This is a genomic window from Aquimarina aquimarini, from assembly GCF_900299535.1.
Taxonomy (GTDB): domain Bacteria; phylum Bacteroidota; class Bacteroidia; order Flavobacteriales; family Flavobacteriaceae; genus Aquimarina; species Aquimarina aquimarini.
In genome coordinates this window covers 1-57,671 of sequence record NZ_OMKE01000061.1, presented here as the reverse complement: position 1 = coordinate 57,671, position 57,671 = coordinate 1, and the positions used below count along the sequence as shown (strand labels likewise).

At 33.1% G+C, this 57,671-nt stretch carries 41 protein-coding genes (1 of these 41 running past the window's edge); 24 read left to right on the top strand and 17 right to left on the bottom strand.

From position 1 onward, the window contains the following. Positions 1 to 435, bottom strand: partial view of a fumarylacetoacetate hydrolase family protein gene (locus DG508_RS20730; RefSeq protein ID WP_108870329.1) — the 5' portion only. 432 nt of this gene lie to the left of the window's left edge; 435 of the gene's 867 nt are visible here — the first part of the coding sequence; the start codon lies at positions 433 to 435; its stop codon lies off the left edge, out of view. A gap of 208 nt (positions 436 to 643) precedes the next feature. On the opposite strand from DG508_RS20730, the gene hpaH reads away from it, so the two are divergent. From hpaH to DG508_RS20685, 9 genes are all read left to right on the top strand, one after another. After that, the gene (gene hpaH / locus DG508_RS20725) at positions 644 to 1,447 is read left to right on the top strand and encodes a 2-oxo-hept-4-ene-1,7-dioate hydratase (RefSeq protein WP_108870327.1); all 804 of its coding nucleotides are present in this window, start codon (positions 644 to 646) and stop codon (positions 1,445 to 1,447) included. 101 nt (positions 1,448 to 1,548) lie between these two features. Then, complete coding sequence (locus DG508_RS20720) at positions 1,549 to 2,316, top strand: aldolase/citrate lyase family protein (protein WP_108870325.1); 768 nt, start codon at positions 1,549 to 1,551, stop codon at positions 2,314 to 2,316. Positions 2,317 to 2,428: 112 nt separating this feature from the next. Further along, positions 2,429 to 3,943: a 5-carboxymethyl-2-hydroxymuconate semialdehyde dehydrogenase gene (hpaE, locus tag DG508_RS20715; RefSeq protein ID WP_108870324.1), complete on the top strand. Its 1,515-nt coding sequence runs from the start codon at positions 2,429 to 2,431 to the stop codon at positions 3,941 to 3,943. Between the two features lie 5 nt (positions 3,944 to 3,948). Next, complete coding sequence (locus DG508_RS20710; RefSeq protein WP_108870322.1) at positions 3,949 to 4,425, top strand: flavin reductase family protein; 477 nt, start codon at positions 3,949 to 3,951, stop codon at positions 4,423 to 4,425. Between the two features lie 7 nt (positions 4,426 to 4,432). After that, the gene (locus tag DG508_RS20705) at positions 4,433 to 5,974 is read left to right on the top strand and encodes a 4-hydroxyphenylacetate 3-hydroxylase family protein (protein WP_108870320.1); all 1,542 of its coding nucleotides are present in this window, start codon (positions 4,433 to 4,435) and stop codon (positions 5,972 to 5,974) included. 45 nt (positions 5,975 to 6,019) lie between these two features. Further along, positions 6,020 to 7,000, top strand: coding sequence for a 3,4-dihydroxyphenylacetate 2,3-dioxygenase (gene hpaD / locus DG508_RS20700; RefSeq protein WP_108870319.1), 981 nt, complete (start codon positions 6,020 to 6,022; stop codon positions 6,998 to 7,000). A gap of 5 nt (positions 7,001 to 7,005) precedes the next feature. Beyond that, positions 7,006 to 7,368, top strand: coding sequence for a 5-carboxymethyl-2-hydroxymuconate Delta-isomerase (locus DG508_RS20695; protein ID WP_108870317.1), 363 nt, complete (start codon positions 7,006 to 7,008; stop codon positions 7,366 to 7,368). Between the two features lie 3 nt (positions 7,369 to 7,371). Further along, positions 7,372 to 8,829, top strand: a complete 1,458-nt coding sequence (locus DG508_RS20690; protein ID WP_108870315.1) for an NAD-dependent succinate-semialdehyde dehydrogenase — start codon at positions 7,372 to 7,374, stop codon at positions 8,827 to 8,829. 139 nt (positions 8,830 to 8,968) lie between these two features. After that, positions 8,969 to 9,856 (top strand): AraC family transcriptional regulator, encoded by an 888-nt coding sequence (locus DG508_RS20685; RefSeq protein WP_108870313.1) that lies wholly within the window; start codon positions 8,969 to 8,971, stop codon positions 9,854 to 9,856. On the opposite strand, the gene DG508_RS20680 is transcribed toward DG508_RS20685, so the two are convergent. The 9 genes from DG508_RS20680 to DG508_RS20640 all read right to left on the bottom strand — a co-directional run bounded on the left by DG508_RS20680 (position 9,822) and on the right by DG508_RS20640 (position 23,118). Continuing rightward, positions 9,822 to 11,057, bottom strand: a complete 1,236-nt coding sequence (locus DG508_RS20680) for a pyridoxal phosphate-dependent aminotransferase (RefSeq protein ID WP_108870311.1) — start codon at positions 11,055 to 11,057, stop codon at positions 9,822 to 9,824. The genes DG508_RS20685 and DG508_RS20680 overlap by 35 nt on opposite strands. A 131-nt stretch (positions 11,058 to 11,188) precedes the next feature. Then, positions 11,189 to 12,541, bottom strand: coding sequence for an aminotransferase class III-fold pyridoxal phosphate-dependent enzyme (locus DG508_RS20675; protein ID WP_108870309.1), 1,353 nt, complete (start codon positions 12,539 to 12,541; stop codon positions 11,189 to 11,191). Positions 12,542 to 12,553: 12 nt separating this feature from the next. Further along, on the bottom strand, positions 12,554 to 13,234 hold the full coding sequence (locus DG508_RS20670; protein WP_108870307.1) for an HAD-IA family hydrolase: 681 nt from the start codon (positions 13,232 to 13,234) through the stop codon (positions 12,554 to 12,556). 10 nt (positions 13,235 to 13,244) lie between these two features. After that, complete coding sequence (locus tag DG508_RS20665; protein ID WP_108870305.1) at positions 13,245 to 14,477, bottom strand: Tm-1-like ATP-binding domain-containing protein; 1,233 nt, start codon at positions 14,475 to 14,477, stop codon at positions 13,245 to 13,247. 116 nt (positions 14,478 to 14,593) lie between these two features. Beyond that, positions 14,594 to 16,012 carry an APC family permease gene (locus DG508_RS20660; RefSeq protein ID WP_108870303.1) on the bottom strand — a complete coding sequence of 473 codons (1,419 nt, stop codon included), beginning with the start codon at positions 16,010 to 16,012 and terminating at the stop codon, positions 14,594 to 14,596. 72 nt (positions 16,013 to 16,084) lie between these two features. After that, positions 16,085 to 17,521: an aldehyde dehydrogenase family protein gene (locus DG508_RS20655; protein ID WP_108870301.1), complete on the bottom strand. Its 1,437-nt coding sequence runs from the start codon at positions 17,519 to 17,521 to the stop codon at positions 16,085 to 16,087. Between the two features lie 312 nt (positions 17,522 to 17,833). Then, a complete protein-coding gene (locus tag DG508_RS20650; RefSeq protein ID WP_108870299.1) occupies positions 17,834 to 19,540 on the bottom strand; it encodes an arylsulfatase in 1,707 nt (568 codons plus the stop codon). Positions 19,541 to 19,768: 228 nt separating this feature from the next. Then, positions 19,769 to 22,444, bottom strand: coding sequence for a TonB-dependent receptor (locus tag DG508_RS20645; protein ID WP_108870297.1), 2,676 nt, complete (start codon positions 22,442 to 22,444; stop codon positions 19,769 to 19,771). Positions 22,445 to 22,782: 338 nt separating this feature from the next. After that, complete coding sequence (locus DG508_RS20640; protein WP_108870295.1) at positions 22,783 to 23,118, bottom strand: winged helix-turn-helix transcriptional regulator; 336 nt, start codon at positions 23,116 to 23,118, stop codon at positions 22,783 to 22,785. Between the two features lie 108 nt (positions 23,119 to 23,226). Between DG508_RS20640 and DG508_RS20635 the strand changes: the two genes are divergently transcribed. The 5 genes from DG508_RS20635 (at position 23,227) to DG508_RS20615 (ending at position 27,482) form a co-directional block, all read left to right on the top strand. Next, entirely contained in the window at positions 23,227 to 23,901 is a 675-nt protein-coding gene (locus DG508_RS20635) for an NAD(P)H-dependent oxidoreductase (protein ID WP_108870348.1), read from the top strand. A gap of 523 nt (positions 23,902 to 24,424) precedes the next feature. Continuing rightward, positions 24,425 to 24,898, top strand: a complete 474-nt coding sequence (locus DG508_RS20630) for a TspO/MBR family protein (protein ID WP_108870293.1) — start codon at positions 24,425 to 24,427, stop codon at positions 24,896 to 24,898. A 9-nt stretch (positions 24,899 to 24,907) separates the two neighbouring features. Continuing rightward, positions 24,908 to 25,564: a TetR family transcriptional regulator C-terminal domain-containing protein gene (locus DG508_RS20625; RefSeq protein WP_108870291.1), complete on the top strand. Its 657-nt coding sequence runs from the start codon at positions 24,908 to 24,910 to the stop codon at positions 25,562 to 25,564. Beyond that, positions 25,561 to 26,871, top strand: a complete 1,311-nt coding sequence (locus tag DG508_RS20620) for an ABC1 kinase family protein (protein ID WP_108870289.1) — start codon at positions 25,561 to 25,563, stop codon at positions 26,869 to 26,871. Before DG508_RS20625 ends, DG508_RS20620 begins: the two co-directional genes overlap by 4 nt. After that, a complete protein-coding gene (locus tag DG508_RS20615) occupies positions 26,871 to 27,482 on the top strand; it encodes a flavin reductase family protein (protein ID WP_108870287.1) in 612 nt (203 codons plus the stop codon). Before DG508_RS20620 ends, DG508_RS20615 begins: the two co-directional genes overlap by 1 nt. Positions 27,483 to 27,558: 76 nt before the next feature. On the opposite strand, the gene DG508_RS20610 is transcribed toward DG508_RS20615, so the two are convergent. From DG508_RS20610 to DG508_RS20580, 7 genes are all read right to left on the bottom strand, one after another. Beyond that, positions 27,559 to 28,440, bottom strand: a complete 882-nt coding sequence (locus tag DG508_RS20610; RefSeq protein WP_108870284.1) for a sugar phosphate nucleotidyltransferase — start codon at positions 28,438 to 28,440, stop codon at positions 27,559 to 27,561. Positions 28,441 to 28,468: 28 nt separating this feature from the next. After that, positions 28,469 to 29,566: a mevalonate kinase family protein gene (locus DG508_RS20605; protein WP_108870282.1), complete on the bottom strand. Its 1,098-nt coding sequence runs from the start codon at positions 29,564 to 29,566 to the stop codon at positions 28,469 to 28,471. A gap of 227 nt (positions 29,567 to 29,793) precedes the next feature. Next, positions 29,794 to 31,146 (bottom strand): DUF3472 domain-containing protein, encoded by a 1,353-nt coding sequence (locus DG508_RS20600; RefSeq protein ID WP_108870280.1) that lies wholly within the window; start codon positions 31,144 to 31,146, stop codon positions 29,794 to 29,796. Between the two features lie 6 nt (positions 31,147 to 31,152). Further along, positions 31,153 to 34,476, bottom strand: a complete 3,324-nt coding sequence (locus DG508_RS20595) for a VCBS repeat-containing protein (RefSeq protein WP_108870279.1) — start codon at positions 34,474 to 34,476, stop codon at positions 31,153 to 31,155. 60 nt (positions 34,477 to 34,536) lie between these two features. Continuing rightward, positions 34,537 to 36,192 carry a RagB/SusD family nutrient uptake outer membrane protein gene (locus DG508_RS20590; protein ID WP_108870277.1) on the bottom strand — a complete coding sequence of 552 codons (1,656 nt, stop codon included), beginning with the start codon at positions 36,190 to 36,192 and terminating at the stop codon, positions 34,537 to 34,539. A 21-nt stretch (positions 36,193 to 36,213) separates the two neighbouring features. Then, the gene (locus DG508_RS20585; protein WP_108870275.1) at positions 36,214 to 39,156 is read right to left on the bottom strand and encodes a SusC/RagA family TonB-linked outer membrane protein; all 2,943 of its coding nucleotides are present in this window, start codon (positions 39,154 to 39,156) and stop codon (positions 36,214 to 36,216) included. A gap of 21 nt (positions 39,157 to 39,177) precedes the next feature. Next, positions 39,178 to 40,536: a Gfo/Idh/MocA family protein gene (locus DG508_RS20580; protein WP_108870273.1), complete on the bottom strand. Its 1,359-nt coding sequence runs from the start codon at positions 40,534 to 40,536 to the stop codon at positions 39,178 to 39,180. A gap of 377 nt (positions 40,537 to 40,913) precedes the next feature. On the opposite strand from DG508_RS20580, the gene DG508_RS20575 reads away from it, so the two are divergent. From DG508_RS20575 to DG508_RS20530, 10 genes are all read left to right on the top strand, one after another. Beyond that, a complete protein-coding gene (locus DG508_RS20575; protein WP_108870271.1) occupies positions 40,914 to 45,008 on the top strand; it encodes a hybrid sensor histidine kinase/response regulator transcription factor in 4,095 nt (1,364 codons plus the stop codon). Positions 45,009 to 45,882: 874 nt separating this feature from the next. Continuing rightward, positions 45,883 to 46,134: a DUF4212 domain-containing protein gene (locus DG508_RS20570; RefSeq protein ID WP_108870269.1), complete on the top strand. Its 252-nt coding sequence runs from the start codon at positions 45,883 to 45,885 to the stop codon at positions 46,132 to 46,134. A 33-nt stretch (positions 46,135 to 46,167) separates the two neighbouring features. After that, on the top strand, positions 46,168 to 47,850 hold the full coding sequence (locus tag DG508_RS20565) for a sodium:solute symporter family protein (protein ID WP_108870267.1): 1,683 nt from the start codon (positions 46,168 to 46,170) through the stop codon (positions 47,848 to 47,850). Between the two features lie 24 nt (positions 47,851 to 47,874). Continuing rightward, positions 47,875 to 51,108 (top strand): SusC/RagA family TonB-linked outer membrane protein, encoded by a 3,234-nt coding sequence (locus DG508_RS20560; RefSeq protein WP_108870265.1) that lies wholly within the window; start codon positions 47,875 to 47,877, stop codon positions 51,106 to 51,108. 10 nt (positions 51,109 to 51,118) lie between these two features. Next, positions 51,119 to 52,519, top strand: a complete 1,401-nt coding sequence (locus DG508_RS20555; RefSeq protein WP_108870263.1) for a SusD/RagB family nutrient-binding outer membrane lipoprotein — start codon at positions 51,119 to 51,121, stop codon at positions 52,517 to 52,519. A gap of 33 nt (positions 52,520 to 52,552) precedes the next feature. Then, on the top strand, positions 52,553 to 53,710 hold the full coding sequence (locus DG508_RS20550; RefSeq protein ID WP_108870261.1) for a homogentisate 1,2-dioxygenase: 1,158 nt from the start codon (positions 52,553 to 52,555) through the stop codon (positions 53,708 to 53,710). Positions 53,711 to 53,785: 75 nt separating this feature from the next. After that, positions 53,786 to 54,217: a MarR family winged helix-turn-helix transcriptional regulator gene (locus tag DG508_RS20545; RefSeq protein WP_159090955.1), complete on the top strand. Its 432-nt coding sequence runs from the start codon at positions 53,786 to 53,788 to the stop codon at positions 54,215 to 54,217. Positions 54,218 to 54,252: 35 nt separating this feature from the next. Continuing rightward, positions 54,253 to 55,491 (top strand): fumarylacetoacetase, encoded by a 1,239-nt coding sequence (gene fahA, locus DG508_RS20540; RefSeq protein WP_108870258.1) that lies wholly within the window; start codon positions 54,253 to 54,255, stop codon positions 55,489 to 55,491. A 13-nt stretch (positions 55,492 to 55,504) separates the two neighbouring features. Beyond that, positions 55,505 to 56,410, top strand: a complete 906-nt coding sequence (locus DG508_RS20535) for a flavin reductase family protein (protein WP_108870256.1) — start codon at positions 55,505 to 55,507, stop codon at positions 56,408 to 56,410. A gap of 251 nt (positions 56,411 to 56,661) precedes the next feature. Then, complete coding sequence (locus DG508_RS20530; RefSeq protein ID WP_108870254.1) at positions 56,662 to 56,961, top strand: hypothetical protein; 300 nt, start codon at positions 56,662 to 56,664, stop codon at positions 56,959 to 56,961. The last annotated feature ends 710 nt before the right edge of the window (positions 56,962 to 57,671 follow it).

Here is a 57,671-nt window from a genome sequence, read left to right as displayed (position 1 = left end):
AGGAATACGTCTTCCAGGTTTCCCTATAATGATGACAATTTCACCCTCATAGTCTAATTGATGTGATTCTGGTGGTCGTACTAAGTTTTGTTTGTGTCCTGTAAATGAATCCTGATACCTCAAGAACAGACTGGGATATTTTGGCACATCAGAATTATCTTTGTATTCTGCATTTCTATTCGCATAATTCACACCAATACATGCAATTTTTTCTCCAGAAAGTATAGGGGGTAAATAAACTACTTCTTTTTCTCTATAAGAGATTTCAGTATTTCTTGCAATAGCTGTTAATTCATATAAGGCTCCTGTTTTTATCCAGTGACATAGATCATAACCATGATCTTTTCCTATATCTGTTAAGAAAATAGCATTTTCTTTTTCTATTACAGAGCCATACGTTATTCTGTTATTGATATTGTAAGAAGCAAATCTCATAAATAAATATTCATTTTTGAGTATCAAAAATAGTATTCATCAATTTGCTTTTATTGTATTAAAGTGTAGTATTCTTTTAGTTTATATACAAAACAAATTTTAACTAAAAAATAAAATAGTTACACAAAACCAAAAGGAATACTACACTTTTTGTAAAAAAAATTCATGAATAAATAACGAACTATGTACTATACAAAAAAGACATAGTATGCTTAGCAAACAGCAGATAGAAGAAGAAGCAAACCGATTGCATAGTGCAGAAAAAAATAGGCTACAAATAGAAGCTACAACTGTAAGGCATCCAGAAATGGTAATAAAAGATTCTTACGCTATTCAAGAAGAATGGATGAGGCTTAAACAAAAAGAAGGGCAAAAAGTGATTGGCTATAAGATTGGATTGACCTCTAAAGTAATGCAAGTAGCAATGGCTATAGATGAACCTGATTATGGAACATTACTAGACAGTATGTATTTTGATCATGGATGTGAGATCAAAGTTTCTGAATTTTCAGACCCTAGAATCGAAGTAGAATTAGCTTTTGTATTAAAGAAGCCTTTGTTTGGTAAAAACTTAACGGTTACAGATGTTATAAACGCAACGGATTATGTAGTTCCTGCATTAGAATTGATAGCCGCTAGAACATATAGAGTGCATCCTGATACTGGATATACAAGAACAATTAGAGACACTATTGCTGATAATGCGGCAAATGCGGCAATTATATTAGGAAATAAAAAAATAAAACCAACCGCAATTGATTTACGCTGGATAGGTGCTCTTTTATACAAAAATAATGTTATTGAAGAATCTGGAGTTGCTGCCGCTGTATTAGATCATCCCGCAAGAGGAGTTGCATGGCTAGCTCAAAAATATGCAAACCACAATATAGCACTGGAACCTGGGCAAATTATTTTGGCTGGTTCCTTTACAAGACCTGTAAAAGTCAATGCGGGAGATACCATTGTAGCAGATTATAATGAGTTGGGTACAATTGAATGTAAGTTTATATAAGATTATGAAATGAGCCATAATAATTCGGCTAACACCAATTGAAATTGAAAATAATTATTGGCAAATTCTACCTGACTGATAACAATAAACAAAAGAAATAGATGAAACAATTAGGAGATAACATATTCAAAAAAAGCGTTGTAAATAGAGAATTGACCTATGGTATATGGAATGGTTTGGTTGATACAGTAGTCGCAGAGATTATTGCATGTGCCGATTTTGATTGGATTTTAATTGATGGAGAACATGCCCCATTTGATATAAGGAAAATACAGTTACAACTTCAAACGCTATCAGCATATTCATCTCAGGTTATTGTAAGGCCACCCGTTGGAGATTCAGTATTGATAAAAAATCTCATGGATATTGGAGTGCAAAATTTATTAGTTCCAATGGTAGAAACCGCAGAACAAGCATCACAACTTGTAAAAGACATGCGTTATCCACCAGAGGGAATTAGAGGGGTAGGTACTGCCCTAGCAAGAGCATCAAAATGGAACCGTTTGGAAAATTATTTTGCCAAAGCAAACAGCCAGATGTGTTTGATTTGTCAAGTAGAAACTATAAAGGGGCTTAACAATTTAGAAGAAATCTTAAACATAGATGGAGTTGATGGTGTCTTTATAGGCCCTGCTGATTTGGCTGCCTCTATGGGGTATTTAGGAAATCCAGCACACCCTGTGGTAAAAGAGGCTGTTGCCAGTGCATTAATAAAAATTAAAGAAAAGAACAAAACAGCAGGGGTACTCGCCTTATCAGAAGAGCTTATTGAGTTTTATAAAAACAAAGGAGCGAATTTATTAGGAGTTGGTGTAGACACACTAATATTAGCCAATGGAGCGCAACAACTTAGAGATAAGGTAAAATAAATATACACAAAAGTATAACAATTCTTACACAAAAATACAAAGATGTTCTTTATAACAAGAATACCTTTATCAAGTGAGCAATCCACACAATTTTAAAAATTTTAGACATAAAATGTTAGATACTAATTTAAAAATACTGAACCAGCTTTTACCTAAACTCAAAAAAGAAGGAATAAAAAATTTTATAAATGGAAAACAGTTAAAAGCTTCATCGGGAAATACTTTTGAAACACATTCACCTGTAGATAAAGAATTTATAGCTAAGGTAGCTTTATCTGATGAAAAAGATATTGATCAAGCAACTACAGCAGCGATGACAGCATTTAAATCGTGGAAAAAAATGCCTCATCAAGAACGTAGAGATATCTTGTATGCAATTGCTGATAAAATAGAAGAGCATGCCGATAAAATTGCTGTTTTAGAGAGTTATGATACAGGACAGCCTATTCGTTTTATGAAAAAGGCAGCAGTAAGAGGTGCTGCAAATTTTAGATATTTTGCCGATAAAGTTATAGATGCTCCTAATGGATTATCCACACCAGATACCCACCATATTAACTATACTATACGACAACCAATAGGCCCAATTGGAATAATTACTCCTTGGAATACGCCATTTATGCTTAGTACATGGAAAATTGCACCAGCGTTAGCATCAGGATGCACTGTAGTACATAAGCCTGCAGAATTTAGCCCAGTGACAGCAAGTTATTTGGTAAAATTGGCGCATGAAGCTGGTTTACCAAAAGGAGTTTGGAATGTCGTAAATGGTTTTGGTGAAGTGGCAGGAAAATCATTGACAGAACATAACGATATCAAAGCATTAGCTTTTATAGGAGAAACAACTACGGGAAGTCTGATTATGAAACAAGGGGCTCCTACTTTGAAACGAGTACATCTAGAATTAGGAGGGCAAAACCCAATTATAGTGTTTGATGATGCAGATCTAGATCGAGCTTTGGATACTGCTATTTTCATGAAATACAGTCTTAATGGAGAACGATGTACATCTAGTAGCAGACTCCTTCTTCAAAAAAATATTTACAAAGACTTTGTTGAGCAACTGATCAAACGAGTTCAAAATATTACCGTAGGAAACCCATTAGATCCTATTACCGAAGTTGGACCAATGATACACCCTACTCATCAGGAAAAAGTACTAAGCTATGGTGAAATAGGAAAAAAAGATGGGGCAACACTTGCTGTAGGAGGAGGAATACCAGATCATTTAACAAGTGGATGTTATGTAAATCCAACACTTTTTATAAATGCGACCAAAGATATGCGCATTGCTCAAGAAGAAGTTTTTGGCCCTTTTCTTACCGTAATTCCTTTTGATACAGAAGAAGAGGCCATAGAAATTGCCAATAGTGTAAAATATGGACTTACTGCCTATATATGGACCAAAGATGTAGGAAGAGCACATAGAATAGCGCACGATGTAGAAGCGGGTATGGTATGGATTAACTCTCAAAACATAAGGCATTTACCAGCACCCTTTGGAGGAGTAAAACACAGTGGTATCGGTCGTGATGGAGGCGAATATAGTTTTGACTTCTACATGGAAACTAAAAATATTTCAGTTGCATTGGGAGATCATACCATTCCGCAACTAGGTAAAAAATAATACATATGGATGCAAAAAAATTAAGACAAGTAGCAGGCGGATTCGCAACAGGTATCACCATTGTAAGTTCTGGAGATGCGAATTCTGAAGTTAGAGCAATGACCGCTAATTCTTTTTTATCAGTTTCATTAGACCCACCATTGGTTTTGTTCTCTGTAGATACAAGAACTAAACTGTTTGAAACGCTTGAAAAAGGTAAAAAAATTACCATCAGCATCTTGTCAGAAAAACAAGAAGAAATTAGTAATCACTTTGCAGGCAAAAATCATTTAGACCATCACACATTATTTGAGAGTATTAAAGATTATCCAGTAATCAAAGATGCCTTGGGGTATTACCTAACAGAGGTTGACCAAATTATCTCTGCGGGAGATCATTATCTGGTACTATGCAATGTAAAAGATTTACAAAGAAATGAAGATGTAAACCCTTTAATGTACTACTCGGGTAAGTATAGAACGTATACAAACACATTAATCTAAATTTATTATGATTACAGAACAAAACACTGCACAGAATAAACCATTTTCAAAAGAATACGAAAACAAAATTTTTACAGGACAGGAATATCTGGATTCATTGGATGATGGAAGAGAAATTTGGTTTAATGGTGAGAAGATTACCAATATAGCAGAACATAAAGCATTTAGAAACTCGGCAAGAAGTATTGCAAGGTTCTATGATGCAATGCACGATGAGAAATATCAGGATGATCTTTTATTGGTTGATAAAAACGGAATTGTAACTCATAAGTTTTTTGCACCTAGCTATACATCTAAAGAACTAGATGAAGCTCGAAAAGCTATAGAGGTTAGTCAGCGAATAAATTATGGTTGGATGGGTAGAACCCCAGAATACAAAGCTGCTTTTATGGCACACCTGCAAGATAATGCTGGGTTTTATCAAAAAGAGTTTCAGCAGAATGCTATTAATTGGTATAAAAAAGCTGCAGAAAAGTGTTTGTTTCTTAATCATGTACTGGTAGATCCCCCAGTAGACAGATCCAAAGATCGAATCAATGTTAGAGATGTTTTTGTAAGTGTAGATAAAGAAGATGATAAGGGTATTTATGTCTCTGGAGCAAAAATGGTAGCAACAGGTTCAGTATTGACTCATGGTACCTTTGTTGGGCTGACAGGTAATATCACTTCTATGATGGAAAAGGACAGAGATGAAGACATGGCTGTTATATTTTTTGCAGATATGAATACGCCAGGTCTTAAAATGATCTGTAGACCATCTTATGAGCATGATGCTAATAGCGCATATGATGCACCATTATCATCTAGATATGATGAAAACGATTCTGTAATTATTATGGACAACGCATTTATCCCATGGGAAAACGTATTGGTATATAGAGACATCGATAGATGTAAACAATTCTATAAAGAATCAGGCTTTTTTAACCGATATAACTTGCAAGCGGCAGTTCGCTTAGCCATCAAATTAGAATTTTGTATAGGATTATTCTCAGAAGGGACCAAAGCATCAGGGACCGCTCAGTTTAGAGGAGTACAAGCTGGAACCGGGGAATTGATCGGTATAAAAAACACTTTGTGGTCACTTACTACCAGTATGGTAAATGATGTAACTTCTTGTGGTACAGGAGTCGTTCCTAATGCCGAAGTTGCCGCCGCATTACGATTATATATGTCTAATTGCTGGGATAGAGTACGTGAGATTTTTGAAAGCGTATTAGGCGGTGCACCAGTATACACCATTTCTAGCAATAAAGACCTACAAAACAAAGAATTACGCCCATATATAGAACAGTATTATGTAGGAACAGGCTTAGATGCCAATGACAGAATCAAACTCTTCAAATTAATATGGGATTCTATGTATTCAGAATTTGCAGGAAGACACTCTCTATATGAACGAAATTATTCTGGGAGTCAGGATTTACAACGTTTGGATTTATTGAGGCAAGCAACTGTATCTAAATCTCTAGACCAATGCATAGAAATGGTAAAAAAATGCATGAGTGATTATGATATGAATGGTTGGACAAACACTTGGTTATCATAAAACAGAAAGTAAAAAAATAAAAAAGAATCTAAAAAATAAAAAACAATGAAAGTCCTGAAACACAATTTCAATCTTCCATTCAATATTATTCGTTGTAGTCATGTTGAGTATGGAGTCAAAGATTTAGATGCATCCAGAAAGTTTTATGTAGATACACTGGGACTAATAGAAACCGAAAGAACGAGCGATGCTTTGTATCTAAGATGCCTAGAAGAGCAACAACATCATTCGTATATCTTAAGAAAAACAAAAGAATCGTGTGTAGTAGCGGTAGGATTCAAAGTAGCTTTTGAAAAAGATTTAGATGCACTCAAAAAACATCTAGATCATAAAAATATAAAAACCGAATGGGTAGAAAAATACGCAGAAGACAGAACCTTAAAAGTAACCACTCCTCAAGGGTTTATATTAGAATTTTATGCCAGAATGAAAAAAGTAGCGCATAAGCTTCGTGAGTATAAATCATATCAAGGAATGCATCCACAGCGGTTTGATCATTTTAATATTTTTACACCTAATGCGCAGGAAACTTATGAGTTCTTTGTAAATGAGTTAGGTTTCCGTCTTACTGAATACACCACCACTGAAAAAGGAGAAATGTGGGCCGCCTGGATGCATCGAAAAGGCAATGTGCATGATATGGCTTTGACCAACGGAGATGGCCCTAGACTACATCATTCTGCAATATGGGTACCTACTGCACTAAACATTATCCATTTATTGGATGTAATGGCTACATCTGGTTTTGTAGATAATATAGAGAGAGGCCCAGGAAGACATGGAGTATCTAATGCTTTTTTCTTGTATATCCTAGACCCTGATGGACATAGAATAGAAATATACACCTGTGATTATCTTACAGTAGATCCAGACCTGGAGCCTTTGGGATGGGATTTAGAAAACCCACAACGTCAAACATTATGGGGCGCACCTGCTCCTAGAAGCTGGTTTGAGAATGGGTCTTCATTTATAAATACTCCTATCAAAGAAGCAAAAATGGAAGCAAGACCTATCATAGCAAACTAATACCTATGCCACATATAACCCTAGAATATTCTACTAATGTTTCTATAAATTTTAATCACTTTTTTGAAGAGTTGAAAAATGAACTTATCGCAACAGGTCATGTTTCGGCATTAGGAGTAAAATGTAGAGCCGTAGCAGCAACAGATCATTATATAATCGATGGGAATAGTTCGCATAAAATGGTAAACTTATTATTTCGATTAAGAGAAGGCAGATCACTTGAAGTAAGAAAACAAATATCACAAATAGGAATGAAATTATTAGAACAATATTTTCAGATAGAGATCGATAAAAAAGAGATTATTTTATCTACAGAGGTAAAAGAACTTATAAAAGGATTAGATATTACCAAAAATGCGATCAGATAAACTATGAAACTTAATAATAACGACATACTACAAACTAGAGCTTATATTGATGGACAATGGGTATCTGACTCTAATAATAAAACATTTGATGTCATAAACCCTGTTGATGATTCAATAATTGCAGAAGTAGCAGATTTAGGAAAAGTAGCAACCAGAAAAGCCATTGATGCAGCCAATAAAGCATTTATTGATTGGAAAGCAAAAACAGCTACAGAACGATCAGAACTTTTACGTAAATGGTTTGATTTGCAAATTGAGCATGTAAAAGATTTAGCAAAAATCTTAACCCTTGAGCAAGGAAAACCTCTAACAGAAGCAGAAGGAGAAATACGTTATGGCGCTTCGTTTGTAGAATGGTTTGCTGAAGAAGCAAAAAGAGTATATGGAGATGTTATTCCTGGTCATACCAGAGACAAACGAATAATCACCTTAAAACAACCAGTAGGTGTTGTAGCGGCAATTACTCCTTGGAATTTTCCTAATGCCATGATCACTAGAAAGGTAGCTCCTGCTCTGGCTGCTGGATGTACGATTGTAGTAAAACCAGCAAAAAACACTCCTTTATCCGCTTTGGCTCTAGCCCATTTGGCAGAAAAGGCGGGAATACCAAAAGGAGTTTTTAATGTGGTAACCTCTAGTGATTCTAGAGCAGTGGGAGGAGAATTGACAAGCAATCCTATCGTTAGAAAATTATCATTCACTGGTTCTACTCAAATAGGTAAAATCCTAATAAAACAATGTGCTGATACCGTCAAAAAAGTATCTATGGAGCTGGGAGGTAACGCCCCTTTTATAGTATTTGAAGATGCAGATATAGATAAAGCTGTTGAAGGAGTTATAATTTCTAAATACAGAAATGCTGGACAAACCTGTGTTTGTACCAATAGAATTTTTGTTCATGAAAGTGTACAAATAGAGTTTACAGCCAAATTAGCCAAAGCTATACAGAAATTGAAGGTAGGAAATGGATTGGAAGAAGGAGTTGAAATAGGACCAATGATAGATCATCAAGCATTAGAATTTGTAGAAGATTTGGTAAAAGATGCGGTACAGAAAGGTGCAGAATTAGTCTATGGTGGAGCAAGAAGTACTAAAGGTATTAATTTTTATAATCCAACATTACTTTGCAATCTTGATACTTCTATGAAAATATATAAAGAAGAAATTTTTGGACCTATAGCTCCTGTATTTTCTTTTAAAACAGAGAAAGAAGTAATACAAATGGCAAATGATACAGAGTTTGGATTAGCATCTTATTTTTATGGTAAAGATTATACAAAAATATGGAGGGTAGCCGAAGCCTTGGAGTACGGTATGGTAGGCATCAATACAGGGTTGATATCCACAACCCTGGCTCCCTTTGGAGGAATTAAAGAAAGTGGATATGGACGAGAAGGATCAAAATATGGCATAGATGATTATCTAGAACTAAAATACTTGTGTATTGGAGGGATAGAATAATAATGCATTTATCAATATATGTATATCATATTGGCCAGATAACTAGTATAACCCTAAGTTTTGATTTACATAACTTGGGGTTAATTATATCCCATAAAGAAGAGTTATGTATATTTAGTTGATTTAAGTTGCAAAAAGTATGTTAGAAAAAAGAGATAAAGAATTGATCAAGAGAAATAATCGAGAAAGTACATTTGCCATAGAGCCTCTACCAGAATCAATATTGCCTACAGAACATAAAAATGAAATCAATAAACACCTGTATAAAGAGATCATCTTTTTGTTTTCTGGAGAAGGCAAACATAAGATTGATGATGAACTGATTAATTTCACTCCCAATACGTTATATCTTATCAACATAGGACAAGTACATACTTTTATAGAAGGAAAAAATATAAAAGGCTATTCTATAAAATATAAAAATGAGTTTATTCCCTCTTCAGGGCTGAGCTATAAATCAAGTTTTTATTCAAAGCTTAATGGATATATCGCTGATCTTAATTATATTAAATTATCAAAAAATGATATAAAAAGTATTAAATCTCATTTTCAAAGCATCCTAGAAGAATATAAACAACCTGATGAAGCCTTTACAAGCAAAGCAATTGTACAATATTTATTTGTGAGCTTTATGCTCAAAATAGAAAGAATAGCTCGTGAGATTGTCATTATAACATCAAAAACAACAACCAGTAATCATAAAAAGACATTATATGTCAAGTTTTTGAGTTTACTCGAAGAAAATTTTATGACCAATCATAGTATGGATTTTTACACAGAAAAACTAAGTCTTTCAAGAAGGAAACTGTCTGATCTAGTTAAAGAATTTAGTGGGATCACTGCCAAAAGATATTTACTTAATCGAATTATCCTAGAGGCCAAGAGATTACTAGCGTATTCTAATCACAATCTAAAAGAGATTTGCTATGACCTCGGTTTTGAAAGCCCTGCTTATTTCTCGACATTATTTAAAGAAATGACAGGAAAAACCCCTAATGAATATCGTAAGATGCAACAGAAACAGTAATTTTATCATTTTTATAACGATATTCATGCAATGCATGTTTTAAGATAGTAATCGCTTTTTTTATATCTTCTTGATTTAATACATAAGCAATTCTTACTTGGTATTTTCCAAAAGATGAATTAGAATAAAATCCTGAAGCTGGTGCTATCATAATAGTTTCATGATTATAATGAAACTCTTCTAATAGCCATTTTGCAAAATCATCTGCATTACATATTGGCAGTTCTGCAATACAATAAAAAGCACCTTTTGGTTCTGCCACTTTTACATGCTTTATTTTCTTCAATTCAGTAATCAAAGTATCTCTACGCTCGCTATATTCTTGAGTGATTTTTTCAAAATATTCCTGAGGTGTATCCAGAGCAGCCTCACTGGCAATTTGTGCATAGGTTGGAGGTGATAATCTGGCCTGTGCAAATTTTAATACAGTAGCCATAAAATCTTTATTTTTAGAAACAATACACCCGATTCTTGCTCCACACATGCTATATTTTTTTGAAACAGAGTCAATCATAATAGCATGATCTTTTATTTCTTTCTCTCTTAGGATCGAGTAATGTTCTGTATTGTCATAAATAAAATCCCTATAAACCTCATCAGCAATTAAGAACAAATCATGTTTTTTTACCAATCGTGCTAATGTCTGTATTTCTTCTTTTGTATATAAATACCCTGTAGGGTTTCCTGGATTACAAATCAAAATAGCTTTTGTTTTATGAGTAATTAACTTTTCGAACTCTATAATTGGAGGGAGATCAAAATTAGTATCAATTTTTGAAGTAACAGGCACTATTTTTAACCCAGACGCTACAGAAAAACCATTGTAATTTGCATAAAATGGTTCTGGAATAATGATTTCATCACCTGTATCAGCAATACTAGATAGGGTAAAAGATAAAGCTTCACTACCACCAGTGGTTACCAAAATATCACCAGAAGATACATTGATATGATATTTTTTGTAGTGAGCAGCAATTTTTTCTCGATAGGTTTCAGACCCTTCGGATCTACTATAGGCTAATATCTCTATATTATTATTTTTGACTGCATCCAAAGCTACTTGTGGAGTTTTTATATCTGGTTGCCCAATATTAAGATGATATACTTTTACTCCTCTTTTTTTAGCCTTTTCTGCAAAAGGAACTAGTTTTCTAATAGGAGACTGAGGCATCAGGTGGCCTTTTAATGAAATAGTTGGCATGGTAATCGTGAATTAAAAAAGTCTAATAGCACTGGTAAGTGTAGTGGATGAACAAGAACATGTATATGTACCAGTGCTATTACATCTTGGATTAGTAATCAAATCTATTTGGGTAGTCTTTTGTATTGTTACTATGCTTTTACTTCAACCAAAGAAGATGTAAAAGCATCTATAAGAACATCCAATTCCTTTTTGTTTATAACCAAAGGAGGTGAAATAATAATAGTATTGCCAGAGGCTCTTACAAAAGCTCCTTTTTCAATCATTTTTTTATGAATTTTTGATACAATTTCTCTATTTGGTTTTTTACTGGCTTTATCTTCAACAAATTCTATAGCTAGCATCAAGCCTTTACCTCTAATATCTCCAATAGTTTTGTATTGGTTTTCTAAAGGTTTTAGGCTATCCATTAAATAAGCACCTAATGTTTTTGCATTGCCAGGTAAATCTTCTTTGATAACAATTTTTAGAGCTGCGATGGCTGCGGCACAAGCAACGGGATGTCCTGCATACGTATATCCATGTCCAATAGCTCCAAAAGAGTCATTATTTTCTTTAAAAACAGTATCGATTCTCTCATTGCATACGGTTGCTCCTAATGGAATATAACCTGAGGATATCCCCTTGGCAAGTGTCATAATATCAGGTTTTACTCCCCAGCTTCGGCTTCCAAACATACTCCCTGATCGCCCAAAACCTGTAACTACCTCATCTGCTATAAGTAACACTCCATATTTATCACAAATCTCTCTTACTAATGGCATAAAATTATCAGGAGGTACAATTACTCCTCCAGCTCCCAATATAGGTTCCATAATAAATGCTGCAACAGTATCTGGACTCTGAAATTGAATTTCACGCTCTAGCAATTCGGCGCATTTTTTTCCTAATGCTTCGGGATCTTCAGTATATGGATTTCTGTAGGTCCAAGGAGCATCTATATGTGAGCATCCAGGTAATAAGGGTTCATAGTTTCTTCTAAAACGTGTATTACCATTTACAGAAGCGGCTCCAAAATGAGTACCATGGTATCCTTGTTTTAACGAAATAAATTTAAACCGATCCTTCTGCCCCTCCATTTTCCAATATTGACGGGCAATACGCATTGCTGTTTCCATAGCATCAGAACCTCCTGAGCTAAACATAACACGTTTCATATTTTCTGGTTTCATCATTTCAATAAGCAAATGTGCCAGTTCGATAGAGCGAGGGTGTGAGGTACCTTTGAATGTAGAGTAATATACCAGTTCATCTAATTGATTGATAATTGCATCTTTTATTTCTTGTCGGTTATACCCGCAATTTATATTCCATAATCCAGCAACACCATCGATCATCTTATGTCCATTATTATCTTCTATGTATACGCCTTCTCCTTTTTTGATAATTAAAGGTGGTTTTTTAAGCATATCATTGGGATGCCCCATAGGATGCCATTGTTCTTTACCATTCCATTCTTCTATATTTAATACTGTTGTATCCATTTCTATTTTTTTTTAATTGTTGATTAAAACAGGTGTATCTATATTTAATACATTTAGAATATATTGATAGCAAGCATCTGGTTGTGTAATATCAAAATGCAGTGTTCTTAACCCACATTTCATAGCTCCTGCTATATTTCTTAATTGATCATCTACAAACAATACTTCATTGGGTTGTAATTGTAGATTATTTAAAGCTGTATTGTATGCTCTAGGGTCTGGTTTTAAAATATCTGAGTGAGTTGCGTCATAAAAGGTATCCAGATCATGTCTAAATGGGAGATTATCTACAAAGTCCTTACCAGTAAATAATTCAATTTCATTACTCAAAATCCCTACCTTAAGCCCTCTTTTTTTTACAATGTTAATTACTTGTAATGCTTGTGGTCTCAGTATTTCATCATAATTTACCTTATCTCCCATAGATTTAAGTAAATCGAGCATAGACCAGTTTTTTTCTCCAATCAATTCTCCAATTTCTTTGGCTCGAGTGCCCCAATACTTACGCTCTGTGATCTGATCTTTTTGCATTGACATCCAAAGAGGGTCACTTTGGGGATCAAAAGGTCCTTTCCATGTTAATACTCCTTTAGATAAATTAAGATTGTTTTCAATACTATTTTGACGTTCAAACAAGGATTTGCTGATCACACTACCAAAATCTAATAACAAAGCTTTTATATGAGTTTTCATAATTGTTATATTATTTTAGAATAATTCCTTTTTCGATCCAATCGTCAAAAACATCCAGTACTCTATCTGCAAATATCTGATCATTGATATGGCAATTGATTTCTTCTATCTCTATGTTGGGTGTATTTAATGATTTCATTTCTTTAAAAAACACATTTAATGTTTCGGGGTCATATAATTCTCGCCCTTTTCTATCCCATTCTAATACGCCTTTGAGAGGAAGTAATAGTTTGGTTTTCCCTTTTGTTTTGGCTATCTTTTGGGTAATTTTTTTTGCTAACTTTTTTAGTTCTTTTTTATCCAATACAACAGAAGAAATCAACCTATTATGAACGTGTGACGGTCTGTCTTTTAGCTTTTTGGGTGGTTTTTGCCAGGTAGGAATATCGACTATATTGATAGAGCCTGGAGCGATAATTTGTGGAATCCCATTCAAGCCTGTATTTTCTAAGCGATCTTTACCAGAGGTTACAATTGAGTTAAACACATCATTTACTACTTCTTGTAAACTGAAATCTAAAACGGCTGCAAATCGTTTTTTGCTTGCTAACCATTCTAATGCTCTTCCTCCTTGACCAGTAGTATGAAATACAACCAATTCAAAACCTCGTTTTTCTAATTCTGGTTTTAAATACACCATATATTTTAAGGCAGATTTACCCAAAGAACTCATGGCAATCAAAGGCTTATCAATTTTTAGTTTTTGTGAAGCTTTTGCAGCGCCTAGAACAGCACCACAAGCTTGTCTTAACACTGATTTACATATTTTGTTTATACCATATAGACCACCAGACCAGAGCATCATTGATAAATCTGGAGAGATTCTTTCTGGGGGAATTAAATGAGAAAAGGAGATTGTAGAAACAACGTATTTAGGAACCCCAAAGGGCAATGATGAAGCGACATCTAATGCCAAATCAGTACCCATAGTACCTCCCAAAGCAATCATTCCATCAATTTTTCCTTCACCGTATAAATGGCTTACTAACTTAGAAGCTCCTTCTGCTGTTTTGGTCATTGCTTTATTTTCGTCTCCTAATGCTATAATGGCTTTGTTGGTAGTATCAATGATTTTTGCAACATCATGCTTGCTATAATCTACTGTAAAACTAGGGTCTCCTAAGACACCTACATCCATCACTTTAGGGGTTCCGCCTTGAGCTTCGATACAATTCTTCATGAATAATAATTCGTCAGATTTTGTATCTGCGGTACCAACGATAAGTATTGTTTTTCTTTTCATTACTTGTTTATTATTCGAGATTAAAAATAAAAATGATACAGAACTCTTCTTTACATAAAAGTGTAAGTAAAGTTTATGTTTTGTGTTTATTGACTAATATTTGTTTCAAAAGTTTGTCAATGGGTATTCTTTTGTAGAACATCTTCTATCTTCAAAGGTGTCCAGAGTGGGACTCTTTGTTTATACTTGAGCCATACAAATGAATAGATAGCACATATAGAGAGTATGATAAAAAATGGTATATATATTTGTGATGGAGTCAAAAAGGGAGGAACCAAATAGAAAAAAGTGACAAACAATCCTGCAATTGCCAATAATTGAGGTATCGGATATAAAGGTGTTTTAAAAGGTCTTGGTATATCAGGATGCCTTTTTCTTAATAAAATAACCGATATATTGATTAAAATATAAAAAAATATCCATGAACATATGGCAGCAAGAATCAATGCAAAAACACCATTGATGTCTGACCCTATGAGATAAGATCCTAACATTGGTATTAGTGCAATAAAAATAATACCAACATAAGGGGTATTATATTTTTTATGAGTTTTTAAAAACAGTTTTGGCAAAACTCCGTCTAATGCCATTCCATAAAGGATTCTGGGAATACTTGCTATAATAGTATTTATCAAGGCTATTGTTGCTATAAAAATAACCAGTACAAATCCCCATTTACCAATATTTCCTAAAACCGCATTGCCGTATACAAGAGCGCTTTCTGGAGTTTCTAATAATCTAGTATTTGTAGCATTGTCTACAATCTCATTTGGTACTAACCTAACGATACTGGTACCAAAAATAAGCATAGCAACTAATGACATGGTTAATCCAATAAACAAAGAATGTTTGATATTCTTATTGGGGTTTTTCATGTCAGGAGCTAAAGGAGTTACATATTCTGCTCCTACAAAAAGGAATAGTGTAAAGCCAACTAGTGTAAAAATTGCAGAAATGTCATGACCGATTGAAGAATCACCCCACACAAAATCTAAATTGGTTTTAGGGATAATGAGTAACCCAATAATCCCCAGAACTACCATTAATATATACTTAGAATATGACAATATATTCTCTATGAGGGCAAACATATTGATTCCTCTAATGTTAATGATAGCACATAATATGACAATCCCCCAACCAATAACCCAAGAATTTTCTGGAGAGATAAAAGAAGAAACTACAGGAAAATTGCTTTGTGCAAATAATCCTGCTGCGGCTACTTCTGCAGAGGAAGCAAAAAAGGTTACAATCACATAAGACGCTAGTGTTGCAGTAACTCCCCAAAATCTCCCCATAGCAATGGTAATATAATCATAGACTGCACCAACAGTAGGTATAATACCTGCTAATTCTGCAAAACTAGTAGCTTGACACATCATTAATATATATGAAATTAGTAATGCAATAAAGAAAACATAGCCTCCCAAACTTATTCCTTGTGTAATGGTTAATAATGAAGATGCTAATAGCATCAATCCTAAAATAGATGCTATGCCTGTTGCTGTTCCTACCTTTTTATTGCTGTTACTCATATTATGATACTGGTATTTAAAATTAATAAATAATAATGCCTATGGTAATATACTGATTTGACAGTAAAGCATTTAGTAAGCTATTACAACTGATTTTGATCTGGTAAAAGCTTCTATAGAAGCTTTACCTAGCTCATTGCCTATACCAGATTGTTTAAAACCTCCTAATGGTAAATTTGGATCAGACCGAACGGGAGAATTGACATAAATTATCCCTGCATTTAGTTTAGACAGTACATGATGCATATTACTTACATTTTTTGTCCAAATACTTGCTGCTAACCCATATTGTGAATCATTTGCTTTTTGAATTAAATCATCTATCCCATCATAAGCAACGGCTACCAATACTGGTCCAAATATTTCTTGTTTTAGGATATCTATTTTATGATTATCAGGATTAGAAAATACAGTTGGTGCTACGTAATACCCTTTATCATATAGTTTTTCCCCTCCAGCAATAACTTCTGCGCCAGCAGTTACCCCTGCATCTATATAATTCATTACATTATCCATATGAGTCTTGGATACCAGAGGCCCCATTTGTGAATTCGCATCCATACCATTACCTACTTTCATTGCCTTTGCTACTTCACCAATATCACTTAACAAGGTGTCATATTTTTGTTTGGGCAGGTATATTCTTGATCCAGAAACACATACTTGCCCCTGATTATAAAAAATGCCTTTGGCGGCTCCTTTAGGAATGGATTTCATATCAGCATCATCAAGTACTAATACTGGGTTTTTACCTCCTAGTTCTAGTGTAAAGTCTTTTAAATTTTGCGCTGCTTGTGTACCAATGGTTTTTCCTACCTGTGTAGAACCCGTAAATGTTATTTTATGAACTTTTGGGTGGTTGATCAGGTAGTTTCCTACTGTTGTACCTCTACCATTAACAATATTAATCACTCCATTAGGAATGCCAGCTTCTTGAGATAATTCAGCGAGGCGTAATGCGGTTAGAGGAGTTTCTTCTGATGGTTTAAAGACTACGGCACATCCACAAGCGAGAGCTGGAGCTATTTTCCAAGCGTACATCATCATAGGCACATTCCACGGAGCAATAGCTGCTACAACTCCGATAGGTTCTTTTTGTGTATATGCAAAATGCTCTGCACCACTTAAAGATACTCCTAATGTTGATCCTTCTATTTTGGTAGCCCATCCAGCATAATATCTAAAACAATTTACAGTTGCCCCCACTTCTTTTTGGGCATCACTCAATAGTTTTCCATGTTCAGTTACTAGCAACTGACTTAATTCTGTTGCATGTTGCTCGATAATATCTGCATATTTTAATAAAACAGCTTCTTTTTTATTAGGGAGCATCTTATGCCAGTCACCTTGATAAATTTGGTGATGTGCAGCATCTATAGCCGTGTCTATCTCTGAGGTTCCTGCTTCAGAAATGGTTTGTATCTCTTCTTCGGTAGCTGGATTGTATATCGTAAAGGTAAAGTCTGATGAACCATCAACCCATTTACCATTTATAAAATTTGATTTCATTGTTTATTTAGAGGATTATTATAAATGTCTGTTTTTGTCATGAGTAAATAAATAGTAATCTATCTCATTGTAAATTTCTTTTTTTCCACTATGGCTACTTATTTATACTGAGGAGAAAGAAAATATCTTTACTCAGATATTATTGTAGTACTTTGATAGTGTAGATAAAAGCTCGAAATATCTACATCAAACTTATTCAACATTTACATAAAAAAGCTACATAAAAATAGATGTTTTGTTTAGGTTTTGTGCGTGTTCTAAATACACCATATTATTTTGCTTCTTTTTATTTAAATAGTAGGCCTATATATTTTATTTGTTATCATATGCAGTTGGTGTATTAGGAAGTATGACATTGTTTCTTTCTTCATATTCTTTCCAAATATTTTTCATTTCTTTTATAATTTCAGGAGCTTCTGCTGCGATATCGTTTTGTTCACTGATATCCGTTTTTAGATTATAGAGTTCCCATTTTCCTGATCCAAAAGGTTTTTCCATTTTATTAGCTTTCCAAAATCCTTTTCTAATTCCTATTCTACCGTATAGTTCCCATACGTGAGCTGTAGATTCATGATGCGCAACAGCATTAGAAGAGTTCATAATATTTAATAGAGAGACCCCTTCTATTGGGTGGATTTTTTTATGATTGTAGGTGTTATTAGCAGGAAAATCTACATTTGCTATTTCTAAAAATGTTGGAGCTAAATCTTTTATTGATACAAATTTATCATATACCATATTTTTTGTACTTGAATGTGACAAAGGCGGTTTTATAATCATGGGGCAACGTACCCCTCCTTCTGTACTAAACGCTTTGTAATATTTAAAAGGAATGCTACCTGCATACGCCCATTCTTTGCCTAGTAAAATATATGAATCTTTTTTACCGATATTCTCGTAGCTATTATCAAATGTTTGGTCAACCCATTGTCTGGTATTTTTATAATTAAGAATTGAATTTCCTTCGATACCATTATCAGAAATGAGTACAATCATGGTGTTATCATATTGATTTATCGCTTTTAAATAATCTATAACTCGTCCTACGTGATAATCTAATCTTTCTATCATCGCAGCATAGATTTCCATAGTTTTTGTTTTGGTCTTCTTTTCTTTTTCTGATAATTCGTTCCAAGGTGTTATATCTTTTGGTAATGAAGGAAGGGTTGCATTTTTTTGTATAACTCCTTTCTTTATAGCATTTGTAAGTCTTTGATATGCTAAATCTTCATACCCATTATTATATTTTCCTTTATAAAGATCTAGGTATTCGTCTTTTACCTGAAGAGGCCAATGTGGTGCGGTAAAGGATAAAAAGGTAAAAAAAGGTTGTTTCAGTTTAGTGCTCTCGTGTATATAAGAGATTGTTTTTTGAGTGTAATATTCTGTAGAATAAAAATCCTTTGGCAAGTGTTCTATTTTTGTATTATTCTCAAAATAAAAGGCTTCTTTCATAGATGGAAGCAGAGGTTGTTTATCAAAAAAGTGCCCAGCTCCCCCTTGAGCTAAACAAAAGGATTGGTCAAAACCTCTATTATAAGGCCATAATTCTTTTTTAGATACAGGTAATGCCTGGTGCCATTTTCCTACAATAGAGGTATGATAATCATGATCTTGTAGTAGCTTAGGAAACGGAACAATATCAAAGTTTAAATATCCTTCATAGCCTTTTGCTCCTTTTTGGTTTGATGCCCAATCACCTTCCATAGTTCCATATCCATTTAAATGATTATTTACACCGCTCAAAAGCATGGCTCTACTAGGAGAACATGTAGGGGCTGTATGAAAATCAGTGAATCTAATTCCCTCATTTGCTAATTGATCAATATTAGGCGTTTTTATTTCACTACCATAACAACCTAGATCTGTATATCCAAGATCATCTGCTACAATTAATAATATATTAGGGTCAGAGCTAGCTGTTTTTATTTTTGTTGTTTGCTGTGAGCAAGATATAGTGCATATAACAATGATGAGATTGAAAACTAACCTTGCTATAGTAATGTTATTACATGCCATGATTGCTGGTGTTATATAAACTCTTTAGAATAAAAAAGTTTCTTTTTGAAAAAACTCGTAATTTCTAATAAGAGTACCTTCTTATCATGAAGATAAAATATAGGTTGTTTAAAACAGAGAAATCCAGTAAATACCTCTTGGAACTTCATCTCCAAGAGGTATTTACTTTGATTATTGTTTGTTGTGCATAAACAAAAGGATTTCTTAGTACCAATAAAGGTGTTTGTATTAAAATTTATATCGCAAGTTCACACCATATGATGATGGTCTTCCTACTGCATAACGATATCTTCCAAAAGGAATAGCCGCTAATGAGGTAATATCACCAAAATTAGCTATTTCGTTTGTCAGATTTTTACCAAATATGGAGATATCAAATTTTGGAGAGGAATACCCTATTCTTGCATTTAAAATACTAAAAGCATCAAATACAAATTGTGGCTCGGTTTCTGGAGAAAATGTATTTACTCGCTCTCCTGTATGTTGAAAATCTAGTCTATAGAACATAGATTTATTAGTCTTTATCTCGTGTGAGTATTGAATGTTTGCACTGGCAGTGATATCTGGTACATTAAGCACTTTGTCTCCTTTTTCTGAAGCAGTAAGAATACTCCCTTCTTCTACTTCGGCTTTTACATACCCTACAGCTCCACCTATTTGTAAATTCCTAGTTACTTTTCCTTTTACTTCCAGATCAAAACCAGTAATAGTAGCTTTACCAATATTATCTACAAAAATAAACCCTGCGGGTAGAAATACTCGTTGTTGTAAGTCGTTCCATACGGTATGAAATATGGATGCATTTGCTATCAATCTATTTTGAAGAAATGTATTTTTACTTCCTATTTCATACGTCCATAAAAAATCTGACTCAAAAGTTCTGGGGGCTTCTTCTAATCCTAAAGCATTTAAGTCTGCTTCGGCAAAAATTACTGGTACAATACCATTTGCCCCCCCAAGACGATACCCTCTGGTAGCACTACCATAGAGTAAGCTTTTATCACTAATTGTATACGTTAAATTAAATTTAGGAGTAAACCCATCATCTGTGATCTCTTCATCAGTTGGGATCCCACCTCCTGCTGCGACAAAACCTCCTAATGTTTGTTTAAGATCTTGTTTATATGAGAAGTATCGTAATCCAAATGTTGCTTTTAATTTGGGGGTAATATCCCAGTAGGCCTCACCAAATAAAGCAAATTCATTGGTTTTAAAATCGGTGTCCTGAGAGAACCATATAAAGTTTTCTGCAGCAATAACATCTTGTAAATCGGGTAAACCGATATTACCAAAAAAATTTGATAAAGCCCCTAAATATGCATTTCTAGGTTGTACTCCATTAAATTTAGAGCTTTCTGAACTAAAGAATAATCCAGCTGTAAAATTGAACTTCTTGTTTTCATTATTCAAAGAATATCTTAACTCTTCGACAACTTTGGTTAATTCTCCTGTTCGTTCCATAAACTCAGGGTAGAAATACGCTTCAGACAGGTCGGCAAAATCTCCATTTTCATCAAAAGGTGTTAGTTCTGTACTTGAGCTACCAGAGTTTTCACGTTCTGTCACATCCTCCATATCAAATTGATTTACCTCACTAAAGGAGAAATTATTTGTTAGTTGACCATATTCTCCCAGAGAGAACTGTGTTAACAAGCTACTATGCAATAGCTCTAATTCATATTTCTCATCAATACCAGCAATTCTATATTGATCAAAGTTATCTGGCTTAAAATCTGCAAAATCAAATCCATCACCTTCAGTTTTTTGATAAATGAATTTAGGTATAATTTTTATGTTTTCATTTGGATAGATACCAAGAGCAGCATTGACCCCATAACTGGTTTCATCATCTACATTTTCTTTTACTGTTTCCCCGTCTTTCCACCCATGAGTATCACTTACATCACTATCTTGCAACACTATAGGTATGGGTGCGCCAGAAAAAGGAATACGATCACCACTACCATCTGGATTATCCCATACAGCACCTGGATTAGCACCTGTTCCGTCACCGGTATTTAAAGGAAAACCATTAAAATGAGTTTGTCTTTTTCTATCAAATACTCCTGTTTCAAAAGCATAAAAAGTACCGAGTCGTAATGCTAATTTTTCTTTCGCAATAGGAATATTAAGTACTCCTTGAAAGCTATAATCTGCATCACCTTCTTTGACCGTAGCTCCTGATACATCAATAACTCCTGAAGTTTTATATGCATTGGGTTGATTAGTGACCACTTTTACTGCTCCTCCCATGGTATTTGAACCATATAATGTTCCTTGTGGTCCTCTCAATACTTCTATTCGATCGGTATCAAATAATCTGGGGTCAGCAAATTCAGGAAGAGGTGTTTCATCCAAATAAAAAGCGGTAGTGTTGGTTCCCGAAATTCCTCGTATTGCTATATTTCTTCCTGATGATCTACCATCACCAAAACCTGCTCCTCCACCTCCAGAGGCACTCACACTAAGATTAGGAATACTAGGAAAATAATCTTCTGCTTTTACAGAACCTGTTCTTGCTAACTCTTTCGCCCCTACAGCTGTAATACTCAAAGGAACATCTTGTGATCGTTGGGTTGTTTTGTTTGCAGTAACGACAATGTCTTCTAATTGAAAAGCATCTTCTTCTAATGCTACATTAACTGTAGTCATGTCGTTAGTTACACTTATTTCTTTTGTTTTAAATCCCAAAAAGCTAATAATCAACCTTGGGTTATTACTAGTTGACTCAATAGTAAAATTACCATTAAAATCAGAAGTTGTTCCAGTAGTAGTTCCCGCTATGATTACAGATGCTCCTGGGATTAAATTCCCCGAAATATCAGATACCTGACCAGTAATCGTTTTTTGTGACAATACAGTACTTGCCCATAGTAAGACAAGCATAAGTAATACTTTTTTCATAATGACAAATTATTTTCTTTTTTCTTAACAAAATATCATTTATAAATAGCATAAATTATCTTACACATAAATAATAAGTTAAAAAAGTGAGTTAATCAAAACCAAACTTAGATAACTTTATCGCTGAGGTGTTACACAAAAATGAATGTTTAATTTAAGTTTTGTGTTAAGGTGTAAGAATTAAAAATAGTAATTGTAACTCATGATATAGACCCCTATACCATTAATTACCTTATAATTCTTATACTTCTATATCTATCTTTTTTATGTACACCTAACCTAATATTGATAGATGATCAGTTATTTTGGGTCAAAAACTGTGTGAAACAATAAAAAAACTACTTGGAATAATTTTCTACTGCAAAAACGCCCCAATTTGCTATTGACTGTATTACAGGGATCAGCGTTCTCCCTAACTCAGTTAGAGAATACTCAACTTTTAATGGTGGTTTAGATCTATATACCTTTCTTTTTATAATTTCGTCTTCTTCCAATTTTTTGAGCTGTAAACTCAAAGTACGCTCTGTAACATTAGGCATTTTTTTTCTTAGTTCGTTATATCGCAAGGTACCATCAATTAGATAGAATAAAATTACTGTCTTCCACTTTCCTCCTATCACTCCCATTGTTAAACTTGTACAACAGGGATATTCTTTTCCTTTAAATTTATTCATACATCCTATTTAAAAATTAAACTATCCTTTTTGACCGTTATTGCAGGGACAAATTACTATAATTATTTTTACAACTATAATAAGTATAGTATAAAAAATAAAATAAAAATGGATATACCAAATTTCTCTAAAAAAGACATTCTCAGCGCTTTTCAATTTAGACATGCTACAAAAGAGTTTAATCCTAATAAAAAATTATCTGATGATGATATCAATTTTATTCTACAGACTGCAAATTTATCTCCTAGTTCATTTGGGTTTGAGCCTTGGCATTTTATAGTTGTTCAAGATCCTGAATTGCGTGAATTATTAAAACCTGTAGCTTGGGGAGCTCCTTTAAAACTAGATACAGCAAGTCATTTTGTTTTAGGATTAAGTATGAAAACTCCAATGACCAAATGGGATTCTGATTACATTATGCAAATGATGAAAGAGGTAAAGCAATTTCCAGAAGATGTGGTTGAAATGTATTCTAAGTTTTATAGAGAGTTCCAAGAACGTGATTTTGATCTGGATACAGATAAAAAACTATTTGATTGGGCTTCAAAACAAACCTATATAGCACTAGGTAATATGATGACTGCAGCGGCCTTAACAGGAATTGATAGTTGCCCTATAGAAGGATTTCATCAAGCTAAAGCAGAAGCTTTATTACATGACAAATTTGGAGTAGATACAGAAAAGTATGGTTTATCTTATATGGTCGCATTTGGTTATAGAAAGGAAGCTCCACAGCATCCAAAATCAAGAAGAGATTTTAAAGATATCGTTTCTTGGAAGTAATTATTGTTGTTGAAATAAGAAGTCATTATTACATAAACTTTTTCAATTAAACATAGAAAAAGAGGTTTCCTATTCATCATAAATCACTATTTATTTATTCATAAACAACACCATACAATTAACAAAGTTTAATAGTTATTTTATTACAGTTATTAAATCCTTTTAAAGCATTGTTTTTAAAGGGTTTTAATAGCTTATTTTTCTTTCTTGAAGTAAAAAATGTACTCTTTTTTTGATTCTTAAAGCTGATATTGATTTCTATTCATCTTCTCTACACTTGTTAAATAAAATATAATCCTCACAGAACAACTCTTTTTGTTTAATTTTTGTTTATTTTTGTTAAACAAAATATTGTATTTTCTTTTTACAAGCATTTATTATGCTATTTCAAAATTATGAAAGAACCTAAACCATTTGTTCTTTATTAGTTTATAGATTATACAACACAGAGTTGCATATTCTTGATTCACATAGTATAGGTATTCTCTATTCATTTAATTTTTAACATCTTGAAAAAAGTTTTATGTTTAAAAACAAATTAGTTCGATTCTTTATTTTTTTGTTGTGCAACTTTGCTGCTCTGGGACTCGGTATTTTCTTGATGCAAGATGGTCCAAGAACAAATTGGTATCTAGAATTAAATAAAGCACCTTGGACACCTGCAAACTGGGTTTTTGGTACTGCTTGGTCTGCTATTATGGTTTTCTTTTCATTTTATATGACTAAACTTAGTTTTCAATATCAATTTCTAGACAAGAAACTAATCATATTATATACTATTCAATGGATATTAAATGTCGAATGGAACTTTTTGTTCTTTAATAAACATCTTGTAATAACAGCTTTGTTTGCTATTATTTTTCTTTGGTTATTAATTGGTTACTTTACTTTTGAGTACAAAAAAAAGCTTCGTTTATATACTTTATTTATACTTCCTTATTTAGTTTGGATGACTATTGCTACTAGTCTAAATGCATATATTGTTTTTAATAATTAAATCAAATTTATGGCTCGAAAAAAAAATATAACATCAGAAAAGATCATAGAATTATACATGGATGAGGTGTTGACAGATGAAACCTCTTCAACTGTTTATGCTTTTTCTAAAAAACACAATTTTGATGAAAGTGATTTTTACAGCTACTTTAGTAGTTTTGAAACTTTAGATAAAAATATTTTTGCAATCTTTTGTTCAAAAACAATTGAAATGTTATTACAAAATGAAGATTACAAAAATTATGATTCAAAAAGTAAATTATTAAGTTTTTATTATACTTTTTTTGAACTCTTGACCGCTAATAGATCTTTTGCTCATATTAAACTCAAGACTAATAAAAACAAATTAGAATCATTAAAGTTATTATCCAAATTAAGAGGAGAATATACCAATTTTATTCATAAAGAGATTCATACAGACAACATAGATTTTAAGAATAAAACAATTAATAAGATACAAGAACATGGTATCATAGAAAGTTCTTGGTTACATCTATTATTTACTCTACAATTTTGGTTAGAAGATGATTCACCAAATTTTGAAAAAACAGATATTTTTATAGAAAAATCTGTAAAAGCAAGCTTTGATTTAAAGGATATCACTCCTATACAAAGTGTGTTTGATTTTGCTAAATTTTTGTGGAAAGAGAAAATGCCAGCAGTATGAAAAATATAGATAATATTCCCACCTCAAAAATTCAACGTGCATCAAAACTATTAACTACAGGATTAAAAGTCGGGGTTAATTACGCTAAATATTACGGAGAAAAAATTGTAAAAACAGAAGAAGAAGCTAAAGAAAATCTAAACGAAGCAAACGCTACAGATATTTATGATGGATTAAAAACCTTAAAAGGTTCTGCTCTAAAAGTAGCTCAAATGCTAAGTATGGAAAAAAATATTTTACCTAATGCATATGTAGAAAAGTTTTCTTTATCTCAATTTTCTGTTCCTCCATTATCTCCTCCTTTGGTCGTCAAGACATTTAAAAAGTATTTTAAAAAAACTCCTTATGAAGTATTTGAGACTTTTACAGAAAAATCTGTAAATGCTGCAAGTATTGGTCAAGTACATAAAGCTACAAAAAACAAAAAAGAGCTGGCTGTAAAAATTCAATATCCTGGGGTAGCAGAAAGTATTTCTACAGATTTAGCAATGGTAAAACCCATTGCTATGAAAATGTTTAATATCAAAGGAGAGGGCTCTGACGAATATTTCAAAGAGGTAGAAAATAAATTAATTGAGGAAACTAACTACGTTTTAGAACTTGCACAAAGTAAAGAAATGGCAGATAAATGTAGGAGAATACCTAATTTAAAATTCCCAAATTATTACCCTGAGTTGTCTTCAGAAAAGATTTTGACCATGGATTGGATGGATGGTCTTCATCTTTCTGAATTTGTACAGAATAAAAATTCTGTCGATGTTTTAAATAAAATCGGACAAGCATTATGGGATTTTTATATGTATCAAATGCATGTGCTAAAAAAAGTGCATGCTGATCCTCATTCAGGTAATTTCTTAGTATCAAAAAACAACGAGTTGATTGTGATTGACTTTGGGTGTATAAAAAAAGTACCAGACAGTTTCTATATTCCTTATTTTGAATTGGCAAAAAAAGAAAACATTGAAAACCCAGCTTTTTTTGAAAAGAAATTATATGAATTAGAGATTCTAAGAAATGATGACTCCCCAAAAGAAAAAGATTTTTTTAAATCCCTTTTTCATGAAATGTTATCACTTTTCACACAACCTTTTCATCAAGAAGAATTTGATTTTTCGAATGAAGATTTCTTCAATAAAATAGCGACATTAGGTCAAAAATATTCTAAAAGCACAGAGCTTAAAAAAATGAATGGTAATCGTGGTTCCAAACATTTTATTTATATCAACAGAACCTTTTTTGGACTGTATAATCTAATGCATGATTTACAAGCAAAAAATATAAAAATAGATAACTACAAAAACTTATAATGCATTTTACAAGAGCGCATATTGATTCCTTAGAACATTTATACAAAATAAACTTTGTGAATAGTTTGTCTGGTTATAAATCAGCAAACCTAATAGCAACCAAATCCAAAGAAGCAATCAGTAATGTTGCTGTATTTAGTTCTGTCGTGCATTATGGTTCTAATCCGCCAATTTTGGGTTTTGTACTTAGACCTACAACAGTAAAAAGAAATACATATGATAATATAAAACAAACATTATTCTATACAATTAATCATATCACTTCTTCTATTACAGAAGATGCACATCATACATCTGCAAAATACGCCTCAGAAATTTCTGAATTCGACAAAACAGAACTCTCAGAAGAGTATAAAAATGGATTTTATGCGCCTTTTGTAAAGCAAAGTTCAGTACAAATAGCCATGAAGTTTTTAGAAGAATATCATATAAAATCTAATGGAACTATATTGGTATTAGGAGAAATTCTAGATGTGTACATAGATGATCATTTGGTTAAAGAAGACGGTTTCGTTAATCTTACTGATGCAAAAACGATGGCCATTAATGGGTTAGACACTTATGTGCTTCCAACAGAAAAAAAACGATTACCATATCAAAGGCCTAAATAATTTAAGTATATAAGGTTATATCCTTTTAATTATAAAATTATAAAAGCAAGACAATAACTGTCTTGCTTTTTATTGATTATAAACTTCTATTCCAATCTAATTTTGGATAATGCTCACTTAGGTATTTTTTTACAATCACAATATCGTCTTTGGCTGTTAGGTCAGGTACATGCTCAGAAAGAGGTATTCCTATCATATTTTTAGGATGATCTTGTAGCATATTCAATAGAACTGTGGGTAGCTCCTTCTCATCTCTTTGCGGATGGATAGGGCAATTTTTTAAATAAGGATATACGGTAGTGCCATGTAGTTTAAATGCATTCATACTCACTCGCAATTTACCATCTTTATCTTTATACTTATCAGATTCATTGGTTGATGGTTTTTCTATAATATCCAATAAATGGTCTGCTACATCTAATTTTGCAAGTGCAAATCGAGAAATTCTTTCTGTAGGAAACTCCATAGCATCTCTATCATAACTAATCAGAGCATTTGTACTTACTGTGGTTCTTAATGAGTTTAATGCTTCATATGAGTATAAGTTATCACTATTACAAACTGTATAACAATCAGTATTCAATTCTGGATATTGCTCTACTGCTTGAAACAATGCATCTGCTGTTCCCAAAGGTTTAACTCTTCCTTTTGGTATGTATTGAATAGCATAGGATATATTCAATCCATGAAAATCATTATTCTTATTCTTATTACCATAGAACTCTTTAAACAATTCTCCTTGTTCACTTATAACTATGTATATATTTTTATATCCTGCAAGTTTTATGTTGTATAAGAGATAATCCATCAGAGGACGGCCATTTGGTCCTACACCAATGAGCCCTTTGCTTCTTTTGTTTGCTTGTGCTATCTCTTTATCAGTCAATTCTGTTAGCGAGGTTTGTTTTTTCATTCTGGATGAAGCACCACCAGCTAGTATAACAAGGTTTGTATGCATTTTACTTTTTACTTTTTAGGGGTTATTCTTAATATATTTTTGCGCCAGAGTCTACCTCAACCTGATACGCATCTCTAGCACCAGCTTTTATAATTTCATCAATAATCTGTTGTTCTTTGCCTTCTGGAGCAATGGCAACGATACAACCACCTCTACCAGAACCTACAATTTTGGCTCCATAGGCTCCAGCTTTTAAGGCTCCATAAATCATTGCATCTATTTTGGGTAATGAAACGTTCAAAAAATCTCTTAAAACAGTATGATGCTCATTCATTAACATCCCAATTTTTTCTATATCCAAATCATTTTTTTTAAATTCTGACAGGGCATTTTTGGTAATATGATGATTCGCTACTGCTGCATACAATAAAGGTTTCAATTTATCTGGCAAACTTGGCAACAACACCTTTACATCTTCTTTTGCAGCTTTTTTTATATCAAAATTCTTTGCTTTTGTTACTATATTAATAGCTTCTCGAGTATTTTCTTTTAATTCACTCAAGACACCTATGGTTTCTTTTGGAATACCTGACTCTCCTATTATCAATCGTGATAATGGATGATCAAATAATTGGTAAGCACTATTTTTTCCAGTTTCTAGGTACATAATCATACCCAAGCCAATACTGTATTGATCCATCTTGCCTCCAGGGTTTTTATGTTCTAAAACCTCTACTTCATATGCTATCTGTGAGATAAGTTCTGGCGTAACTTTGTGTGATGATCCAAAAGCTTTTAATAAAAATTGAACCCATGACACCAGTACCGCAGAAGAACTAGAAACTCCTGCATTTATAGGTAGATTACCAGAAATAGTAATATCATATCCCGTATCTGGTATACAACCATACCTCTTCAATACTTTGAGGGCTACTAGAATATGATCTCCTTGTTTTATATGACCTACTTGTTGATCAATAGAGATAGTTCTTGTTGAATGAATATCTGGCATTGTAATAATGAACATTTTTGTTTCATTTTCTATTGCCGTTAATTTAATATGCCTATTTATTGCACAAGCAATTACTGGTAGTTCTAAATAATCCTGATGATCTCCAAAAAGACAGATTCTTCCTGGAGCCAATGAAGTTAATTTTCTTTTTTTGTCAACGTTTGTCAAAATCATGTTGTTTTATACTATATAGAGTTTAGTGCAACTAACCGAATAAAAAGCCTCTGAATGTTTATATAACTATCAAAGACTTTAAATTCAGCTAATTCAAAAAAAACAGTATTAAATTTTTATACTCATTAAATTTTATACTTCGTTAAATTTGATTACTACGTCAGAACATTATTTAACTCAAATTACAGTACTCTGACTTAGTGTTTTTATATCTTCTTATTTGGTTTTTATTTTGATTTCACTTTTGGTAATACTGATAAATCTATAGTAGGTATTATACCATTGGGGTTTCGTGAGAATTCTGAGTTTATGGTTGTATTCTCATTAAAGAACCCACAGTTTTTCATAAAAAATGCATTGCCCTCTACACCTCCTTTATAATCCAATCTGGCATTATCTCTAGCAGTGTTATCTGCCGTAAATTTGGCATTGGTAATCTCATGCCATTTACCCGTAGTATCATACACCCATTGATTTGCATAGGTTCCTTTTCTTGAAATATTTCCTGTATGAGGGTTGAAATTTTCTAAAAATGAATGAAACCTTTTTAAGTATGTGGTTGTATGAGGTCTTTTGAAACTGGCTATTAGTTTCCATTCATTTTCTTCTGGAGCATAAAAAAATGCTGTATAATCTGTTGAATCATTGGTTGAGGGTTCTCCTTTCAGTAGAAACTTATAAGTGTTTCCTGCTTTCCAATCAAATACTTTATAACTCTGTCCACCAGAGCCTTCTCCTCCAAAATTACCAGCTGTTACTCCTTCTCCTTTTCCCAAAAGAATTATTTTCTGATCATCAGGAATTGTACTAGGATCATCAGTAACAAAAGGGCTCCATACAGAAAATAATATCCTTCTTTCTGTATCTGAGTTTACCTGCATTCCAAAATACCCTTCACCAAAACCATTAGCCATAAAAAACGATCCTATCACATCCTCCTCTTGTGGTACAGTAATTTCGTTGTAAAAATAGATTATATCTTTACCCTCAGGTAATGTATAGTTGAGATGAACAGAGGGACCTCTTCTACCAAAATAAAAACTAAAATCATTAGGAACAAAGGAAACTCCTTTGGTAGTAGCTGTCCCCCCAATAAGAACTTCATTGATATCACCTATATATCTTCCCGTTTTTTTAAGCCCTTGGATTTCTATAAAATTATATCCCGCGGTAGTGATATTAAATATCCCTATATCTATATTTTGATACTCTGTATTAGTGATAGTCACATCTTTGGTTATATCTCCTACAGTTACACGAATCGTTGCGGGACCTTCTTCTGATTTAATGGTTAGTCCAAGATGTAATTCACCTGTTGATTTTGTATGAAAATAGGTACGAATTACATCATCAAAAGATGTCCAGTCATGAATCCCTGAGTCCTGAACAAGAACCGCATCTTGTTGTGTGTTATTAATAACCCAACTATTACCCCCAGAAGGAATGGCTATCGATAGCTCTAACTTGTTATCATTATCAAAATCTGTATTTTTTTTACCTGAATTACAAGCAGATACACAAATACTCGCTATTAAAAATATATAAACTGATCTTTTGTAATATTTTATTTTTTTAATCATGATGAGTTAATTGTTTACTGTATATAATTGAGGAGTATCATTATTATTGACTACAATGACTACTTTCTTTTTGGGAGCATCTAGTACTACCATATTTCTAACATCTTTATCTGCATAAAATCCTATTTCATTATTCTTTTGAGGTTGGAACATTTTATTTCCTTTTCCTTTTAGATAGATTCCGATACCAGCATCTGATCGGGTTGTTTCGACCTCAGCATGGTAATTATTTCCTGCCATGAGTAAATCTTTAATCTTATCATTATCAAAATCTTCATAAAGAATACTATTAATAGGGCTCATTTGCGCTTCTATAGGAAATGGTTTAAAATCAAAACCATTACTAGTATTTATAAAAATACCTGATCTAAACTCGGTAGCTTGATAATGAATTGCAGCGGTAAATTTTTCTCCTATAATTTGCTGAATATCACTGGTAGCAAAATCACTATATGTTTTTATTCTTTCTTTTAGATATGGTAATTGCTGTGCCGTACAATGTTTGCCTCGTACAGGAACTTGTTTGTCTTTATAATATTTTGCCAATATGATATCTTCTGTTCCGTTATTATCAAAATCATTTGTATAAACATGAAAAGGTTTTTCAACAGACGCTTTATGCTTGTAGTTTACCCCCAGATTTCCTGCTATTATATCCTTATCACCATCCTTATCAATATCAGCTATTACAATCTTATTCCACCAGCCTTTTGCAGAGGCTAACTTATTATATGTTTCTTTTTTTGCAAGCAATCCATTGTTATTAATAAAAACCTCGATCCCCATCCATTCTCCTGTAACGATAAGATCAAGATCATTATCATTATCGATATCACTCCATTCAGCACTAGTAACCATGCCAATCTTTTTTATTTCGGGTGCTAAATCTTCTGTTTTGTCTATAAATCGGTTATTTTCATTAAGTAATATATGGCTTGATGGAGAATACGGATATTTTCCTGGTATGATACGTCCTCCTACAAATAGATCTATATCGCCATCATTATCAAAATCTGAAGCCTTTACTACCGACCCTGAGGTATGCATAATTGGTAGCATTGATTGCGAGCGGCTAAAGGTAAAGTTCCCTTTATTTATATATAGTCTGTCTTGTAACAGTGGAGAATCAGCACCAAACTCATAGCTCCCACTTACTACATATAAATCTTTATCACCGTCATTATCTGCATCAAAAAAACAAGCTCCTACATCTTCATAGATACTGTCTTTGATAAAATCCCGAACAGGCACCGTACTATAACTACCATCTTTTGAAACAATAAATAATTGCGCTGCTTGATTATGCGCCCCTCCTATAAAAAGTTCTTCATAACCATCATTGTTAAGATCAGCTTTTGCTATTGCAGGACCTGTCTGGGATAGTTTCTGGGGTAATAATAATTGTTTGTCAAAATCATTAAAAAAAGTTTCTCTATGTTTAAAATCAAACATCTTTTGAGTAAACATCTTACTCGCTTCTTCCTCTGTATTTTGATCTGATTTTTCTATGCTTTTTGTATAATCAATATGTAGTAATTGATTTGTTTTTACATTGGTCAAAGATTGGGTATGACCATTGGGCCAAATGATTTCTATTTTGGGAATTATAGTTTCTTTTCCTACCCCAAAATGTAATGTGTTTGACATAGAAGAGAGGTACCCTCTGGCATTTATAAGTTGTCTGGTTAGTATTGTACCATTATTCTGATGGATTATTACCCTTGTGCCTACGCCAAATTTATTTCCTTTTGATCCTTTAAAATCTATTTGTAAAAAATTATGCTTCCCAATTTCTCTTGCATTATTTCTTAATATAGTCGCATCTTCATCTAGATTATTGGTTACGATATCTAAATCCCCATCATTATCTAAATCTACATATACGGCTCCGTTTGAAAAGGTTGGCTGTTGATCTGACCAATCTGTTGTTATATTCTCAAATTCAAGGTTCCCTTTATTCTTAAACAAGTAATTCGTTAATTTCTGTTGGGGTAATTTCTGAGTAAATTCATAGAAATCTTTTTCTTTCAGATTATTTTTTTTCTGATCTATTGTCTTGTTAATCTCGATATTCATATCTCGATCAACAACATCTCTATAGATACCATTGGTAACATAAATATCATTTAGACCGTCTAGATCAAAATCGGCAAAAAGTACAGACCAGCTCCAATCTGTTTGAGCAAGCCCAGCCAAATGCGCTATTTCACTAAAAGTGTTATTTCCATTATTAAGTTGCATTACATTATGCATGTATTGATGGTGATGATCTTTTTGAGTCATTTGATTAAATCGATCAATAGACATCATAGACATGGTTGTTTTTGATCGAATATGGTCTTCTGGGCTCATATCCAATACCATCAAATCATTAAACCCATCATTATTGATATCACCAATATCGCTTCCCATGCTGTAATAGGAAATATGCTTAAAAAGTGTATTTCTTTGTTCTGAAAAAGTCCCGTTTTTATTATTGATATACGCAAAATCAGGGCTAATAAAATCATTAGACACATAAATATCTGGCCAACCATCATGATTAAGATCCCCTACCTGAGCATTCAGTCCAAACCCCAGATCAGGTAATATGCCTGCTTGTATAGAAACATCTGTAAAGTTTCCTTTGCCATCGTTATTATACAATCGATCACTGCTTCTGAATGTTTGTGTGTGCTTACTTTTCTGAATCTCTTTTATATCCAGTATTTTACCAGATAAATCAAAATCGGCAGGGGCATTTGCTATATAAACATCTAAATCTCCATCTTTATCATAATCAAAAAATGTTGACGCTATTGATCTATTGGTGTCTGCCAAACCATAGTCTTCTGCTTGTTCTGTAAATGTAAGATCCCCATTATTGATGTATAACATATTTGCTAACTTCTGATCTCCTTGATACCAACCAGCTCTATTGATATATATGTCTAAAAACCCATCATTATTGATATCAACAACAGATACTCCTGTATCAAAACCTGCTCTTTTTTCTATTCCTGTTTTTGGGGTAATATCTTCAAACTTAAAGTTTCCTTTATTTAAAAAAAGTTTATTATGATAGATATTAGAGGTAAAAAAAAGGTCTTTTAACCCATCATTATTAAAATCTGCTGCGGCTACTCCTCCTCCTATATAGATATATAGATATTTATAATAATGTAATTGTTCTGATTCTAATATTTTATTTTGAAAAGTTACTCCTGTTATTTCTGAAGGAACTTTGGTAAATAACTTTTCTGATGAGAGCTTATCTACTGCATTCTCACAAGAACACAAAAAGAATACTAATAAAAGTGTTGTCCAGATTTTGTAGGGGTTAATTAGCATGGTCTTGGTATAGATAAAGATAACATAGGCTCCTAAAAAAGGAACCTATGTTATTAAATATTAATCATTTTGAATCAGCGAGGGTTGTAAAATAATCTGTTGTTCTGGGATATATTCTACTACTCTAGGATGCGTAGCAGGGATTTCTAGAAAGGCATTCGTACCATTTAAATGTGTTCCTGGATATTTTCTATCCATAGTACGACCATTTCTATATACATCATATTTCCTGTGTCCTTCATAAGCAAACTCTAATCTTCGTTCTTCTAGAACGATATCTAGTATTGTTTTTCCTGCGGGAATATCAGCCAATGCATAGGTAGGAATACCTGCTCTTTCTCTAATAATGTTTACATTATCTAGTGCTAATTGATCCATTCCTCTCTTTGCCTGTGATTCTGCAATATTCAGATACATTTCAGATAGGCGAGAAACCATAGGAGACCACATATGTATATCATCTTCTTGTAATGAAGCTTTGAGGATATAGAATTTTGGATGTCCATTACGCTTTTTGAGATCAAACCCTTTGGTAACATCTTGCCTTCCGTCTGGGCCATTAAAATAATATACAGTTCTGCCGTCTACCATTTCAGAAGCTACTGTATATGTGGTTCCTTCTTCTTCAAAAGTAACGACTCCTCCACTCTCAGTTGTATTTCTAAACTCATAGGTATATTCATCATTTATCCAATAAACCGCAGGTATTTTCTCTTCGTTATCATCTTCTTCATATTGAGGTTCTATAAATTCTTTCCTTGCATCTTCAGGGTTTTTATCGATAAGGTCTAAATAGCTTCTCGAAGCATACATTTCTCCCCATCCATTACCATCTACAGTGGCATAAAAAGATCCTATCGTATACCAGTCATCAAAATTACCTAAAAGATCAGATGCAGAGGTTAAGGTTACTGCAAAAATAGCTTCGTTATTCTCATCAGGCCTCAAAGTATTCATTTTAGAAAACTGACTTGTTGGAAGCAATGAATAGCTCCCTGATTGAATCACCTTATTTGCATATTCTTCTGCTCTTATATTATCCTCTTTATACAAATATACTCTAGACAACAGTGCTTCTGCTGCCTCTTTTGAAGCAAAAGAAGCTCCTTTATTTACTGTCATTAAAGATGCTGCTTTTTCTAAATCCTTGATGACTTGTGTGTATACTTCTTCTATAGTGTTTCTATCTGGTCTGTCTTCTATATCAGATGTAAGCTTTAGAGGAACCGATAATCCAGAAGCTCCTTGATTATATGGCCTACCAAATACATTACCCATTTGGAAATAGGTAAGGGCTCTTAAATAATAATTTTCGCCCAATAATTGGTCTGTTTCAACAGATTCTCCTTCTGTAATTTTTTCTATAATTATATTACATCCTACTACTATTTTATAAGAATTACGCCAAAATCGCTCTACTCGAGAATTCGTTTTTATAGATTGGTAATTATATAAAAAGAACAAATGATCGGTTGTCCCCCCGCTAAGGCTGATGTTATCTCCTCCATACTCTGATATTCTATGCAGATCATCTACCCAACCATCAAAACCTTTATCTCCTTTTAGCAATGCATAATTACCAATTGTAGCTGTTTCTATTGATTCTGGATCAGAAAACAGTTCTTCTACAGAAATCTCCTCATATGGATTTGTTTCCAAATCACAAGAATGAAGTATCAATGTAAAAACTGGCAGTAGTATTATTAATTTTTTCATACTATTAGTTTTATAATATTTTTAAAATGATAAATTGACACCCAACACATATCGTTTTGGTATTGGATATGTTATCCCTGGGTTTCCTGATAAACCAATATTTGTACGGTCATTTGGGTTACCTGTAACTGCTGGATCTACGCCACTATAGTTTGTGAATGTCAATAAATTATCTCCTGAGACATATATATTAAGGTTGCTTATACCTATTTTTTTGAGTACATCTTGTGGTAAGTTGTATGATAAGGTAACATTTGCCATTCTCAGGTAACTTGCGTCTTCCAAATAACGAGAGGAACGTTTGTTTGAATTGTTATTACCTCCTTCTATAGCCAATGGATGCGTAGCTATGTCTCCTGGTTTTTCCCATCGGTTCGAATCATCAGCTAGCACTTGCTGGTTAAATGCTAAATAGAATCCATCTGAGTCAAATAGCTCTCTGGCACTATTATATAGTTTTCCTCCTTTGGTAAAATTAAAATTAGCAGAAAGTGATACATTTTTGTAACTCAGTCTAGAATCAAAGCCTCCTGTAAAATCTGGTGATGATGTATCCACTACTTGTAGGGTTGCATCGTTCCAATTATTGGTTTCTGTACGCGCTCCTGTATCTGGGTCTACTACTTCCCAAAGCGGGTCTCCATTATCGGGATCAACGCCAAGCCATTTTCTTATATACCATGCATTAGAATCTTCTCCTATCTTAAAAATTTTAGAGTCTCTAGGGATTTCTGTTTGCCCATCAAATAACTCTGTAATCTCATTTCTGTTTACTCCAATATTAAATCCGAGATCCCAGTCAAAATTCCTACTTTTTATGACATCTATAGAGACTGAGGCCTCAAAACCTTTATTGGTAAGTCCTCCTACATTTTCCCAAAATCCACTATACCCTGTTACATCTGGTAAATTTACAAAGTACAATAGATCAGAAGTATCCTTATTATAATACTCAAATGTTGCACTTACTCTATTGAATAATCTAGTATCTAGTGCAATATTCGCTTCATAGGTTTTTTCCCAGCTTAGATCAGGATTTCCTAATTGATTTAAGATAGCTCCAGGGGTCCCTGTATAGTGGGTATCCAATCGATAGGTTCCTTGATAAGGATATAAAGATGATGGTCTATTTCCTACAGACCCATAACTTACTCGTAATTTAAGTTCGTTGAAGGCAGAACTGTTAAAGAAAGCTTCATTATGAATATTCCACCCCGCACCAAGGGCAAAGAAATTACCATATTGATTATCCAATCCAAAATTGGATGCACCATCTCTACGTACAGATGCTTTTAGAAAATATCGGTCACTATATCCATAATCGGCTGCAAGAAAGAATGATTGCAAAGCATAGTCACTCTTACTACCAACAATATCACCAGCTTCACTGGCAACATTTAATACTTCTGTACCTGCGATAATACCATTACCTGTTACATTTACATTTTCAAACACATAATCGTTATATTCATATCCTCCCAAAGCTAGTAGAGAATGCTCCCCGAATGTTTTAGAATACTGTAGTGTTTGTGTAGTTAATTTAGTAAACCGCTCTGATAAATCATCGGTAATCCTCCCCTTTGTAGCTTCTCCTGCGATTGACCTTGGGTCCACATATATTTTTGATTTTGAACGGTAATAAGTAAAATTATTTACAGATCTAAATAATAGGTTAGGTACGATCTCATATTCAAAATCAAAGTTAGAACTCAGATTAAATATATCGTTTGATGAATAATTCCACTGTTGATCATATAAGTAATTAACTTCATCTCTACCCAACCAATCAGAATCTTCTTCTGCATTGATTAGTTGTCCCTCTGCATTATATGGGTTATCCCAAGGGAGATTAAGATATAATTGGTACAAAGGAGCTTGGGCAATTCTATCTCTATTATCAAAACTAAACGATAATTTAGGGCTTAGCTTTAAACGTTTTGTAATATCATAATCCAAATTCATACGGTATGTATATCTATCTAGCTCATTACCTTTTAAGGTTCCTGTTTCATTATAATAGCCCCCATTGATATAGAGGTTTAGTTTTTCTGTTCCTGAGGTAAATGATACGTTTACATCTTTTACAAAACCGTCTTGAGTTCCATTACCTAACCAGTCATAATCTCTGTTTAACAATTCTGGGGTAAACCAATCTTGAGAATTTCCAAATTGAGTATGATATTCATATAGTTGTTGAGAGTTCATCACCTCAAATTTCCCAGTATTAAAGGTATTTATAGCGGCTTTAGAACTTACAGTTATTTCTGATTTACCAGAAGTTCCTCGTTTTGTAGTTACTATAACAACCCCATTTGCTCCCCGAGATCCATATAGTGATGTTGCAGAGGCATCTTTGAGTATCGATATAGATTGTACATCATTGGGGTTTACTATGGGTACATTAGGCTGTATAACACCATCTACCACCCACAAAGGAGTTATATTTCCTCCCAAAGAGGAGGTTCCTCGTATTAATATATTAGGTATTGCCCCTGGACTACCACTGGATGCTCCCAAACGTACTCCCGCAACTTTTCCTTGTAGCATCGTCGTTACATCTGGGGTGGTTATGTCTTTTAGTTCTTCTGATTTAATGTTTACTATTGACGAGGTAATGGTTTCTTTCTTTTGTGTCCCATAGGCTACTACAATAATTTCGTCCAACATACTTATATCCTCTTGTAATACAGCATTTATTTTTGTTTGACTGCCAACATTTATTTCTTGGGTAAGATATCCCATGTATGATATTTCAAGAATATCTGTTTCACTAGCTTCTATGGTATAGTTTCCATCAAAATCTGAAGAAACTCCTTCAGTTGTACCTTTAATTATGATGGAAGCGCCAACGATAGGCATATCGGATTTGTCATAGACAGTTCCTGTTATTGTTTTCTTTTGAGCTATTATGGTGCTTGTAATTGCACACATAAAGATCAATAAAAGGGTCCTTAGTTTTTCCATATAGTAATGTGATTTAGTTATTTAGTACTTATTATTCATCCAGTCATGAGGGGTACGTTTTACCCACATACCTCTGGTGAAATCTGGGAAATCTTGTGGTTCTCCATTATTTTCTATTGATAGCTCAGAAAGAGGGGTTATTGCACTCCATGCGGCAGCATCATACACATCAAGGGGCGGAGCTATATTTTCTTTTGCTGCTTCTACAAATGCATTAAGAACAAAGAAATCCATTCCTCCATGCCCTGCACCCATAGCAAAATCTCCATATTTTTTCCATAAAGGATGGTCATATTTTTTTAGCCATTCATCTGCTGCATCCCATTGATGTGGTTTTGATTGCCCCTCTATATATATACGGTTTCCGTCTACTTCCCATAATCCATTGGCTCCTTGTACTCTAAACCCTAATGAGTAGGGTCTGGGCAAATTACAATCATGTGTTACAATAATGGTCTCGCCTTTGGCGGTTTCTATAGTAGTGGTAATAACATCTCCTTGTTTGAATTTTACTTTTGCGTTTGGATGTTCTTTACCGCCATGTTTTACTATATAATTATGCAACCCTATGGCTTTGGAGGCATTTGAGCTTAACGAAACAAAACGATTTCCTCTGTTTATATCACACATTGTAGCAACAGGACCAACACCGTGAGTAGGATATACATCTCCATTCCTTAAAACAGAATGTTGAGTTCTCCATTTGGATTCTGAGATTCCTTTTTCTCCAAACTCTACTCCTTTACCATAGGCTGTTTTGCCATCGTTTAATTTTACAAAACGAAGATCATGCTGATAACCACACCTAAAATGTACTAGTTCGCCAAATACATTTTGCTTTACCATATTTAAAACAGCAAGTATATCTCTGCGGTAGTTTACATTTTCTAGGATCATCAAATGAGACCCAGTGGCTTCATGCGTATTTACCAAATCCCAGCATTCTTCTATTGTATTGGCAGCAGATACTTCTAGTCCTGTATATTTACCAGCTTTCATTGTATCTACAGCCATTTTGGTATGCCATAACCATGGGGTGGATATGATGACCGCATCGACATCGCTTAATGCAAGTAAGTTTTTATAATCATGCTCATTTTTTCCAAATACCTTTGGTTTAGAAAAACCAGCTTCTTCTATTTTTTTTAATGCTACTTTGATTCGCTCAGGGTCGATATCACAAACAGCTGTTATATCAACATCTTTTCTATTGATAGCATTGTTAAAATGATTCATCCCTCTTAATCCAACTCCTATAAAAGCAAGTTTAAGCTTCTTATCGGAAGAGTTCATTATCCTACCAAAAGATAAATTAGAAAGTAGAGATACTCCTGCGCTGGCAAGAGCTGTTTTTTTAACAAAATTTCGTCTGGAATTCATGTATGTTCTTTTAATATTAAACTACTGGAATTCAAATATGACGGTTACATTTTGTAAAAAAGATGATATTTTGAGCAATTAGGAGGGTTATTTGATATTTGAATCTACCTACGCTTATTTTGTCCACCTTTTTGACGAATTAGACTACTACATTGCATTGCTTTCCAATCTATAGTCCCTTTTTTTTGTAAAATTTATTAATATCTTTAACATTATTTCACACAATAATTTATCTTCTCTGTTAAAATATTTATCAAAGAATATATATTCTTATTTTGTTTATATCGTTCATCATTGATATTATGGCAAATAAGTGAGATACAAATGAATCGATGTAGTTGAAAAAGAAGGCTTACGAATTAAAAAAAGTCATTTTTATGTTCAAATCAAAGAAGTTTTATTTATTGACCATCTTTATAGGGTGTTTTTCTTTTTTGTATAGTCAAAATCATACAAATTTCAAGCATTTATCGCCTGTCAACGATAATAGGTTTGTGCTTCCTACCAAAACAATTCAGGATGCATTGGGTACTATATGGATGTTGTGTGATAATGGAATATTAGTCTATAATGGTTATGACTATAAGTTGATTAATGACAGAGTCATTTTTCCTGATATTGAGCATGATGATTTTATAAACAATCTACTGGTTGATTACGATAAGAATATTTGGATCATATCACGGTCTGGTTTGCTATCAAAGTATACGGCAAATTCTGAGCAGTTTGAAGATATTACTCCTTCGTTGCCAGAAAATGAAATTATAAATTCTATTGTTGTAAAAGAGAATAATGTTTGGTTAAGCTCGAAACAGGGAAGCATATACAGATACACCAACTCCAAACTATATCATATTATCAATATCTCTGATATAGCACCCGATATCAAAAACATTACGGATATAGAGGTTATAAACGCATCAGATATTTATATGAGCACTAGTAAGGGTGCTATCTATAAGTACTCACTAATATCGGAACAGATAACCGAACTAGTAGGTGCATTCTCTAATTACCCTAGTAGTATTATTCTTACTACAGACAACAATAATAAACTATGGATAGGTACAGAAACATATGGATTGTTTGTTTATGACCCCATACAAGAACGATTTATTCAGGATTCTTTTTTTGAACGGGAACGGTTTAATATTAATAAAGAAATGTTTCTTACCCTATTTTGCAGTAAGGATGGATATATATGGGGAGGAACTGATGGTGGTGGATTGTACAAAATAAATAGTACTACTGGTGAGATCGATTTGTTTACACGACAGTATTCAAATGAGTTTTCTTTAAGCAGTAATACTATTCTGGATGTAAATGAGGATAATCATGGTAATATATGGATAACTACTAATTATGGGGGACTTAATATTCTTCCTAATAGTAATAATGATATCAAATATCATGAAGGCTCAGAAAATAATACCCCACTTAGAGTATTGAGTATTTTCAAAAGCTCTAAAGGTGTTTTATGGGTAGGAACAGATGGTTCTGGGTTAACTAGGATAACTTATAATGAGGATGGTACTATGCATGAAACACAATATTTTAATGATTTACCATTAAATAAAGGGTTTTATATTCAATCTATTACAGAAGATAAGCAATCAAATATTTGGTTCGGCACCTATAAAAATGGTTTGTGGTGTTATAGTACTGTCAATAATACTTTTCAAAAAGTAAATGTATACAACTCTAATCAACAAGAAGCCAAAGATGTACGTACTGTTTTTTGTGACTCTAAGGGTCGTATTTGGGCAGGATCAAATCTATCGATCAATCTATACGCTCCAAATTTAAAACCTATTGCTATTTTTGATCATAATACTAATGGATTAAAAGGGAGCAACACAGAAAGTATTCTTGAGGATAACACTGGTACAATTTGGCTAGGACAATATAACGCAGGCTTGCTTCAGTTTGATGAAGATGTTACTACTCTCGGTCTTTCTACATTTATTGATTATTCACCAAAAAACAAAAATTCAAAAGGCCAGATTCATGCAGTTAAATCAATGGTGCTAGGTGACGTAGATGATATATGGTTGATTAATGAGCTTGGTAAATTATTGAGATTTAATATCAGTAATACGACCTATACTACATTTGAAGATATAGCGTCTATCAAAGGAAAAATATTTCATGCTATTCTCAAGGATAATGAAGGTGGTTTATGGCTCAGTTCTAAAAATAATGGTATCAACCATCTGGATATTAAAAACAAGTCTATAAAAACCTATTATGATACAGATGGTTTTCAAGATAATATGTTTCTAGCCAGAAGTAAATTTAAAGATCCTCAAGGGCATTTATATTTTGGAGGAGTCAAGGGGATCAATAGTTTTGATCCCAAAAAAATAAAAGAAAAGGTTGCCAATCCACGATTGTATATCAATAGTGTAGAGATACTAAATCAACCAGTATATTCCTTATTACCATCTATGGTAAAGACTGAGATATCTGATGTTAACTCTCTAGAATTAGAGCATGATCAATCCTATTTCTCCTTTAGGTTTTATGCTATCGATAATATACTAAACCCTAGTTATTATTATGCATATCGACTTAAGGGGTTTGATGAAGATTGGATTACCAGTCAATCCGAACGCTTGGCTACGTATACAAATATCCCTCCTGGAGAGTATACATTTGAGGTAAAAACAGGTACAAAAAAAGGAGTCTGGAACCTTCCACAAAAAAGTATCGCTATTCAAATACACCAACCACTATGGAACACTCCTCTGGCATATATTTTTTATTTAGCCATACTCGCACTTATGGCATACGGGGTAAGAAGGTGGTATGTACTAAAAAAGAAATTGTTTCTAGAAAAAATCAATCATAAAAAAGAAAATGAACTACATGATTTAAAGATGAATTTCTTTGCAAAAATGTCACATGAGATTCAAACTCCTCTCACCTTAATCTTAGGCCCCATAGATGACATGCTAAAAAAGGCAGAGAAAAACGGCAACCTATTATTAAAACAACGCTTGAATATTATATCATACAATACTAAACGCCTTTCTAGAATTGCACGAGAATTAACATTGGTAAGAAATAAAGAATTAGAAACCCTAAGACTTACAGTCACCAAAAATGATTTGCATAGAGATATACATACCATCTCGTTATCATTTAAGGAACTGGCAAGAAAAAGAAAAATTGATTTTGTCATCAATTGTCCCAAAAATTTACCAGTGGCATGGTATGATAAAGAGAAATTAGAGCATGTGATCTATAATTTACTTTCTAATGCTTTTAAGTTTACTCCCAAAGAGGGGAATATCTTTTTAAACATTGTGCCAGTCAATAGTAAGAAAAAAATAAAACTATCTGTTATAGATTCTGGGCCTGGAATTCCCGATAAAGAATTGAAACATATTTTTAAGCTATTTTATCAATCTAATATTGGTAAAAAAAATAAAGGTACTGGTATTGGATTAGCACTCACCAAAGAATTGATGAACCTGCATAAAGGTAAAATTAAGGTTGATTCTAATCCTACAGAGGGTACGACATTTACGATCAAATTTCCTATTACAGAAGATGCGTATAGTGATTCAGAAAGAATTACAATACACGAGACAGAAGAGGTTGCTACTCATACCTGTATTGAAGAGCAAACGTCTAATAGTAAAGAAAAAGTAGATCCCTCAAAGCAAACTATTCTTGTTGTAGAAGATAATTATGATTTGCAATCTTTATTAAAAGAACTTTTGTGTAATGACTATAATATTATTCTGGCAGAAAATGGCGAAGAAGGCTATTGCTATGCCAAAACCAATATTCCTGACCTTATTCTCAGCGATATTATGATGCCAAAGCTAGATGGAATCCAAATGTGCAAAAAAATCCAAAAAGATCCTATGGTCATGCATATTCCTGTTGTTCTACTCACAGCAAAAAACTCTACCAATGCCAAAATTTCTGGATTAAAATCGGGAGCAATAGAATACATCAATAAACCTTTTAATACTAATGAACTATTACTAAAAGTAAAAAACATCCTGTTATCAAGAGAACATATCATTTCAAAATATAGAAAAGAGATCATAAGTCGTCCCAAGGTAATTGTAGAAAAATCTTTGGATGAGATTTTTCTAGAAAACCTTATGACACATATAAATGCTAGATTGGGTGATGCTGATTTTAAGATGGAAGAGCTGGCAGAATCCTTACATATGGGATACTCTAGTTTATATCGCAAATGCCAAGCTCTTACAGGACATAGCCTAGTAGATTTTGTACGTTTGCTCCGATTAAAAAAGGCCGCTATTTTAATTACCCAATATGGATATAATATATCCGAAGCTTCTTTTATGACAGGATTTAATGATCCTAAATATTTCTCAAAATGTTTTAAAAAACATTTTGAGAAAACTCCTGGAATATTTAAAAAAGAAGCCAAAGAAATGGGAGTTACCTTATATTTAAAACAACACCAAGTAGATAATACGTTTTAATTTTTACGATAATTTCCCATAGTAGTTCTTATAAAAAATAACAGTGTTTTATTCTAAAAAAAGGAAGAATATTAAATTCCAGAACGGAAAATTTCTTCATTACGATATTAAATCGATATTTTGAAAAGCCTTATATTAAAGCTAAAGAACAAACATAAAACATTATTACTTCCTTATCCCTCTGGATAGAAATGGAAATTTTCTTAGCTTTGAAAAACAAATCAACATAATACTTCGTAAATTCCTTTGATCAAATATTTTGTCTTTGCTATAGCTACGCTTTAGATGGAAATATAAAAATAAAACCTATCTATAGAAATGCTAAAAGATTTATAAATGGTGTTGCTAAAGCTGATGATCAAAGTTCAGAGTACTTAATTGATAAAGAAAATAATCGGGTAGTTTTAAAACAAAGTGATGTTCAAATAATAGAAACTAAAGGCAATTAGAAAAGTCTGTCACAAACAGTGCTCTCACTCTTTGTGCAAAGCAATCCATAAATTATTACACAACAATTCACTTTAAGTCTCTCTCCAGAGGTTTTCTTTATGTACACCCCTAAAAAAAATAATCGCTTGACAGTAAATTTTCTCACTACTCACTACTCACTACTCACTACCAATTTATAAACATTAAGTTTTATTCCCAGGTTTTAACTTTTAAGGTATTTTTCTTTCCTCTATTACACTATTCTTTTTCTTTTCTTCCTTACCCCCTATAAACCTTAGCCTTTAATTTTATATCAACATATATTTCAAGGCATTACACTTTTAAATTATTTTTACAAAAAATATTTTCAAATAAAATATTTTCAAATAAAATAGTTGCATTTGAAAATAATTATATTTATCATTGCTTCATAATTTAAACCAATATGTTATCAAATAATCAAAAATACTGGAAAGAAAACATAAAATACCTAACCATATTGTTAATTGCATGGGCAATAGTTTCTTTTGTCATTCCTGTTTTTTTTGTAGAATCATTAAATACAATTAAGATAAAAGGTTTTAAACTTGGTTTTTGGTTTGCTCAACAAGGATCAATCATATCTTTTCTACTTATCATCATAATCTACATATACCTTATAAACAAACTAGATAAAAAATACGATGTTAATGACTAATCTATTTTAAGGTTAATAAGAAATCAATATTTTATGAATGTAATTACATATACCTATTTATTTGTTGCCCTTACTTTTGCTATCTATATTTTTATCGCAATACGTACTAGGGCAAAATCAACAAAAGATTATTATGTAGCCAATAGCGGAGTACATCCTATATTAAACGGAATGGCTACTGCGGCAGACTGGATGTCGGCTTCTGCTTTTATTTCTCTACCTGGATTAATTGGTTTTTTTGGATACGGAGGAAGTGTATATCTTTTAGGAGCTACTGGAGGCTTTGTTGTTTTATCACTTCTTATTGCTCCATATCTGAGAAAATTTGGTAAATATACAGTTCCAGATTTTGTAGGAGATCGTTATTATTCAAACAAAGCTCGTTTTATAGCTGTCATCTGTGCACTATTTATTTCTTTTACATACTTGGCAGGACAGATGAGAGGAGTTGGGATTGTTTTTTCTAGATTCCTTGAAGTAAATATAAATACAGGCGTATTTATTGGGGCTGCTATTGTTTTCTTTTATGCTGTATTGGGGGGTATGAAAGGAATTACATATACTCAAATAGCACAGTACATAGTACTTCTAACTGCATTCATTACTCCTTGTATATTCATTTCTATCATGCTTACAAATCAAATGATACCTTCGTTTGGATTAGGTAGCACACTCAATGATGGTTCTGGTGTATATCTATTAGATAAACTAGATGGGTTACATCAAGAATTAGGGTTTAGTGAATATACAACTGGAGGAAAAAGCAAAATAGAAATGTTTGCCATTATTGCAACAATGATGATAGGAACAGCTGGTTTACCTCATGTAATTGTTCGTTTTTTCACAGTACCCAAGGTTAGTGATGCTCGAAAATCAGGAGGATATGCTCTTTTTTTTATAGCCTTAATGTTTTTAGCAATCCCTGCTATTGGAGCTTTTTCAAAATACATTCTTATTGAAACAGTGAGTAATCAACACTATATAGATATGCCATCATGGTTCAAAACTTGGGAAGAAATAGGTCTTATTACATTTACAGATCTAAACCAAGATGGAATAATTCAATACACAAACTCTAACAATAATGAACTTTTTGTAGACAGTGATATTATATTTCTTGCTACTTCTGAAATGGCAAAACTTCCTAATTGGGTAATTGCCCTTGTTGCCTCAGGAGGTTTAGCAGCCGCACTTTCTACTGCTGCAGGATTACTTTTAGTAATTTCAACATCAATTGCTCATGATTTATTCAAAAAGCAGATCAATCATAAGTTGAGTGAACAACAAGAGCTTATGATTGCAAGAATAGCATCTGCTTTTTCTATCGGAGTTGGAATTTATTTTGGTATATATCCTCCAAGCTTTGTTGCAGAAACTACTACACTCGCTTTTAGTATTGCTGCTTCTGCTTTTTTCCCCATTATCTTTCTAGGCATATTTTATAAAAAAATGAATAGCCAAGGGGCTATTGCTGGAATGCTTACTGGTATGATTTTTTCAGTTTCTTATATAATTTATTTTAAATTCCTAGATGCCGATCCAGAGACTTATTTATTTGGCATTTCACCTCAAGGAATTGGGATTGTTGGGATGACTCTCAACTTTATAGTAGCCTTGAGTGTCGTTCGTTTTTTCCCCCCTCCTTCTCAAGAAATACAACTCCTTGTTGAAGATATGAGATATCCAAAGGGAACTAATAAGCCTCTCAACCACTAAACAAATGTTTTAATATTAAATGACATGAAAACAAAAATTCTATTTATTGTCATAATGAGTATATCCTCTTACTCTTATGCACAGCAAAAAATTACGGGATCAGTTATTGATGACCAAGGAATTCCTCTTTTTGGAGTCAATGTACTATTAATTGGAACACAACATGGAACCACCACAGATTTTGATGGTAATTATGAACTCACTATTCCAGATGAAATAAAAGAAATATCTTTTAGTTATATTGGATTTAAGACCAAAGTATTCTCTGTACAAAACAATTTAAAAGTTCAGATGCAATCTGACTCTGAATCTTTAGAAGAAGTGGTTGTAACAGCAGCTGGAATAGAATCTAATAAAAAAGAACTAGGCTATTCTATTACTAATATAAAATCAAGTGATATACAAAAAACAGGAGAAGTAAGTATATCTGGAAGCTTGAGCGGAAAAATAGCAGGAGTACAAGTATCTTCATCACAAGGAGATCCTGGAGCAGCAACTAACATAATTATCCGAGGTAACACCTCTATTAGTGGTACAAATACACCATTATATATAATTGATGGAGTACCTATCAGTAATGATCAGTTTAAGTTTGGTAATGATCGAGAAAGTATTGGTGGAGTAGCACAAGCAAACAGAGCTATTGACATAAATCCTCATGATATAGAATCTTTAACAATTCTTAAAGGTCCAGCATCAACGGTATTATATGGTATTCGAGCTGCAAATGGTGCTATAATCATTAATACTAAGAAAGGGAAAAGAAATAAAGATTTGAAAGTGAATATTAAAAGTTCAATTAATGTAAGTACAGTAACCGATGTTCCTGAGCGCCAAAACAGATATGCAAAAGGAACTTATGCTCCTGCAGGAACTGCACTTCCTGATGCTATTACTACAGGTGATTTTACCTATGGATTTGCAAATACTTTTCTTACTGGCCCTCCTTTTTCTTGGGGAGCACCATTCTCTAGCCTAGAGTATGATGGAGGAAACAACCCTTATGATAGAAATGGTTTTATTGTAGCTCTTGGAGAAGGAAATGGTACTCCTGTCTCTCCAGTAGATAATCTATATGACAACTTTTTTCAGAATGGGATTAGCCTAGATAATCATATTTCAATATCTGGAGGAACAGAAAAATCTACCTATTACCTTTCTTTGGCCAAATTAGAACAAACTGGAGTCCAAAGAAATACTGATTTTTCGAGAACATCAATGAGAATAAATCACAGTTTACATATCTCAGAAAAATTAAAACTTAATTCTTCTTTAGCTTACATTAATTCTGGTTCAGACAATAAGGCGTTACGAGGGCAAAATCGTTCTGGTATTGGAATAGGATTATATTTTAATGCCACAAGTTTTGACCCTGCTAATGGATTAAATGGAGGAAATGCATGGAGAGACCCCAACACTTATACCTTACCAAATGGAGGAAGAAGAGCTCAGGAGTTTGACAATCCGTATTTTAATATTGCCAAAAATAAAAACTCTGATAATGTAAATCGAATAATAGGATATGTTAATCCCGAATTTAAAATTGACAAAAACCTTACGGTTAGTTACAAATTAGGAGGAGACCATTACACAGATCAACAATTACAATTTTATGATATTGGTGCAAATGCAGGAGGTTTTTTAGGATCTATTCGTAAAATTGATATCAACTCAACAGAAATCAATTCTGATTTATTAGTTACTTATAATAACCAATTATCAGATAAACTGATAATGAACCTGATCGTAGGTCATAACTTTTACAATAAAAAAGCAACTATTCAAGGCGCAGAAGGTAAACCTTTGGGCTCTGCTGGGCTTATCTCATTATCTAATGCTTCTACTATTTCACAAACATGGGATTTAGAACAAAGAAAAAAACTATATGGAGTTTTTATGGATTTGAAACTGAATTTTGGGGATTACTTATTCTTAAATCTATCTGGTCGTAATGACTGGTCATCTACTCTACCACAAAACAATAATTCATTATTTTATCCAGCTGCAAGTATTGGATTTAACATCATCGAAGGTTTTGATATAGACTCAGAAAAAATTAATGCTATTAAGTTGAGAGCTTCTTACGGAATTGTTGGTAATGATGCTCCTGTTTATGCTACCTCTACCTATTTTGATCAAGGAATAGTCTCAGGAGATTTGGCAGTTGCTAATCAAAACTTCCCTTTGTATGGAGTGAACGGTATAGAAAGAAATACGATTTTGGGTAATAATACTATAAAACCAGAATCTACCAGAACCTATGAATTCGGAACCGATATGAAACTATTTAATAATAGGTTGAATATTGATTTTACCTACTATAACTCATTGACAGATGATCAAATAGTAAATGTAAGCTTACCTCCAGGAACAGGTTTTAAAAGTCAAATACAAAACGCTGGACAAGTCTCAAATAAAGGGTTTGAACTTGCAGTTTATACATCTTTGATCAAAACCAAAAGCTTTGGATGGGATATGGATGTAACTTTTAGTCAAAATAAATCTTTGGTAGAATCTTTACCAGAAGGGCTAGACAATATAGTGCTATCTTTTCCTATCCAAGGACAGGTATTTTCTAGTGCTACTGTAGGACAGCCTTTTGGATCAATTTTTGGTTCTAGATTTCTAAAAGACGATCAAGGAAGAACAGTAATTGGCGATGATGGATGGCCATTAAGAGATACTGTAAATGGTGATGGAATAATTGGAGACCCTAACCCTGATTGGTTAGCAGGAATACGAAACACTTTACGCTATAAAAATCTGAATTTCACATTCTTATGGGATATTAGAAAAGGAGGTGACATGTATAATGGTACAAGAGCAATATTAAATGCTTTTGGTGTAGGAAGAGATACTGAAGCCAGAGACACTCAGGATTATGTTTTTGAAGGAGTAAATACATCAGGAGAGACCAATACTGTTCCAGTAGATTTTATGCCTCAAGGACAAGGTTTTGCTGCAAACAGGTGGTTTAGATATGGACTTATTGGTATCGCAGAAGAACAAATACAGGAAGTAAATTGGTTTAGGTTACGGGAGATTGCTTTGACATACAATCTGCCTTCTAAATGGTTTAATGAACTAATTGATGAATTCAGCATCTCTGTAGTCGGCAGAAACTTACTGTTATTTACCAATTACGATGGTATTGATCCCGAAACCTTACAAGCCAGTCAAACAAATGCACTAGGTATTGATTATTTAAATGCGCCTAATACAAAGAGTATTGGAGTGAATTTTAATATTAATTTTTAATAGAAGAATCATGAAAAAAATCAGTTTGATATTAGTCTTGTGTTTACTAATAAGTTGTGATTTAGAAGACACTAATAAAGACCCTCGAAGATTACTTGATGTAGAGGCGGTTGAAATAATACCCGTAGCTCAAGCACAAACAATGTTTAACATAAATACAGTTAGCAATAGAGCAGCAGCCATTTTTGTACAACATATGAATGGGATAAGCTTACAAGAAGATGACCAAGAGAGATATAACTTTCCTCCATCGGACCTTAATAATGCTTGGAGCGACGGGTACTTTGCAGGAGTATTAAAAGATTGTGATTTGATTATTTCTAAAGCTGACAAAAATAATCAACCTCATATAGCAGGAATTGGAAGAGTTCTAATGGCATATAGTCTTGGAGTTGCTACTACATTATGGGGTGATATCCCATATTCTGATGCTTTTATGGGAGAAGAAATTTTACAACCTTCTTATGATACCCAAGAAAGTATCTATAATACTATTCAAGAATTACTAAATACTGCTATTGTAAATTTAACACAGCCTTCTGGAGTTGCTTCGATAGGGAATAATGATTTATTTTTTGGGGGAGATACAAACCTATGGATAAAAACAGCACGATCTCTAAAAGTTAGATATTTAATGCACTTAATAAAACGAGACCCTTTGGCTACCAATAAAGCTACAGAATTGTTCAACAAACCAGTCATTAGTTCCTTAGAAGACCAACCTACATTCCCTTACGGCCTATCAATCACCGATGGAAACCCCTTAACTACTTTCAACATAAGTCAAGGTAGATTAACAGGTAATCTCTCTTTGGCAGAAAACATGTTGATGAAATCAGACCCAAGGTTTAATTCTTATTTTATAGTAGATGGTAGTAGTTATCCCATATTTGATGCAGGAGGAGCTACCAGTTTGTTTTGGAGTAATTTTGACAGTCCATTGTCTTTAATATCTTATACAGAGGTTAAATTTCTAGAAGCAGAAGTAAAACTAAGATCAGGAGATTCTTTTGGAGCTGAAACAACACTGCAAAATGCAGTACGAGCAAATATGGAACAGCTGGGGATCGAAGCAACTGCTGATATCCAAAACTATCTGGATATCAACGTAACTTTTACAGGACTAAGTACAGAAGAAGAACGTCTAGAAAAAATTATAGAAGAAAAACATATTGCATTATTCTGGCAGGGTTCTATCGAATCATGGACAGATTACAGAAGAACTGGATATCCTAATTTAACTCCAAACCCCAACGGATCTAATGAATTTGACCCATCTGGAGTAATCCCAAGGAGATTTATGTATCCACTTATAGAAGCTACTACCAATTCTAAAAATTTACAAGAAGCTATCGCAAGACAAGGTAACGGCAAAGGACTTCTAGATAGTGAGATGTGGGCTTTTGAATAGAAAAAGTAACTAATTTTTAAAACAATTAATGTTATGCCATTTTATCATAAACTAGGAGAAATTCCGAATAAACGACATACTCAATTTTATAAAGAGAACGGTAAATTATATGCTGAACAACTTTTTGGAACTGTTGGTTTTGATGGGATGTCGTCAAATTTATACCATGAGCACAGACCTACTCAGGTAAAAGCAATACAAAACAAAAGAAGCGTTATTCCTAAAATAGCTAAGGAAAATAACATTAAATCCTATTTACTTAAAGGGTTTCAAGCTCCTCAAGTAGATGATTACCTAGAAAGTCGTATTGTATTACTCACAAATTCGGATTGCAATATTATCGTATCAGCTCCCAAAGAATCTACAACATCCTATTTTTATAAAAATGCAGATGCTGATGAGCTTATTTTTATCCATAAAGGAAAAGGAATACTAAAAACCCAACTTGGTAATCTATCCTTTTCTTATGGCGATTATCTACTAATTCCACGTGGAGTTATCTATCAATTTCATTTTGAAGATTCAAATAATAGGTTATTCATTGTAGAATCCAAAAGTCCCATTTATACACCAAAACGGTATCGAAATTGGTTTGGACAATTACTAGAACATTCTCCGTTTTGTGAGCGTGATATAAGAAGACCTACAGAATTGGAAACGTATGACCAGAAAGGAGATTTTTTAATAAAAATTAAGAAACAAAATGAAATCTTTGATATTGTATATGCTACACATCCATTTGATGTGGTAGGTTATGATGGTTTTAATTATCCTTATGCATTATCAATCCATGATTTTGAACCCATAACAGGACGTATTCATCAACCACCTCCTGTGCATCAAACTTTTGAAACAGATACTTTTGTAATTTGTAGTTTTGTCCCTCGATTATATGATTACCACCCCCAGTCAATTCCTGCTCCTTATAATCATAGTAATATAGACAGTGATGAAGTAATTTATTATGTCGATGGTGATTTTATGAGTAGAAATGATATTGATACTGGTTATATATCCCTTCATCCAGCAGGAATCCCACATGGCCCTCACCCTGGGGCAGCTGAGAGAAGTATAGGAAAAGTAAAAACAGAAGAATTAGCTGTTATGGTTGATACATTTAAGCCATTAATGGTTACAGAAGAAGCCTTAAAAATTGCTGATCAAAATTACTATCGATCTTGGCTTGACTAATTACATTAATCAAAGATTTTCTCCCTAAATTATCCATTGTTTTTGTTGTATATTGCATTACTAAAATTACAACTTGTGGGCGATTATATTCAAAAAAACAGTTATGGAGTTTTTATCGATAGAACTATTAGAAAAGTTAAAAAAGATTTAGAAAATAGATTTAAAACACATAATCTTGGTATTACTGTAGATCAATTTGTCATATTGGATCGATTAGCTCCTAATGATGGAATCAACCCTATGGAATTGGCCGAAATTACTTTTAAAGACAGTCCTACAATAACAAGGTTATCGAATAATCTTGAAAAAAAGAACTTAATTACCAGAGAACTGGATAAAAACGACCGAAGAAAATTTAATATTTATATTACCAAAAAAGGAAAAGAAAAACTGGAAGAAGCCCTGCCTATCGTACTAGAAAATCGAAAAGCAGGCTGGAAAGGGCTAGATGGTGAAGATTATAATCATCTTAAAAGGATAATGGAGACGATCTACAATAATTATTAAACTTTTATCCAGTTTTTCATAACAACAACAAAATAATGAAAACCTGGATAAACCTTCCTAAAGACACTGATTTTACAATTCATAATTTACCATTTGGTATCTTTTCTACTGAACACAGAAGAAAAAGAGTTGGCATTGCAATCGGAGATCAAATAATAGATTTGCTTAAATGCGCAGAGCTAGGCCTCTTTGATGATTTTCTTATTTATGAAGAAACTTTTAATACTAGTTCCCTTAATAACTTTATTAGTCTAGGAAAACACAAATGGTCTCTTATACGACGTTATTTTATAAAGGCTTTAACCGATCCAAATTCAAAACTAAAAAAAAATAAAGATATTATTTTGGTAGCTCAAGCAAATGCTAGTATGCATTTACCTGTAGATATCAGGGATTATACCGACTTCTACTCAAGTATAGAGCATGCTACCAATGTAGGTAAAATGTTTAGAGACCCAGAAAATGCATTACTTCCCAATTGGCGACATATTCCTGTAGCATATCATGGTAGAGCTTCCTCTATAATTGTATCGGGAGATTCTGTTTATAGACCCAAAGGGCAGTATAAACCTCTCAATCATACCTCTCCAATATATGGTTCATCACTACGTCTTGATTTTGAGTTAGAAACAGCATTTATTGTTGGTAAAAATACTACGCTGGGAGAAAGTATTACTACTATAAATGCAGAAGATCATATTTTTGGAATGGTACTATTTAATGATTGGTCTGCAAGAGATATTCAAAAATGGGAATATGTTCCTCTAGGGCCTTTTCTGTCCAAAAATTTTGCCTCGTCTATATCTCCATGGGTGATCACAACAGAAGCACTAGAGCCTTTCAGAACAAAAGGCCCTGAGCAAAACCCAGAAGTTTTGCCTTACCTCAAGTTTCAGGGAGATAAAAATTATGATATCAAACTCGATGTCTATTTACAACCTCATAATGAAGAAGAACAATTAATTTCCTCTTCTAATTTCAAATATATGTATTGGAATATGGCACAACAACTTGCTCATCATACAGTCAATGGGTGTAATGTCAATATTGGGGATATGATGGGGTCAGGTACTATAAGCGGACAGGATAAAAATTCTTATGGCTCAATGTTGGAATTAACTTGGGGAGGAAAACACCCAATACGTCTCAAAAACGGAATTACAAGAACTTTTATAGAAGACAATGATACGATAGTGTTTAGAGGTAAGTGCGAGAAAGAAGGGGTATCTCTAGGATTTGGAGAAGTAAGAACCAAAATATTAGCATCAATATAAATTCTAAGCACTTATGGGTACTACAATAAAATCAATTACTGTGGATGAATCTTCTGTAAAAGAAATACACCAATATCTCTTAGGAATTATTGCTCCTAGACCAATAGCATGGGTTAGTACAATATCTAAAAACGGCACACCCAATCTTAGCCCTTTTAGTTTCTTTAATGTATTCAGTGCCAATCCTCCTATTCTCATATTTTCTTCCGCAAGAAGAGTAAGAAATAATACTACAAAACATACCTTGCATAATATTATTGAACACCCAGAAGCAGTAATCAATATTCCTAATTATGATTTGGTAGAACAACTCTCATTATCAAGCACAGAATACCCTAAAGGAGTTAATGAATTTATAAAATCAGGAGTAACCTCTGTAGCTTCAGATATCGTAGCTCCTCCAAGAATTAAAGAATGCCCAGCTTCTTTTGAGTGCAAAGTAAATCACACGATTCCTTTAGGTAAAGAAGGAGGAGCTGGTCACCTTATAATTGCCAAAGTAGTAAAAATTCATATAAAACTAGATGTTCTAGATCAAAATGGTAAGATTGACCCTTTGAGATTTGATTCTATTGCCAGAATGGGTGAAAACTGGTATAGTCGTATAATTAAGGATTCTATCTTTGAAATTCCCAAACCAATCAGAAATATAGGGATTGGTATAGATCAGCTTCCTTCAATGATACAAAATAGTACTATCCTTACAGGCAATAATTTAGGGAGATTAGGTAATGTAGAAAAACTACCTAATACAAATGCTATACAAAAACGTATCAAGACAAAAGAAATACAGGCTATAATACAACAGTCCAGTAAAAATGATAGACTTAAAAAACTGCACCTATTAGCAAAAAAATATCTTGAAAAAGGAAATACTATGACTTGCCTTGAAATACTTATGTGCGAATCGCTGGATTAAACTCACCTTTTATAAATTCTTAATATAAAACAAAAAAACATAAAATTTTAAAGTAATATTGAATTCTAAATACTGAACATTAAAAGCTTTTTTACTAACAACCAATAGATCTGCAAAACATTTCTTACTATAGTCCAAATACTCTTTGATGAATTTTCAAATTCAAAAATATCAAAACTTGCAATATACATACATAAGCACCTTATATACATTATTTTACTAATTCTCGATACGATGATTACGATATTTTAATGGGTATAACAGCTCCAGTAATTGGGTGGTCATTCTTGAAAAATAAAATCAGCAAGCAACTTTTATTAGGGTGGAATATAGTTGAATTGGCTCTTGTGCTCTTTATTTTAATCAATGGAATACTATCAGCCAAATTTCCATTTCAACAATTCGGATTTGAACAGCCAAATCGTGGAATAAATTATTTTCCATTTGTTCTTCTACCAGCTACAATAGTTCCGATTGTAATTTGGACTCATTTATCAGATATAATAAAATTAAGAAAAAAAAAAAAAAAAAAAAACATCTTAAAAAACTAACCAACAAACGCTTAAATAACAAAACAAAGGTCAATACTAAAATATAAAACTTTAAAGTGATATTGAATATCCAATACTAAACATCAAAATTTTCTCACTGTTAAACTATTCACCAACCACCTTGAAACTATAAATAAACCACCTTGCCCCCCTCCCAATAAGGGGGTACCCCCTTATTGGGAGGGTTCGAGCTGATCCCGAGGTGGTTCGAGCTGATAAAGTATCGCTTCGAGTTGATATGTTGACCCTTCGAGCCGATAAATTATCAATTCGAGTTGATATGTTGACCCTTTGAGCTGATACATTATCGACTCAATCTGATATGCTGACCCTTTGAGTTGATAAATTATCAACTCGAACCACCTATATAGGTGGTTCGAATCACCTCAGCCACGCTTCGAACTACCTAAACAGGTAGTTAGCACCACTTTGATGATCCTTCGAACCCTCAGCATGACCCCTCAAAGGGTCTTGATAAGGGGTAAACCTACTTATTGTTGGGAGTGTTCAATAAAGTATGTCACAAAACCCTATTAAACAATTACTTACAAAGTAAATTTTGTGGTAAAACCGTAACAATTATATAAATATCTATAAGCAAAGTAATTTCATTTGTGTTATATTTACCTCATTATATGTTTTAAACACACAACTCATTAAAATCTAAAGTCATAACATGCGAAGTAATGTAAAACTCTATATCGATGGGT

Excerpts from the sequence above, each read along its gene's own strand:
- DG508_RS20685 (WP_108870313.1), top strand. The coding sequence starts at position 8,969 with ATGTTAGAAAAAAGAGATAAAGAATTGATCAAGAGAAATAATCGAGAA.
- DG508_RS20635 (WP_108870348.1), top strand. The coding sequence starts at position 23,227 with ATGGATATACCAAATTTCTCTAAAAAAGACATTCTCAGCGCTTTTCAA.
- DG508_RS20615 (WP_108870287.1), top strand. The coding sequence starts at position 26,871 with ATGCATTTTACAAGAGCGCATATTGATTCCTTAGAACATTTATACAAA.
- DG508_RS20670 (WP_108870307.1), bottom strand. The coding sequence starts at position 13,234 with ATGAAAACTCATATAAAAGCTTTGTTATTAGATTTTGGTAGTGTGATC.
- DG508_RS20705 (WP_108870320.1), top strand. The coding sequence starts at position 4,433 with ATGATTACAGAACAAAACACTGCACAGAATAAACCATTTTCAAAAGAA.
- DG508_RS20710 (WP_108870322.1), top strand. The coding sequence starts at position 3,949 with ATGGATGCAAAAAAATTAAGACAAGTAGCAGGCGGATTCGCAACAGGT.
- DG508_RS20580 (WP_108870273.1), bottom strand. The coding sequence starts at position 40,536 with ATGAATTCCAGACGAAATTTTGTTAAAAAAACAGCTCTTGCCAGCGCA.
- fahA (WP_108870258.1), top strand. The coding sequence starts at position 54,253 with ATGAAAACCTGGATAAACCTTCCTAAAGACACTGATTTTACAATTCAT.
- DG508_RS20535 (WP_108870256.1), top strand. The coding sequence starts at position 55,505 with ATGGGTACTACAATAAAATCAATTACTGTGGATGAATCTTCTGTAAAA.
- hpaH (WP_108870327.1), top strand. The coding sequence starts at position 644 with ATGCTTAGCAAACAGCAGATAGAAGAAGAAGCAAACCGATTGCATAGT.
- DG508_RS20650 (WP_108870299.1), bottom strand. The coding sequence starts at position 19,540 with ATGGCATGTAATAACATTACTATAGCAAGGTTAGTTTTCAATCTCATC.
- DG508_RS20590 (WP_108870277.1), bottom strand. The coding sequence starts at position 36,192 with ATGAAAAAATTAATAATACTACTGCCAGTTTTTACATTGATACTTCAT.
- DG508_RS20645 (WP_108870297.1), bottom strand. The coding sequence starts at position 22,444 with ATGAAAAAAGTATTACTTATGCTTGTCTTACTATGGGCAAGTACTGTA.
- DG508_RS20565 (WP_108870267.1), top strand. The coding sequence starts at position 46,168 with ATGAATGTAATTACATATACCTATTTATTTGTTGCCCTTACTTTTGCT.
- DG508_RS20575 (WP_108870271.1), top strand. The coding sequence starts at position 40,914 with ATGTTCAAATCAAAGAAGTTTTATTTATTGACCATCTTTATAGGGTGT.
- DG508_RS20655 (WP_108870301.1), bottom strand. The coding sequence starts at position 17,521 with ATGAAATCAAATTTTATAAATGGTAAATGGGTTGATGGTTCATCAGAC.
- DG508_RS20620 (WP_108870289.1), top strand. The coding sequence starts at position 25,561 with ATGAAAAATATAGATAATATTCCCACCTCAAAAATTCAACGTGCATCA.
- DG508_RS20530 (WP_108870254.1), top strand. The coding sequence starts at position 56,662 with ATGGGTATAACAGCTCCAGTAATTGGGTGGTCATTCTTGAAAAATAAA.
- DG508_RS20675 (WP_108870309.1), bottom strand. The coding sequence starts at position 12,541 with ATGGATACAACAGTATTAAATATAGAAGAATGGAATGGTAAAGAACAA.
- DG508_RS20665 (WP_108870305.1), bottom strand. The coding sequence starts at position 14,477 with ATGAAAAGAAAAACAATACTTATCGTTGGTACCGCAGATACAAAATCT.
- DG508_RS20680 (WP_108870311.1), bottom strand. The coding sequence starts at position 11,057 with ATGCCAACTATTTCATTAAAAGGCCACCTGATGCCTCAGTCTCCTATT.
- DG508_RS20720 (WP_108870325.1), top strand. The coding sequence starts at position 1,549 with ATGAAACAATTAGGAGATAACATATTCAAAAAAAGCGTTGTAAATAGA.
- DG508_RS20550 (WP_108870261.1), top strand. The coding sequence starts at position 52,553 with ATGCCATTTTATCATAAACTAGGAGAAATTCCGAATAAACGACATACT.
- DG508_RS20630 (WP_108870293.1), top strand. The coding sequence starts at position 24,425 with ATGTTTAAAAACAAATTAGTTCGATTCTTTATTTTTTTGTTGTGCAAC.
- DG508_RS20610 (WP_108870284.1), bottom strand. The coding sequence starts at position 28,440 with ATGCATACAAACCTTGTTATACTAGCTGGTGGTGCTTCATCCAGAATG.
- DG508_RS20690 (WP_108870315.1), top strand. The coding sequence starts at position 7,372 with ATGAAACTTAATAATAACGACATACTACAAACTAGAGCTTATATTGAT.
- DG508_RS20605 (WP_108870282.1), bottom strand. The coding sequence starts at position 29,566 with ATGATTTTGACAAACGTTGACAAAAAAAGAAAATTAACTTCATTGGCT.
- hpaE (WP_108870324.1), top strand. The coding sequence starts at position 2,429 with ATGTTAGATACTAATTTAAAAATACTGAACCAGCTTTTACCTAAACTC.
- DG508_RS20625 (WP_108870291.1), top strand. The coding sequence starts at position 24,908 with ATGGCTCGAAAAAAAAATATAACATCAGAAAAGATCATAGAATTATAC.
- DG508_RS20600 (WP_108870280.1), bottom strand. The coding sequence starts at position 31,146 with ATGATTAAAAAAATAAAATATTACAAAAGATCAGTTTATATATTTTTA.
- hpaD (WP_108870319.1), top strand. The coding sequence starts at position 6,020 with ATGAAAGTCCTGAAACACAATTTCAATCTTCCATTCAATATTATTCGT.
- DG508_RS20695 (WP_108870317.1), top strand. The coding sequence starts at position 7,006 with ATGCCACATATAACCCTAGAATATTCTACTAATGTTTCTATAAATTTT.
- DG508_RS20560 (WP_108870265.1), top strand. The coding sequence starts at position 47,875 with ATGAAAACAAAAATTCTATTTATTGTCATAATGAGTATATCCTCTTAC.
- DG508_RS20660 (WP_108870303.1), bottom strand. The coding sequence starts at position 16,012 with ATGAGTAACAGCAATAAAAAGGTAGGAACAGCAACAGGCATAGCATCT.
- DG508_RS20640 (WP_108870295.1), bottom strand. The coding sequence starts at position 23,118 with ATGAATAAATTTAAAGGAAAAGAATATCCCTGTTGTACAAGTTTAACA.
- DG508_RS20595 (WP_108870279.1), bottom strand. The coding sequence starts at position 34,476 with ATGCTAATTAACCCCTACAAAATCTGGACAACACTTTTATTAGTATTC.
- DG508_RS20570 (WP_108870269.1), top strand. The coding sequence starts at position 45,883 with ATGTTATCAAATAATCAAAAATACTGGAAAGAAAACATAAAATACCTA.
- DG508_RS20585 (WP_108870275.1), bottom strand. The coding sequence starts at position 39,156 with ATGGAAAAACTAAGGACCCTTTTATTGATCTTTATGTGTGCAATTACA.
- DG508_RS20555 (WP_108870263.1), top strand. The coding sequence starts at position 51,119 with ATGAAAAAAATCAGTTTGATATTAGTCTTGTGTTTACTAATAAGTTGT.